Raw genomic sequence first — 45,892 nt, 5'->3', positions numbered from 1 at the left:
CCGGTGTGGCTGATTCTGGCACCCCGTGACTACCTGTCGACCTTCCTGAAAATCGGCACCATCGTCGCCCTGGCCATCGGCATTCTGATCACCATGCCCGAGCTGAAAATGCCGGCCCTGACCCAGTTCATCGACGGCACCGGCCCGGTATGGAAGGGCGGTCTGTTCCCGTTCCTGTTCATCACCATCGCCTGTGGCGCGGTGTCGGGTTTCCACGCGCTGATCGCCTCCGGGACCACGCCGAAACTGCTGGATAACGAAACCAACGCCCGCTACATCGGTTACGGCGGCATGCTGATGGAATCGTTCGTGGCGATCATGGCCATGGTCGCCGCGTCGGTGATCGAACCGGGTGTGTACTTCGCCATGAACAGTCCGGCTGCGGTTGTCGGCGGGGATGTGGTGGCGGTAGCAACAGCGGTCAGCAACTGGGGCTTTGCCATCACGCCGGAAGCCCTGCAAGCGGTGGCCCACGACATCGGTGAAACCACCATCCTGGCCCGTGCCGGTGGTGCGCCAACCCTGGCGGTGGGGATCGCTCAAATCCTGCACAGTGTTCTGCCGGGTGAAAACACCATGGCGTTCTGGTACCACTTCGCGATCCTGTTTGAAGCATTGTTCATCCTGACCGCGGTCGACGCCGGTACCCGTGCCGGGCGTTTCATGCTCCAGGACTTGCTCGGCTCCTTCGTGCCGGCCCTGCGCCGCACCGAATCCTGGACTGCCAACCTGATCGCTACCGCCGGTTGCGTGGCCATGTGGGGCTGGTTGCTGTATCAGGGCGTGATCGATCCGCTGGGCGGCATCAACACCTTGTGGCCACTGTTCGGTATCTCCAACCAGATGCTGGCCGGTATCGCGCTGATGCTCGGCACCGTGGTGCTGATCAAGATGAAACGCCAGCGGTATGTCTGGGTCACTATGTTGCCGGCGGTGTGGCTGTTGATCTGCACCACGACAGCGGGCTTCATCAAGCTGTTCGACGCTAACCCGGCGATCGGCTTCCTGTCGCTGGCCAGGAAATACAGCGATGCCTTGGCCAACGGCCAGATCCTCGCCCCGGCCAAGGACATCACCCAGATGCAACACGTGATCTTCAACGCCTACACCAATGCAACGCTGACCGCGCTGTTCCTGTTCGTAGTGTTCAGCATCCTGTTCTATGCGCTCAAGGTCGGTATTTCCGCCTGGGGTAGCAAAGAACGTACGGATAAAGAAGCGCCATTCCAGGCGCTGCCGGAAGCGTGATCGAGGATTTGCACCATGTTCAATGACCTGAGTCGCCTCGGTAAATACCTCGGTCAGGCCGCGCGCCTGATGGTCGGCATGCCCGACTACGACAACTACGTCGAGCATATGCAGACCAAGCACCCGGACAAACCGGTGATGAGCTATGAGGCGTTCTTTCGCGAGCGTCAGGAAGCCCGTTACGGTGGCAAGGGTGGGCCGAAGTGCTGTTGATCTTGTAGGAGCGAGCTTGCTCCGGGCGGCGATCCGACGATGGACGTAAGGTTGACGCGTGTATTCAGAAAGCACGCGTTATCGTTGACGTCCATCGCGAGCAAGCTCGCTCCTACAGTTTTTTAAACGTAGGGGAGATTTTTGTTTTGCTCACACCCATCCCGGTCACAATCCTCAGCGGCTTCCTCGGTGCCGGCAAGACCACCCTGTTGCGCCATCTGCTCAAGGCCGAGCACGGCCTGAAAATCGCCGTAATCGAGAACGAATTCAGCGATGCCGGCATCGATACCCAGTTGTTGGGTGATGAGCCGGTGCAAGTGATGACGCTGTCCAACGGCTGCGTCTGCTGCACCATCCATACGGACCTGACCAAAGCGCTTTATCTGTTGCTCGAGCGTCTTGACCAGGGCGACATCGCCTTCGACCGCCTGGTGATCGAATGCACCGGCCTGGCTGATCCGGCACCGGTGGCACAAACCTTTTTCATCGACGAAGAGTTGCGCGAGCGCTATATCCTCGACGGCATCATCACACTGGTCGACGCGGCACATGCCGACTTGCACCTGACCCAGACCATCGCCCAGGCACAGATCGGGTTCGCTGACCGCTTGCTGGTGAGCAAGCGCGATCTGGTGGACGAGCCGACCTTCACCGCGTTGAGCGAGCGCCTGACCCGCATCAACCGGCGTGCGCCTATCCGCGTGGTCGACCACGGCAAGATCGACCTCGCCGAGTTGCTCGATGTACGCGGCTTCAACCTCAATGCCGACCTCGGTGGCGGCGTGAGTTTGCGCCCGCTCAGCCAGGCTGCTCCGTCCATAGACCGCATTTCCAGCTTGGTGCTGCGCACTGAAAAGCCGCTGGATATCGACAAGCTCAGCGAGTTCATGAACGAGTTGCTGGAGGAGCATGGCAAGCAGTTGCTGCGCTACAAAGGCGTGTTGAATATCCTCGGCGAATCGCGTCGCATGGTGTTTCAGGGTGTGCTGAAACTCTATGGTTTCGATTGGGATACCGAGTGGGCTGAAGACGAAGTGCGCGAGAGCGTGATCGTGTTCATTGCCGATGATTTGCCGGAAGAAAAGATTCGCGAGGGTTTTGCGCGGGTGGCGGCGGATTAAAGTCAGAAGTTGCAGCGAGCCTTGAGCCGCCATCGCGAGCAGGTCGGATCGCCGCATCGTCGCTCCCACATTTGAAATGCAGTCCCCTGTGGGGGCGAGGCTGCTCCGGGCGGCGTTCCGACGAAAGCGGACTAGCCTGTGGCACAGTTTTGGTCCAGTGCCGATGCAGGGCTCAGCAACAAATCTTCCAGATAATCCAGATGCCGGTTAAGCACGGCTTGCGCCGTCGCGGCGTCTCCTCGCTCCAACGCATCCAGAATCTCCATGTGCTCCACGCAATAATCCTTCTGCGGCAGATCAAACTGCGCAATCGCCAACGAAGTCAGCGCTACCAGGCTCTCAAGAAAATGCGCCAACGGTGCATTCCCCGCCATTTGTGCCAACTGCAGATGAAACTCTCCCGACAAACGAATTCCCCGTCCACGCTCGGTGCATTGACGCTCGCTATCGACCAGCGCCCGCAGTTGCTTCAGGTCTTGCGCGCAGGGTCGCTGACAGGCCAGCCGCACCAGCAAGATCTCGGCCAGACGCCGGGCATGCAGTGTCTGCCGGGTCTGCTCGGCATCAAGCTCGGCGACGCGGGGACGATGGTTGACTCGAAGAATGATGATCTGCTGATGGGACAGTCGCGTCAGCACATCACGCATGTCGCTGCGCCTTGCACCGAACATCTGCGCCAGGCTTTCTTCCGTAAAGCGACTGGCCGAATGGATGCGCTGTTCGAAAATGGCATCGAGGACTCGTGAATACAGATCATCCACCGAAGGGCGGACGGGCAGGGTGGCGAGCGTTTGTGGCGAGGCGAAGCTGTTCATGGCCAATCTCCAGTTCGAAGAGGTTTCAACTGCCGAGGTTGTCTTCCGGGATGTTCAGTTCGATGCCCATGCGCTGGCCTTCGCGCAAAATGTGCCGACGCATCTCGGCGCTGGCCTGGGCGCTGTTCTTGCTGCGGATCGCCCGCACCACCGCTTCGTTTTCTTCAAGGCGCTCAGCCAGATGCTCCGGGGAGTTGCGCAACACTTCGGCGCTTTGCTTGAGGGCATTGCTGGTTTGCTGGACCACGCTCTGGAAGATCGGGTTCGACGTCAGCGTGAACAGCTCTTCGTGGAACGCGATGTAGGCGGTTACGCCGGCTTCACTGTCATTGGCCTCCAGGGCTTCGCGCATGTCCATCAAGGTCAGGCGCAGTTGCCCGACTTCCTTGCTGCTGATGGACTGCGCCACGAGGCCGACGATGAACGGCTCCAGCGTGTAGCGCAGTTGCAGCACGTCTTCCAGGCTCGCCGCGGCCACTGCACTGTCATGCGTCTGGCTGTCGGCGAGATTGGCTTCGAGCACCACCACGCCTTTGCCCGGCATCGAACGCACCAGGCCGAGGGTTTCCAGGACGATGACCGCCTCACGCAGGCTCGGGCGGCTGATGCCCAGTTGTTCGGCCAGTTCGCGTTGCCCCGGCAGCATTTCGCCGGAGCGCCACTGACCACGGGCCAAAGCGGCCCGAAGTTTTTCTACCACTGAGTTGACGACGGTTGATGAGGTAATCACTTGCTTGCTCCATGAGCCGTGCCTGCGGTCGGCAGGCACGGCGGTCATTCAGAATTCTTTGGCTGCCGCTTGAGCAACCGGTTTTCTCGGCTGGAAGGTATAACCCGCCTGGCCGGAAAGTACCTTGTTCGCCCGCTGCACATCGATGTCCTTTTCCCACCGCGCGATGGCGACGGTCGCCACACAGTTGCCGATCAGATTGGTCAGCGCCCGGCCGATGCCCATGAACCAGTCCACGGCCAGCACCAGCACCAGACCCACCACCGGAATGGCCGGAATGGCTGTCAGGGTGGCCGCCAGGATCACCAGCGCCGAGCCTGGAATACCGTGGGCACCCTTGGAGGTGATCAACGACACCAACAGAATCGTCAACAGGTCGGTCATCGCCAGCGGCGTGCCGGTGGCATTGGCGATGAACACAATGGCCAGGGTCAGGTAGATCGAGAAACCGTCGAGGTTGAACGAGTAACCGGTAGGTATCACCAACCCGACCGTCGAACTGCCGATGCCCAGATGCTCAAGCTTGCGCATGATTTGTGGCAGCACGGCATCGGAGGACGCGGTGCCCATGACGATCAGCAGTTCTTCGCGCAGGTACTTGAGCAACGGCCACATCTTCAAGCCAGAGAGGCGCATCACCAGGCCGAGAATCAGGGCCACGAAGGCAGTACAGGTCAGGTAGAACAGGCCGACCAGGCTGCCCAGGTGTTGCAGCGAGTCCAGGCCATATTTGCTGGTGGTGAAGGCGATCGCGCCGAATACACCGATGGGGGCCAGTCGCACGATCATGCCCATGATGCGGAAGATCACATGGCTGAGTTCATTGATCAGACGCGAAATACCCGATGCCGCTTCTCCCACCAGATTCAGTGCACTGCCGAACAACACTGAAAACAGCAGGACCTGCAGGATATTGTTATCGGCAAAGGCACCGATCACCGAAGTCGGAATCAGGTCCATCAGGAACTGTGTGGTGGTGTGCATGTGCTGACCGCGCTGGGCAATGTCGCCCATATCGGCTGCGGAAAGCTGCTCCAGATGGATGTTCGCGCCGCTGCCGATGCCAGTGCTGAAGGCGAACACCAGGCCAATCACCAGGGCGATGGTGGTCAGCACTTCAAAGTAGATCACCGATTTCAGGCCGATTCGGCCGACCTTCTTCAGGTCGCCGGCACCGCTGATGCCGCTGACCACTACGCAAAACACAATCAGGCCGATGAGCATTTTGATCAGCTTGATAAAACCGTCACCGAGCGGTTTGAGCTGAGCGGAGTATTCGGGAAGGGTCAGCCCGCAGACGATGCCGAGCACCAGTCCGAGAACCACTTGGAGGAAGATTGAACGCGAGCACCATCTGAGCATGGGAGGAATCCTGGTCGGTGTCCTGGCTTCCGTGTGCGGGGCACATCAGATTCAGGACTTAATTATTGTGGTCTTACCGGTATGTCCAGTGCAGGCGCAGTCTAGGCGCTATTTTTGGGTGTTCGCAAGTAAAAATTAGAAAATTGGCATGACCGGTCTGACCAGTGGTGCTGGTCTCGTAGGAGCTGCCGAAGGCTGCGATCTTTTGATTTTGCTTTTTTGAGGATCAAAAGATCGCAGCCTTCGGCAGCTCCTACAGGTAAGCGGTGTCAATTTGCGGGCGAAAAAAAACCGGCCAATCACTTGGCCGGTTCTTCATGCTGCGGATTTAACGGGGCAATTAAGCGCCGTACACCGGTAGCTTCTTGCAGATGGCCTTGACCTTCTCACGAACGGCGTCGATCACCGCTTCGTTGTTCAGGTCAGCCAGGATGTCGCAGATCCAGCCGGCCAGTTCCTTGCACTCTGCTTCCTTGAAGCCACGAGTGGTCACGGCCGGGGTGCCGAAGCGCAGGCCGGAAGTGACGAACGGAGAGCGTGGGTCGTTTGGCACGGAGTTCTTGTTCACGGTGATGAACGCTTTGCCCAGAGCGGCGTCGGCGTCTTTACCGGAAATTTCCTGCTTGATCAGCGACAGCAGGAACAGGTGGTTCTGAGTACCGCCGGAAACCACGTCGAAGCCGCGTTCGATGAACACGCCGGCCATGGCCTGGGCGTTCTTCACCACTTGTTGCTGGTAAACCTTGAACTCAGGCTGCAGCGCTTCCTTGAAGCAGATCGCTTTAGCGGCGATCACGTGCTCCAGCGGGCCGCCCTGGGCGCCCGGGAATACGGCGGAGTTCAGTTTCTTCTCGATGTCGGCGTTGGCGCGAGCCAGGATCAGGCCGCCACGTGGACCGCGCAGGGTCTTGTGGGTGGTGGTGGTCACCACGTCAGCGAATGGAATCGGGTTCGGGTAGACGCCAGCGGCTACCAGCCCCGCAACGTGAGCCATATCAACAAAGAGATAGGCACCTACCTTGTCGGCGATCTCGCGAAAGCGCGGGAAGTCGAGGATCTGCGAGTAGGCAGAGAAACCGGCCACGATCATTTTTGGCTTGTGCTCAACGGCCAGGCGCTCGACTTCGTCGTAGTCGATCAGGCCGTTGGCATCGATGCCGTACTGGATGGCGTTGTACAGCTTGCCGGAAGACGAAACGCTGGCACCGTGGGTCAGGTGACCGCCGTGGGCCAGGCTCATGCCCAGGATGGTGTCGCCAGCCGACAGCAGGGCCAGGTAAACGGCGCTGTTGGCTTGCGAACCGGCATGCGGCTGAACGTTTGCGTAGTCGGCACCGAACAGCTCTTTGGCGCGGTCGATGGCCAGTTGCTCAACCACGTCGACGTACTCGCAACCGCCGTAGTAGCGCTTGCCCGGGTAGCCTTCGGCGTACTTGTTGGTCAGTACCGAGCCTTGAGCTTCCATCACCGCTGGGCTGGTGTAGTTTTCCGAAGCGATCAGCTCGATGTGTTCTTCCTGGCGCTGAGCTTCTTGCTCCATGGCGGCAAAAAGGTCGGCGTCGTACTTGGCAATAGTCAAATCACGGCTGAACATGGCGGTCCTCAAGGATCGGGGGCGGAAAAGGGAGGCATTCTAACCCAATGGGTTTTAGATGGCATATGAAACGGCATCATGTCGCAGACAAGTGGTGTTCATGCGTGGATAGATGGTGTTTGTGCCGGCCTCAAAAGATCGCAGCCTTCGGCAGCTCCTACCCTAAGCGGGGTAGCCGCCAGATTCTGTGACCGACATCAATCCCTGTAGGAGCTGCCGCAGGCTGCGATCTTTTCGGCAACACCACAAAACTTCAGTCGAACATGAAGAGGGCGTCGTTACTGAACTGCGCCTCAAACCGGCCCGCCGGCATCGGGCGACCGAACAGGTAACCCTGCACCTCGTCGCAACCGTGCTCCCTCAGGAAATCAAGCTGCTCGTGGGTTTCCACGCCTTCGGCGATCACCGCCAGGTTCAGGCTGTGGGCCATGGCGATGATCGCCCGGGCGATCTGCGCATCCTGCTCACCCGACGGCAGGCCGTCGACGAAGGTGCGGTCGATCTTCAGTACGTCGATCGGGAACTGCTTGAGGTAGTTGAGCGATGAGTAACCGGTGCCAAAGTCATCCACCGCGATGCTCAGCCCAAGGTTTTTCAGCCCGGCGAGGATCTGCATCGCCTCGCTGACTTCGCGCATCAGGATACTTTCGGTCAGCTCCAGTTCCAGGCACGCCGGCGGCAGGCCGGTTTCCTTGAGGATGGTGGCGATTCGCGTGCCAAGCTGGCCATCGGAGAACTGCCGCGCCGAGATGTTCACCGACACCTTCGGCACCCGTACCCTGGCCTGATGCCAGGCCTTCAGTTGGCGGCAGGCTTCGCTGATCACCCAGTCGCCGACATCCACCACCAGCCCGAGCTCTTCGAGCACCGGAATGAAATCCCCCGGCGGCACCAGACCGCGGCGTGGATGGCGCCAGCGCAACAATGCCTCGGCACCGGTCAGGCGCTTGCTGTCGCCGCTGAACTGCGGCTGGTAATACAGCACGAATTCGTTCTGTTCCAGGGCATGGCGCAAGTCGCTTTCCAGCTCCAGTCGCTCCAGGGCGCTGGCATTCATGTCCGCCTGATAGAACTGGAAGTTGTTCTTGCCACGTTCCTTGGCGTGGTACATCGCCGTGTCGGCGTTCTTCATCAGCTGGCTGAGTTCGTTGCCGTCCTGCGGGCTCAGGGCGATACCGATACTGGCCGTGACGAAGAACTCGCGGCCTTCGAGCACGAACGGTTTCACCAGGCTGGCGAGAATCTGCTCGGCCACATGAATCGCCCGGTTCAGGGCGATTTCACGGTTGGCTCGTGGTTGCAGGAGCAAGGTGAATTCGTCACCGCCCATGCGCGCCACGGTGTCGTCATCGTCGACGCAACCGAGCAGGCGCGTGGCCATTTCCTTGAGCATGCGGTCGCCGGCGGCGTGGCCCAGGGAGTCGTTGATCGGCTTGAAACGGTCGAGATCGAGGAACATCAGCACCACCCACGACTTCTGCCGTTCGGCCGATTGCAACGCCGTGTGCAGGCGATCCTGGAACAGCGATCGGTTGGGCAGGTGGGTCAGGGCGTCGTAGTAGGCAAGGCGGTGAATCCGCTGTTCGCTGGCCTTGCGCTCGCTGATGTCGCTGAAGAAACACACATAGCTGGCCAGGTCGCCTTCGTCATCGAGTACGGCGGTGATCCCGACCCAGGCCGGGTAGTGCTCGCCATTGCGACGCTTGAGCCAGACTTCGCCTTCCCAGGTGCTGTGCTGGGCCAATTGCTTGAGGACGTAACGCAGATGGGATTCCTGTTGCTCGTCGACGGTCAGCATGTTCGGCAGCTGGTCGAGGACCTGCTCCACGGCATAGCCGCTGACACGGCTGAAGGCCTCGTTGGCCTGGACGATGTAGCCGGCCGGGTCGGTGATCAGGATCGCCGAGGTCGAGTGTTCGAATACCGTGGCGGCCATGCGCAAGTCTTTTTCCGCCCGGCGTTGCTGGCTGATGTCGCGGCCGACGCCGAGCACGCCTTCGAACGTACCGTGTTCGTCCCAGACCAATACCAGGCGCAGTTCGATCGGGATCTTGCGCCCGTCGGCCCGCAGGCAATCGAACAGGAACAGTTGGGTTTGCACCTGGCTGCGCAGCAGCGCCAGTTGGTCCGGCTGATCCAGCGCTTTGCTGACCCGGTCCATCAGGTGGTAGATGCCGGTCAGTTGTTGCGGGTTGGCGATGGTCGATTGCCAGCCGTTCTGGAAAATCCACTCGGCGTCGTAACCCAGCACCGCTTGCACGGAAGGGCTGACGTAATTGAGGTTCAGGCGGCTGTCGGTGGAGAAGATCACGTCGCTGATGCTTTCGGCGAGCATCCGGTAGCGCTGTTCGCTGTCGCGCAGGGATTCACTGGCTTCAAGCTGATCGGTGATGTCCTTGGCCACGCCGATGATCCGCGTGACCTGATCGTCCTTGTCCCGCGCCAGTGCCTGCTCGCGAATCTCGAAGCGTCGCCACTGGCCGTCCCGATGACGGAAGCGCAACTGGCACTGCATCAATTGGCGATAACCGGCCTGGCGCTGGACCTGGCGGGAGCGATGGTAATAGTCGGCGTCTTCGGGGTGCAGGAGGATTTCCCAGAAGTATTCGCCCATCTGGTGCAGTTCGGTGCGGTTGTAACCCAGTGTCTGGCCCAGATGATGGTTGCTGTAGATCATGCGCTGGCTGAAAACATGCTGCACATACAGGTGATCCGGTACGGTGCGCACCACGTCCGACCAAAACCCTTCGCGCTCCTGCAGTGACAATTCGATGAGCTTGCGGCTGGTGATGTCGGTGATGCTCAGGATCACTGCGTTATAGTCGTCCTGGGTTTGCGGCAGGCGCAGCACCAGCCATAGATGCTGGTCGCGACCGCTGGCATCCTGCAGTTTGATTTCCAGCTCAAGCAGTTGCTGCCGGTTGAGCATCGCGTCGAGCACCTGGTTGCCGATGGCGGTGCCGTCCTGCGGATGGCCGTCGATCAGCAGTTTCCAGGCTTTGTCAGCGCTATCGACATTAAGCAGTTGCAGTGCGACCTGGTTGACCTCGGAGATCCGCAATTCCTTGAGCAATTGCCGGCGTTGTTCCGGGATCGCCAGCCACGCTTGCAGTTGCTCGCTGCCCTGCAGTTGTGCCTTGTCGAAAAAGACCTTGAGCCCGGACATGTCGAGGACGCACAAGGCTACGCCGGTGCCTTCGAAAATGTCCTGATAACGCCGGCGGCCTTCGCTCAATTGGCGCTGACGCCGGCGCATGTTCAGCAAGGCGATGAACGGCAGCATGGAAAACGCCAGGCCCAGCAGACATTTGCCGATGAACGCCGGCAGCAGCTCTTCCAGCACGCGCTGGCGGTCGAACAAGCCGCGCAGTTGCCAATCGCTGCTGCTCAGCGCAACGGTCAGCACGCTGTTGGCGACATCGTCCTCGGTCAGCGTGCCCGGATTGACCGAGGGCAGCGCATCGTCGCGGCTGATGATCTGATGATTGATGCGGTTCTCCACCAGCCACAATGGGCGGCGGCCGGCCTCGCTTTGCTTGATCAAGGACGAAAAGAAGGCGGGGGGCAGACGCAAGACCCAATAGCCTCGGGAACTGCCGCTGGCCTGATGCAACAATAGATGCACCACGGAGCCGTCGGTGGCGTTGCTGAAGTAGTGCGTCTGGGCGTGGCTGCGGCGTATCAGTTCACCCAGGTAGCCGCTGTCATCGCTGTCGGGAGCGCTGTCACTGATGACTCTTCCCGAGGGGCTGAGCAACGCCAGGCTGCGCAGATCAGGCAGCGACTGTTGCAGCTTGCGCAGCAGCGCCTGCAGCTCATCGGCGTCCTGCGGTTGCTCGACGATCGGCAACAGGTTGAGGGCGATCTGCGCGTTGAGCGCCATGTTCAGGCTGACCTGCGCGGCTAGATCGGCGGTGTAATCGATGGTGTATTGACGCTGGTTTTTCTGGGTTTCGCGCAACTGATCGAGCAATTGCCAGAACAACAGGGCCAGCAGCAATAGTGCAAGTGTCGCCAAGGTGCCCTTCAAGGTCCCGCGCAGGGGGGAGCCGGGCGCTGTGGCCGGCTCACTGGAAGTCAGGGGCGGAGGGGCTTTGGACAAGCTGTAATCCTGCGGTTTGGCTGGACTGGCGCGACGTGCACTATAAGCCGGACGCCCGAAGGGCGGCTAGCATGCCTTGAGTTGTGGCGAAGTGCCAGTCCCTGCCCGTCGGCTGGACTGCCATCTGTCATTAAGGTAGCTTTGCCGGTTACGCGGGAGCGTTCCAGCTCCTAGACTCAGACTTTTTCAGCGCGCACGTATTGATAGCCTCAAGCGAGCGACGCGCACGGTCTGGCCGGGCATCGCCTGCGCTCCAATCATTCATCAGTCACTGACCCTAGGTTCTCCATGGCTCAATACGTATTCACCATGCATCGGCTGGGCAAAGTTGTTCCGCCGAAGCGGGAAATCCTGAAAAATATTTCTCTGTCCTTCTTCCCCGGCGCCAAGATCGGCGTGCTCGGCCTCAACGGTTCGGGTAAGTCCACGTTGCTGAAAATCATGGCCGGCGTCGACACCGAGTTCGAGGGCGAAGCCCGCCCAATGCCGGAGCTGAACATCGGTTATCTGCCACAAGAGCCGATCCTGGACCCGACCAAAACCGTGCGTGAAGTGGTCGAGGAAGCGGTCAGCGTGATCAAGAATGCCCAGGCTCGCCTGGATGAGGTCTACGCGGCTTACGCTGAAGAAGACGCCGACTTCGACAAACTGGCGGCCGAACAGGCCAAGCTCGAAGCCATCCTGCAAGCCAGCGACGGTCACAACCTGGAGCGCCAGCTGGAAGTCGCCGCCGACGCGTTGCGTCTGCCGGCCTGGGATGCCAAGGTCGAAGTTCTGTCCGGTGGTGAAAAGCGTCGTGTAGCCCTGTGCCGCCTGCTGCTGTCCGCCCCGGACATGCTGCTGCTCGACGAACCGACCAACCACCTGGACGCCGATTCCGTCGCCTGGCTTGAGCACTTCCTGCACGACTTCCCGGGCACCGTGGTAGCGATCACGCACGACCGTTACTTCCTGGACAACGTTGCCGGCTGGATTCTGGAACTGGACCGCGGCGCGGGCATTCCTTACGAGGGCAACTATTCGGGTTGGCTGGAAGCCAAGTCCGATCGTCTGGCTGCAGAATCCAAGCAGCAGTCGGCCCACGAAAAAGCCATGAAGGAAGAACTGGAGTGGGTGCGCAAAGGCGCCAAGGCCCGCCAGTCGAAATCCAAGGCACGTCTGCAACGCTTCGAAGAAATGCAATCCCAGGAATTCCAGAAGCGCAGCGAAACCAACGAGATCTACATCCCGGCCGGTCCGCGCCTGGGCGACAAGGTCATCGAATTCAAGAACGTCACCAAGGGCTACGGCGATCGCGTGCTGATCGACAACCTGTCGTTCTCCATGCCTAAAGGCGCCATCGTCGGCGTGATCGGCGGTAACGGTGCCGGTAAGTCGACCCTGTTCCGCATGCTGATGGGCAAGGAAACGCCGGATTCGGGCAGCATCGACGTCGGTGAAACCGTGCAGCTTGCTTGTGTGGATCAGAGCCGCGAGGATCTGGACGGCAGCAAGACCGTGTTCCAGCAGATCTCCGACGGTTCCGACCAGATCCGCATCGGCAACTACGAGATCCCGTCGCGTACCTACGTCGGTCGCTTCAACTTCAAGGGCGGCGATCAGCAGAAGTTCGTCAAGGACCTGTCCGGTGGTGAGCGCGGTCGCTTGCACCTGGCCCTGACCCTGAAAGAGGGCGGCAACGTCCTGCTGCTCGACGAACCGTCCAACGACCTCGACGTCGAAACCCTGCGTTCCCTGGAAGAAGCCCTGCTGGACTTCCCGGGCGCCGCCATTGTGATCTCTCACGATCGGTGGTTCCTTGACCGCGTCGCGACTCACATCCTGGCGTACGAAGACGACTCGCAAGCGGTGTTCTTCGAAGGCAACTACAGCGAATACGAAGCCGATCGTAAAAAGCGTCTCGGCGAAGCAGCTGCTCAGCCGCATCGTGTACGCCACAAGAAACTGGCCTGATTTCGGGTTGGTTGCATAAGAGAGCGGAGCCTTCGGGCTCTGTTTTTTTTTTGCGTTTTTTCAGTGGTATCGCGGTGAGTTCATCGCCGGCAAGCCAGCTCCTACAGGAATGTGGATTGCCCGAGATCCGGAAAAACTCACGGACACTGTAGGAGCTGGCTTGCCAGCGATGGCGGTGTAACTGTTGGTGCAGAACTCCGGATCAACCCGAATTCCACCAGGCTGTAGAAGAAGTCCTGCGCACTCGGTGGCCGTTTCTTGAAGCCAATCCGCATTACCTGACCTCGGACATTCTGGAACGCATCTGCGAGCCGGAGTGGGCGCTGGTGTTTCGCGTGTCGTGGGTCGACGATCGGGGCAAAGTCCAGGTCAATCGCGGGTTCCGCATCCAGATGAACAGCGCGATCGGCCCGTACAAGGGCGGTCTGCGTTTCCACCCGTCGGTGAACATGGGCGTGCTGAAATTCCTCGCCTTCGAACAGACCTTCAAAAACTCCCTGACTTCATTGCCCATGGGCGGTGGCAAGGGTGGTTCGGACTTCGACCCCAAAGGCAAAAGCGACGCGGAAGTCATGCGCTTCTGCCAGGCCTTCATGAGCGAGTTGTACCGCCACATTGGTGCGGACGTTGACGTGCCAGCCGGGGACATCGGCGTCGGTGCGCGGGAAATCGGTTTCCTGTTCGGCCAGCACAAGCGCTTGAACAACCAGTTCACCAGTGTGCTGACCGGCAAAGGCCCAAGCTACGGCGGCAGCCTGATTCGCCCGCAAGCTTCCGGTTTCGGTTGCGTGTACTTCGCCGAAGAAATGCTCAAGCGCCGTGGCCTGGCTGGCCGTTTTGGCCTGGAGTTCCGCACCGGTCAGCTGCCATGGAGTCTGAGCTGCGATATCGCGCTGCCGTGCGCAACGCAAAATGAACTGGATGTCGAAGCCGCTCGCACCTTACTGCGCAACGGCTGCATCTGTGTGGCCGAAGGCGCGAACATGCCGACCACCCTCGAGGCGATGGACCTGTTCATCGAGGCCGACATTCTGTTCGCAGCGGGCAAGGCGTCCAACGCCGGCGGCGTGGCGGTGAGCGGGCTGGAAATGTCGCAGAACGCCATGCGCCTGGCGTGGACCGGTGGCGAAGTGGACAGCGAACTGCACGCGATCATGCAGTCGATTCACCACGCTTGCGTGCATTACGGCGAAGAGGACGGTCGGGTCAATTACGTCAAGGGGGCGAACATCGCCGGCTTCGTGAAGGTCGCCGATGCGATGCTGGCCCTAGGCGTCGTCTAAGTCGGTTCGATGCGAATCACTTCAATCATTTGATCCCCGGCGGGGCGCTGCCACAGTACTTCGTCGTTGAGTTGTGCGCCGAGCAGCGCCCGGCCCAGCGGTGAACCCCAATTGATCAGGCCGTGGGCGGCATCGGCCTGATCTTCGCCCACCAGTTGTACCCGGCGCTCGGTGGCGTGTTCATCGGCGTAGGTCACCCAACTGCCGATTTGCACTTTCTGGGTCGAGGTCGCGGCGGGTACCACCTGAGCGCTGCCCAGGCGCTGTTTGAAATAACGCAGATCACGTTCGAGATCGGCCAGGCGCTGTTTGTCCGCCTGCTCACCTTTTGCCGATTGCTCGGCATGCAGGGTTTGCAGTTCGGCGACTTTGCCCTGTAACAGCTTCAGGCCTTGCGGCGTGACGTAATTGGGCTGCGCGCTGACCTGCCGTTCGACAGGCTGATCGGCTTGCGCGCTGGCGTTATCTTCATTGACGAAGGCACGGCTCATGGAATTCTCCCGGTATAGGGTTTGGGTCATGGTCGCAGGCATCTGGTTTCACTGGATGTCTGAAAGCGACTTACGGCGAGCGATAGGCCCGGGCGGCATCCTGATTTTTCTGTTGCTGTCAGGCCTTGCCCCATTCTTCCTGATGACTGTTGCGCTCATCCGCCGCGGTCCACGACCACGCAACGCCGCATCTCGGAACCCCGGCCCCCTGGGGTCTATAAGGAAAGTCTAGAAGCTGGCTCGCGAGGATGGTGTGCGCGGGCGGTGAAAAATCCATTCCCCTGTGGGAGTAGCGTGTCAGGTCAGTAGTGATACCACTTCAGCTCAAGCATCACTTCGTTCTCGGCCGTCGCCAAATGGCTGAACTCACGCTGGGCGCTCAAGCGCAGACCGAGATTGCGGGATATTTCCCACTGCTGATTCAGGCTCAGGCTACGACGCACTTCGCCATTGGTGAAAAAATCACCCTTGGCTTCCAGGCTCAAGTTGCCCAGCGGGTTTTTCCACAGCAGGCCACTGTTGAAACCAACGGCCGGCGCGATGAATGCGGCGAAGTCGTTGTTGTGTTCGATACGCACGGTGCCCAGGGCAAAACCGAGCAGATCGTCGCCCAATTGCCAGGTTCCACCGCCACCGCCGTTGACGTGGCTGACCAGGGTTTGGTCATCATGCTTGCCTGGCACCCGCTCCAGACCACCGGTGACTTGCCATGACAGCGGTTGCAGCAACTCGTTACGCGGGGTCAGGGAACGAATGGTCGCCAGGTCCAGTCGTTGCACTTGCCAGTCATTGCCTTCGTACTGGCGCAGTTTCAATTGCAGGATTTCGATCTGCGCGCCAAGGGGAAAGCTTTCGCTGTTGTCATTGAGGTCGTGATAAGCCATGCGCAAGCCGTACTCGCCAAAGGCTTTATCGCCACGGGTACCGAGGCCGAGTTGCCAGGTACGGGACTCGTGACCGTCTTCAGGCAGGCCGGGTTGCGGGATATCCAGCTCCGGCGCCGGGTTCTGGTTGATTGCCCGCAGCAGTTCGAAGCTGCGCTGGGCGCGCGCCGGGTCGCGCTCCCGGCCATTGGCGCGGTAGCGTTCCAGACGATAGGCCGCATCGATGATCAGCGCCTGGCGGTCGCGGGGTTGTGCCTTGAACGCCGGGTCCTGCAATTGGTTCTGATCGGCGCTGACGTTCAGTACCCATTGCTGCTCTTCAGGGTTCAACGGTTCGGCGCGACTGAGCAACTCGCGTTCCCGGGACGGACGATACTGGATGGATTCCACCAGCCCGGCATTTTTCACGGCTTTGACGGTGTCGGTCGGGATGGCGGTGAGTGGGAACTGCTCGGTCAGGCGCAGGCTCGGGCGGGCCACTTGCAGCAGTTCCAGCAAGCGGTACGAGCAGTTCTCGTCAAAGAAGAAATAGTCGAACTTGATCTGCTTCAGCTCCCAGACGTGCTCGACCATGCGCGCGGTTTCCTGCTGGGTCAGGTTCAGTCGGTATTCCCACAGGTCGCGGTTTTCCAGGCTGCGGTATTCCGAGAGTTTTTCCTGGTAGGGCACCAGCGCGAACAGGCCGGGATAGCCGCCCATCAGGCCTTTCCAGGCATAGAGGATGCTGTTGTCCGAGCCCTCGATGTAGGCGCCGAAGTTGATCGCGTAACTGAGCAGCGAAGTCTTGTCGCTCTTCACTTCGGCCTGATCGATGCGCAGCAGGGTGTGGCCAAACATCGAGGACGGGCTGTTCAGATACGCCGCCGGGAAGATCATCACCGCGCTGTCGGGCGAGACGTCCTTGAACCATTGCTTGAATTCGGCGCAGGCCGGCGTCGGCAGGCCGGTCAGGCCGAGCTGCTCTTCGAGCCAGCGGGTGCGGGCCGGGTAGACGCATTGTGCGTGCTGTTCACCGGTACTGGCCGGGGCGTACAAGGCTTGTACGGTAGCAGCCAATTCATTGTCCGGGTGTTCATTGCCATCGGCGGCGAGGAAGAATTTCGGGTCGCTGACATAGCTGCGCCAGCCACCGAGCTTGGCGGTTTCGTAATGGCCCAGGGATATCCAGAAAGGGTCGTTGGCCAGTTGCTGCAAACGTTGTGGGTCGATGTGAGGCGCGGCGGACAGCGGGGCGCAGACACACAGCGCCAGCCAGGCAAGGCGTTTGAGCATAGATGGCAACTTAAGTCGAAAAAAAACTAAGCCCTGTGGGTGCCATTTACCTGTAGGAGCTGGCTTGCCAGCGATGGCTTCAAAGGCGCTGTGTTTATCCAGTAAACACGCGTGATCGTTAACGACCATCGCTGGCAAGCCAGCTCCTACAGTCAAGCGGCATTACTCAAAAGAGGCAGGTCCAAAAAACAAAACCCGCTTCCCGAAAGAAGCGGGGGCGAGTGGAGCTTATGCCTGGGTCGCGTACTTGGCCAGACGAGGGTCGGCTTTGAGCACGGCCAGGGTATTGGTATGCACGTCTTCGGCAGTCACGTCAGCCTTGCTGAAGATCTGCTGGAAGTGCTCGTGAGTGACGGCGGCGAAGTGCGCACGGTCTTCCGGCGCCACGCCCAGTACCACGGCATAGGTGGTCAGCGCTTCGCCCTGACCTTTGGCCATGTCTTCGGACAGCTCGTTCATCATGCCATTCATGGCAAACCAGGATTTACCGCCATAGGTCAGCGACGCGTTGGTTGCGCAACCGTTGGTACCGGAGGTCATGCCGAAGGTTGCGTTGCCGGAGGTGCCGTTGGTGGTGGATGCCAGGAAGTGGGCCGGAGTACCACGCTGACCTTCGAACAGCATGTTGCCCCAGCCGCAATCCGGGCCGCCCGGCGCCTGAGCCATGGCGTTGATGGATACGGCGGTGAAGAGAGTACCGAGAAGAATCCGTTTCATAGCTTTGTTCTCTTTATGTGCCTACCAATGGACAAGTGGGCCGGTCATTAGTCCAGCCGCGCAGTCTGGAGTTTAGGCACGATCACGGGGCTCCGTGATTTTTTGCAAAAGATTCATGGGCAACCGTGGCGCAAGCCCGGCCCGCCTGGGGTTGGCGGATTGACGATGCTCAGGCCTGCGGCGCTCCTTGCCAGTCGGGTATGGGCGGCGCCAGAATGCTGCCATCTGCCCCGCCTGATTGTTAAGGAAGCCCGATGCCTGATCCTGTTGCTGCCAGCTTGCGTCTAGCGCCCGAAGCGCTGACCCGTCCGTTTTCCGCTGAACAGTTCAGCTTCTCTACCACCAATGATCTGGAGCCCTTTCGCGGTGTGCTTGGCCAGGAACGTGCGGTCGAAGCCTTGCAGTTCGGTGTGGCCATGCCACGCCCCGGTTACAACGTATTCGTCATGGGCGAGCCCGGCACTGGCCGGTTCTCGTTCGTCAAACGCTATCTCAAGGCCGAAGGCAAGCGCCTGCAGACCCCGGCGGACTGGGTCTATGTCAACAATTTCGATGAGCCGCGCGAACCACGTGCCCTGGAATTGCCGTCGGGCACTGCCGGTAACTTCATTGGAGATATCAACGGTCTGATCGACAACCTGCTGGCGACGTTTCCGGCAGTCTTCGAGCATCCGTCCTACCAACAGAAGAAAAGCGCCATCGACCGCGCCTTCAACCAGCGCTACGACAAGGCCCTGGACGTCATCGAGCGTCTGGCCCTGGAAAAGGACGTCGCGCTCTACCGCGACGCCAGCAATATCGCCTTCACCCCAATGGGCGATGGCAAGGCGTTGGACGAAGCTGAATTCGCACAACTGCCGGAAGCCGAGCGCGAGCGCTTTCACGAGGATATTTCGGTACTGGAGGAGCGCCTGAACGAAGAGCTCGCCAGCCTGCCGCAATGGAAGCGCGAGTCGAGCAACCAACTGCGTCATCTGAACGAGGAAACCATCACCCTGGCCTTGCAGCCGTTGCTGTCGCCGTTATCGGAGAAATACGCCGAGAACGCCGCGGTGTGCGGTTATCTGCAAGCCATGCAGGTGTATTTGCTCAAGACGGTGGTCGAGCAACTGGTGGACGATAGCAAGACCGATGCCGTCGCCCGCAAGTTGCTGGAAGAGCAATACGCGCCGAGCCTGGTGGTTGGTCATTCGGCCAGCGGCGGTGCGCCGGTGGTGTTCGAGCCGCACCCGACCTATGAAAACCTCTTCGGTCGCATTGAGTACAGCACCGATCAGGGCGCGCTGTACACCACCTACCGCCAACTGCGGCCGGGTGCTTTGCACCGGGCCAATGGCGGTTTCCTGATCCTTGAAGCGGACAAGATGCTCAGCGAGCCATTCGTGTGGGATGCGCTCAAACGCGCCCTGCAATCGCGCAAGCTGAAAATGGAGTCGCCGCTGGGTGAGCTGGGCCGTCTGGCCACCGTGACCCTGACACCGCAACACATTCCGTTGCAGGTCAAAGTCGTCATCATTGGTGCCCGTCAGCTGTATTACACGCTGCAAGACCTCGATCCGGACTTCCAGGAAATGTTCCGCGTCCTGGTGGATTTCGATGAAGACATCCCGATGGTCGACGAGAGCCTGGAGCAGTTCGCCCAGTTGCTCAAAACCCGTACTTCCGAAGAAGGCATGGCACCGCTGACCGCCGATGCGGTGGCCCGCCTGGCAACCTACAGTGCGCGTCTGGCCGAGCACCAGGGGCGCTTGTCGGCGCGTATCGGTGACTTGTTCCAACTGGTCAGCGAGGCGGACTTCATCCGCCATCTGGCCGGTGATGAAATGACCGACGCCGGGCACATTGAACGGGCACTCAAAGCCAAGGCCACGCGGACCGGGCGGGTTTCGGCGCGGATTCTCGACGACATGCTGGCCGGGATCATCCTGATCGACACCGCGGGCGCGGCAGTCGGCAAGTGCAACGGTCTGACCGTGCTGGAAGTCGGCGATTCGGCCTTTGGTATACCGGCGCGGATTTCCGCCACGGTGTACCCGGGCGGCAGCGGCATTGTCGACATCGAGCGCGAGGTCAACCTCGGCCAGCCGATCCACTCCAAAGGCGTGATGATCCTTACCGGTTATCTGGGCAGTCGTTACGCCCAGGAGTTTCCGCTGGCGATTTCCGCGAGTATCGCCCTGGAGCAATCCTACGGTTATGTCGATGGCGACAGTGCTTCCCTGGGCGAGGCCTGCACCCTGATCTCGGCCTTGTCGAAAACCCCGCTCAAGCAGTGCTTTGCCATCACCGGTTCGATCAACCAGTTCGGCGAAGTGCAGGCGGTCGGCGGAGTCAACGAGAAGATCGAGGGCTTCTTCCGTCTGTGCGAGGCCCGCGGGTTGACCGGCGAGCAGGGGGCAATCATTCCTCACGCCAACGTCGCCACGCTGATGCTCGACGAGAAGGTGCTGGCGGCGGTACGTGCGGGGCAATTCCATGTCTACGCGGTCCGTCAGGCCGACGAAGCCTTGAGTTTGCTGGTTGGCGAGCCAGCCGGCGAGCCGGACGAGAATGGCGAATTCCCTGAAGGCAGCGTGAACGCACGGGTCGTGGAGCGCCTACGGGTTATCGCGGAAATGATCAGCGAAGATGATCTGAAGGAAGCCGAGAAGGAGTTGGCGCAAGAGGCGTTGGCGGAAACAAAGCCAGCTTGATACCTGTTTGAGTCTGGCTCACCTCGGTACTGTGGGAGCGAGCCTGCTCGCGATGAGGGACTGACATTCAACCCATATGTTGACTGAAGGTCCGCCATCGCGAGCAGGCTCGCTCCCACGGTTTTTTGTGGTGAATGTCGAAAAGCGTCATCGAAATGACGTCAACATTCACGCGGTGACCATTCGGCGCCTTTCGGTATCGCACTGCCTGCAAGCCAGACTTTTCTTCTATTCTCAGCTCAGGGATGTCGACAGTAATCACAGGATCGAAACAGCCTTCACATGGGGGCTGAATACCGGATCTACCGAGGGTCGCCGCCATGTCGCGCAACCTCTGCCTTACCCGTCAATGCCTGGGCCTTGAGACCCGTATCGAGTGTGCCATCCGTCCGTTGGCGGGAGATACGGGCATGTGGACTCTGCTGTTCGCCGCCGGAATGGCCGGTGAACAACCTTCGGCTATCAAGGCCCAAGGCCCGTTTCACGGTCCGTTCGTCGCTGAATCAATCCTCGACACCATCGTTGAAAGCCTGACCTTGCACGGCTACGAGTTGGCCAACGATCCGCAAATCTGGTGCCTGCACCTGCAAGCCCAACTGCGGGAAATCAACGGTGGTCGCTGCCGAAACATGGGCGGCTTCGAGTTTCACCCCGAGTACTGATTCGCACTATTGATCAAGGCGCGTCATGTCGGCCTTGTCGAGTTTGACCTCGAAACCATACTGCACGGTGGCGAGGTCAGTGCGCTGATAGGTTTCCAGGCGCGTAGGCTGTCCGTAGAAGTAATGCACGGCAAACTGCGCCGGCCCTTGTGCGCTCGCGCCATGGCTGACCGATAGAATCTCCTTCAAGTAATTGCCGGTGTCGTCCTTGGCGAAAAAGCGCCAGTCCTGGGCGGGAAACTGCTTCAAATCAACCACCAGAGCATTGGCTTTGAGCTCGAGGCCTTTGGGCAGTTGGCGGGCGTCGACGGTTTTTTGCTCGACGGTGGCCAGGAACAGCGGCATCGAGCCCACCGCATAGGCCGGCGTTTGCGGAAACAGATTCAGATCGTAGGTAATGGTGCCGCGCAGGGGATCGATCTGGTACGCCTCGGGCGGCAACTCGATCGGCTCGTCGCGTTTGCCACTCGCGTCTTCGGTAAAGAAACTCACCGGACTTTCACCGGGGTTGAACGATGTGCCGAGCAGTTCATCGTTGAAGCTGCGCAGATGAGTGAGTTCGATTCGCGCAGCACTGGGGTCATCGACCGACTGACTGATGCTGACGTTCTTTTTCAGTTGATCCTCGCTCAGCGTTGCCCCTTTGAGCCAACCGGGCGCCTGGTCGTCATAGACCACCACGGGCAGGTTCAAGGGCTGGATGGTCTTGTCCGTGGTCTCGGCATCGAAGTGCCGGACCGGCAGGTCGAGGCTCTTGCGGGTGACCGTGACGGCGGAAAAATCCAGCATGCTGACTTCGAGGGTTTCGATCGTCCCGTTGAAGTACACCTTCGAATAATGTCGAGCCTGCTGTTTCTCAAAGTTGCGCTGTTCTTCGTCGAGCTGTTTTTCCAGGGCCTCGCTCCAGCTTTTTTGCTGCTGCATCTTGGCCAGCTGCTGCTGATAGAACGCAATTTGTACCGCGGTTTCGTTGATTGAGCCGGCGCGCGAGATGAATTGCCCGGTGCTGTCCGTGGCCTGGACGATCAGTGGGTTCAGCGGTGTTTCTCTGACTTCGGGGGCTAGCGGCGCGCTGTTGTTGTATTCGATTTCCGCGTAGTTGTTCGTCAGTGTGAGCAGGGTGACGCTCAGGTTGTCATTGGTGCGGGTCTGGCCTATGTCCTTTTTCGTCAGGTCGAAGTTGTAGAGGCGGCGTGGCGCGATGACCTCGACTTTGCCCTGCAGGCTCACCGGTTGCGGTTGCTGCTTTCTGTCGATGTCGAGGCCTTCGATGAAGGGGTAGGCCACAGTCAGGTCATCGGGGGTGGTCAGGTTGGAACTCGATGGGCTGAGTTGAATGCCGGGGTCGGTTTCTGACCATTCCGGCTGGAATGGGATCACTCGTTTATTGCTTAGTGTGACCGACTGCCATTCCAGGCCATGGGGAAACAAAAACGCGGCAGGAACGCTGAAAGTGAAGGGAAACACCGGTTGCAGATCGGTCAGGTAGTCGGAACTGGAGTCTTTTTGCAGCACGAACAACCCGTTGATGTAGGCGTCGACCAGGGCCTGCGGGGTCGGGTAGTGCTTGAGCATGGCGAGGGCGTCTTCGCCGTATTCGGTTTCCACCGGTTTACTCTCGAGCTTGAGTTGCGCGCGCTCGAGCAGCAGCAGTGAGCCGCCCAGCTCCGACACGGCATCCTTGAGCTTCGGATCCTGGATGGCGTCCAGCGACTTTTCGAATTGCGCGGTTTTTTCTTCGAGGCTGACCTGGCGTTTTTCATCGCTGGGTGAGCAGCCGCTTAGAAGCAGCGCCATGCAAATTCCGGCACTCGTCAAAGGCAATCGCACATCCATTTCCAGTCTTCCTGTCCGATATCGCTGAGCGGTCAATGATTTGGACACTAGCAGAAAAATTTTGATACACAGGCGCAGGTGGCGGATTTTTCGACGGTTTCTGGCTGCTTCTGGGTATAGACGGGCGGCTGGTATACTCGCGGCCATTTTCAGCCCACATGTGAGATTCAATGGAACGCTTTATCGAAAATACAATGTACGCCTCGCGCTGGCTGCTGGCGCCGATCTATTTCGGCCTGTCCCTCGGGTTGCTGGCGCTGGCGCTGAAATTCTTCCAGGAAGTCTTCCACGTCATCCCGAACGTGTTTTCGATGGCCGAATCGGACTTGATCCTGGTGCTGCTGTCGCTGATCGACATGGCGCTGGTGGGCGGTTTGCTGGTGATGGTGATGATTTCCGGCTACGAGAACTTCGTCTCGCAGCTGGACATCGACGACTCCAAGGAAAAGCTCAACTGGCTGGGTACCATGGACTCTTCGTCGCTAAAAATGAAGGTGGCCGCGTCGATCGTGGCGATCTCGTCCATTCACCTGCTGCGCATCTTCATGGATGCCAAGAACGTCGATCCTGAGCATCTGCAGTGGTATGTGATCATCCACATGACTTTCGTGGTATCGGCATTCGCAATGGGTTACCTGGATAAACTCACCAAGCACTGATCCACACCGGCTCCCTTTGTGGCGAGCAAGCTCCCTCGCCACAACCTCCTGCGATAACAGACAAACGGTCTGGCCAGTGGCTTGTGCTTTGATGCGCCGAGGCCTATCCCTGTAAGTATGTTGGCTCGCCACTGCGTGAGGTGCGTTCATGACCCTGAATGAGTTGAATGCGTATGCCATCGCCGGAAAGGTCGATGAGCTGAACCTGATCTCCATGGAGGGGGGCATTTACCTGCTGGAGGCACGGATGCATGGCGCGGCGTACCCCCTGAGCGATACGCACGGCCAGATGATGAGCCTGCGTTCGGTGGAGCATGCCCGTGATGTGCTGCGCTCCTTTCCCAAGTTGCACTTCAACCTTGTGCACACGGTCGTGCATGACGAAATGTGCGGGCTGGTTGCCGACGTGGAAGAAAACCTGAAGGTGCCGATCGCCTGAGGTCCCTCATCAATGGCATGACATCTGTGCTAGTCTGCTGGCCCTTTTGGTTCCGGGCGCTCCGGGACGCGCTGTGCACGCATGGCAAGTTCCCGAGCCGTCCGCACAGCGGAGCAGTGTCATGTCCGAAGTAAATCTGTCCACCGACGAAACCCGCGTCAGCTACGGTATTGGCCGTCAGTTGGGCGACCAACTGCGCGACAACCCGCCACCGGGCGTCAGCCTGGACGCGATCCTGGCTGGCCTGACCGACGCATTCGCCGGCAAGCCAAGCCGTGTGGGTCAGGAAGAAATGTCCGCCAGCTTCAAAGTCATCCGCGAAATCATGCAGGCCGAAGCTGCAGCCAAGGCTGAAGCGGCTGCTGGCGAAGGCCTGGCTTTCCTGGCTGAAAACGCCAAGCGTGACGGCATCACCACTCTGGCTTCCGGTCTGCAGTTCGAAGTGCTGACCGCTGGCGAAGGCGTCAAGCCATCCCGTGAAGACTCTGTGCGTACTCACTACCACGGCACCCTGATTGATGGCACTGTGTTCGACAGCTCCTACGAGCGCGGCGAGCCTGCAGAATTTCCGGTTGGCGGCGTGATCGCCGGCTGGACCGAAGCCCTGCAACTGATGAACGCCGGCAGCAAATGGCGCCTGTACGTGCCGAGCGAACTGGCATACGGCGCTCAAGGCGTTGGCAGCATCCCGCCGCACAGCGTACTGGTGTTCGACGTCGAACTGCTCGACGTTCTGTAATACCCGCTGATTACCTGTAGGAGCGAGCCTGCTCGCGATGGGCGTCAACGATAACGTGGCCATTCTGAATGAACGCGGTGTCTTTGAGTTTTTCGCGAGCAGGCTCGCTCCTACAGTGTTTTGCAGTGTCTCTCATGGATGAAACTTGCCATTGAGATCCGTCGTCGGGCGCAACGCCCGGGCATAGCAGAACAGAAACAGATTACGCACCAGTTCCTTGAGCACCACCGGCTCGCTGGAGCTCAGACCATTGAGGTCAAGATCACCCTGGTCTTGCAGTTCGTTCAAGGCTTCTTCTTCAAGCACCGCACAGACTTCCCCGGTTTCCCGATGCAGGATTCTGAGGTAAGGGTGTGGGCGGTCCAGCCAGGCATCGATCAGATAAGTCATGGTTCTCATCTCCACTGAAGGTTTTATGAGAATAATTCTTATTCACTAAATAGCAAGAGCCTATTGGCGGTTTGCGCTTTTTTCCAGGTAAGGATTGCGTCAGGTCAAAAACGACTGGCGTCTGGCTATTGCGAGGATTGACTGGGCGAAGCGGGGGGGGGGAGGGTGAGGCGCCATCCCGCGGCCGGGCGCGGGATGGAAGACAGCAGGTTCAGACTTTCCTGACGAACTCGGACTTGAGTTTCATCGGGCCGATGCCGTCGATCTTGCAATCGATGTCGTGATCGCCATCGCACAGGCGGATGTTCTTGACCTTGGTGCCGACCTTGACCACCAAAGACGTACCCTTGACCTTGAGGTCCTTGATCACGGTGATGGTGTCGCCGTCCTGCAGGACGTTGCCGACCGAATCCTTTTTCACCGCGTCATCGGACACCGCTTCGGTTTCACCGCTGGCGGACCATTCGTGGGCGCACTCGGGGCAGATCAGCTGCGCGCCGTCTTCATAGGTGTATTCGGAATTGCATTTTGGGCAGGGTGGCAACGTGCTCACTAAGGCTCCTTGGATTCAGGATCGCTAAAAAGCGCACATTGTATAGGGTTTTAGGCGGGAAAGGGCGATGCAACAGCTGTAGGAGCGAGCTTGCTCGCGAAGAACTCAATGACACCGCATTCATTCAGGATGCACGCGTTATCGTTGACGACCTTCGCGAGCAAGCTCGCTCCTACAGATATCCCTTAGTGCGTACGCGCGACCGCGAACTCACTCAATTCAACCAGTGCATCGCGGTATTCGCTGGCAGGCAGCGTTTCGAGGCACCTGATCGCACGGGCCACATAATCGCGGGCCAGTTGCGCGGTGTACTCCAGCGAACCCGAGGCTTCCACGGCTTCACGGATGCTTTCCAGATCTTCGATTCCGCCTTTCTGGATCGCCTTGCGCACCAGGGCTGCCTGCTCCGGTGTGCCTTCACGCATGGTGTAGATCAGCGGCAGGGTCGGCTTGCCTTCGGCCAGATCGTCACCGACGTTCTTGCCCAGGGTTTCTGCGTCGCCTTTGTAGTCCAGCAGGTCGTCGACCAGTTGGAAGGCCACCCCCAGGTGATCCCCGAATGTACGCAGGGCTTCGGCCTGTTCCGGCGTGGCTTCGCACAGGGCGGCAGCACTGTGGGTCGAGGCTTCGAAGAGCATCGCGGTCTTGCCGCGGATGACTTCCATGTAGGTTTCTTCGGTGGTGCTGGCGTCACGAACCTTCGATAGCTGCAACACTTCGCCTTCAGCGATGATGCGCGTGGCCTGCGAAAGGATCTTCATCACCGGCATCGAGCCCAGTTCGACCATCATTTCGAACGAGCGCGAATACAGGAAGTCACCGACCAGCACGCTTGGCGCGTTGCCCCACATGGCGTTGGCGGTCGAGCGGCCACGGCGCATGCCGGACATGTCGACCACGTCGTCATGCAGCAGGGTAGCGGTGTGCAGGAATTCGATGGTGGCGGCCAGCAGGCGCAGCTCGTCACCTTCACGGCCCAGGGCCTTGCCGCACAGCAACACCAATAAAGGACGCAGGCGTTTACCGCCGGCCGAGGTAATGTAATCGCCGATTTTCGAGACCAGCGGCACGCGCGAAGTCAGCTGCTTCTTGATGATGCCGTCGACGGCGCTAAAATCGTCCGCCACCGCGCGGTAGAAAGCTTGGGGTTGCATCAGCGACAGTCGCTCCAGAAGGGTTGCGCGGCATGCTAGGACCCGCGTCCGGGCCTGTCAAGGCGCGATGGACGGCCCCTTGCAAGGCGCTCGTGGCTTGCGTACAATCGCGCACCCTGAACTTCCTGGGCAGCACCTGCCTTACGCAATTGCAAGCGGGCCTCCAGCCCCATGCAGCCATGCCAGCCAATACCTCTTCTTATAAAGAGCTGGGTGAGCAGGATTATCGGAGAAATACCATGTCTTATGCAGTAATCGTTACTGGCGGCAAGCAGTACAAAGTCGCCCCAGGTGAATACCTGAAGATCGAAAAACTGGAAATCGCTACCGGCGAATCCGTTACCTTTGATCGCGTTCTGTTGGTTGCCAACGGTGACGACGTGAATATCGGCGCTCCAGTTGTTGCTGGCGCTACCGTTGTGGCTGAAGTGATCTCCCAAGGTCGTCACGATAAAGTCCGCATCATCAAGTTCCGTCGTCGTAAGCACCACATGAAGCGTATGGGCCACCGCCAGTGGTACACCGAGATCAAAATCACCGGTATTCAGGCTTAATTTCAGCCTAATTCCTCACTAGGAGAATTGAACTCATGGCACACAAAAAAGCTGGTGGTAGTACCCGTAACGGTCGCGACTCAGAAGCCAAACGCCTTGGCGTGAAGATGTATGGCGGCCAGGCTATCAAAGCAGGCAACATCATCGTGCGTCAGCGCGGCACCCAATTCCACGCTGGCTACGGCGTTGGCATGGGTAAGGATCACACCCTCTTCGCTAAAGTCGAAGGCGTGATCAAGTTCGAAGTAAAAGGCGCCTTCGGTCGTCGTTACGTGAGCGTAGTCGCGGCTTAATTGCGCGATCGCTGGAAAAGCCCTGTCTCGCGACGGGGCTTTTTCGTTTGTGGGGTGAGTCTCTTGCAAAGCTGTTTGTATGGGCTGTTGGCGTACGATGTAGGTGTCGTGGTTTGGGGTCGCTGCGCTCATTTTTGCAAGAGTCTTATGTCTTGATTGTTTTTCGGCTCGTCCGTATGGCGAGAGGCGTTTGTTATGAAGTTTGTTGATGAAGTATCGATTCGCGTAAAGGCTGGTGACGGCGGCAATGGCGCCATGAGTTTCCGTCGGGAAAAATTTATCGAGAACGGTGGTCCGAACGGCGGTGATGGCGGTGACGGCGGTTCCATCTACATGATGGCCGACGAAAACCTCAACACCCTGGTGGACTACCGTTACACCCGGCACTTCGATGCCGAGCGTGGCTCCAACGGCGGCAGCACCGACTGCACCGGCAAGAAGGGTGAAGACCTGATCCTGCGCGTTCCGGTCGGCACCACGGTGATCGACTCCGCGACTCAGGAGGTCATCGGTGACCTGACCAAGGCTGGTCAGAAATTGATGGTAGTGCAGGGCGGCTGGCACGGTCTGGGCAACACCCGTTTCAAATCCAGTACCAACCGTGCGCCGCGCCAGACTACTCCGGGCAAGCCGGGTGAGCAGCGCGACCTGAAGCTGGAAATGAAGGTGCTGGCTGACGTAGGTCTGCTGGGCTTGCCGAACGCCGGTAAAAGTACTTTTATCCGTTCGGTTTCGGCTGCCAAGCCGAAAGTTGCCGACTACCCGTTCACCACGTTGGTGCCGAACCTGGGTGTGGTCAGCGTCGATCGCTGGAAGAGCTTCGTCATTGCCGATATTCCGGGTTTGATCGAAGGCGCTTCCGAAGGTGCTGGTCTGGGTATTCGCTTCCTCAAGCACTTGGCGCGTACGCGCCTGCTGCTGCACCTCGTGGACATGGCGCCGCTGGATGACGCCAGCGCACCGGATGCCGCTGAAGTGATCGTCAACGAGCTGATCAAGTTCAGCCCGTCCCTGGCGGAGCGTGATCGCTGGCTGGTCCTGAACAAGTGCGACCAGATCCTTGATGAGGAGCACGATGCTCGCGTCAAGGAAATCGTTGATCGCCTGGAATGGACTGGTCCGGTCTACGTGATCTCGGCCATCTCCAAGCTCGGTACCGAGCGTCTGTGCCACGACATCATGCGCTACATGGAAGATCGTGCTGATCGCCTGGCCAATGACCCGGCTTACAAGGAAGAGCTGGCCGATCTCGATCAGCGCATCGAAGACGAAGCTCGCGCGCAACTGCAGGCGCTGGATGACAAGCGTGCCCTGCGTCGCAGCGGCGTGAAGTCGGTCCATGACATCGGCGACGATGATTGGGACGAAGAAGATGTGGATGACGAAGACGGTCCGGAAATCATTTACGTGCGTGACTGATTCGTTGCGATAAACTTAAGCGCCGCTCATTCGAGCGGCGTTTTGGTATCTGGAAATCGATTGTTGGTCACGAATAACCACGAATAACGTCACGGGCAGTGCCAGGTCGCGCTGTCCTCAAGCTAGGGTTGAAGATGATGCGGAGCAAGGTGACAGGTGCGCAGCGTTGGGTCGTGAAGATCGGCAGCGCTTTGCTGACGGCGGACGGCAAAGGCCTGGATCGCGCGGCAATGGGTGTCTGGGTTGAGCAGATGGTGGCCTTGCATGAGGCGGGTGTCGAGCTGGTGCTGGTGTCCTCCGGGGCGGTGGCGGCCGGTATGAGCCGTCTGGGCTGGACCTCGCGACCCAGTGCGATGCACGAGCTCCAGGCCGCTGCTGCAATCGGTCAGATGGGGTTGGTGCAGGCCTGGGAATCGAGCTTTGCCGAGCATGGCCGGCATACCGCGCAGATTCTCCTGACCCATGACGACCTGTCCGACCGCAAGCGCTACCTGAATGCCCGCAGTACCTTGCGTGCACTGGTCGAGCTGAAAGTCATTCCGGTGATCAACGAGAACGACACTGTGGTCACCGACGAAATTCGTTTTGGCGACAACGACACCCTGGCAGCGCTGGTGGCGAACCTGGTCGAGGCGGATTTGCTGGTGATTCTGACGGATCGCGACGGCATGTTCGACGCTGATCCGCGCAACAATCCGGATGCCCAGCTGATTTACGAGGCGCGTGCCGATGATCCGGCGCTCGACGCGGTGGCGGGCGGCACCGGTGGTGCGCTGGGGCGTGGTGGCATGCAGACCAAATTGCGTGCTGCGCGTCTGGCGGCCCGTTCCGGTGCTCACACCATCATCGTTGGTGGGCGCATCGAGCGCGTGCTGGATCGCCTCAAGGCGGGCGAGCGCATCGGCACTTTGCTCTCGCCGGAGCGCGGCATGCTGGCGGCACGCAAGCAGTGGCTGGCCGGTCACCTGCAAACCCGTGGCACCCTGGTGCTGGATGCGGGTGCGGTGATTGCGTTGTCCCAGGGCAACAAGAGCTTGCTGCCGGTTGGGGTCAAATTGGTGCAGGGCAGCTTCCGTCGCGGTGAGATGGTGGTCTGCGTGGCGCCGGACGGTCGCGAGATCGCTCGTGGCCTGGCCAACTACAGTGCGCTGGAAGCACAAAAAATCATTGGTCAGTCGTCTGAGGCGATTGTCGGTCTGTTGGGTTACATGGCGGAGCCGGAACTGGTTCACCGCGATAACCTGATTCTGGTCTGAAGGAATACCTGAATGCGCGTGGCAAAAGGGTTGTTGGGGTTGCTGTTGGCGATGCCCCTGCTGGCTTCGGCCGAAGAGATCGGTCAGGTGTCGACGGTGTTCAAGTTTGTCGGGCCGAATGACCGGATCGTGGTCGAGGCCTTTGATGATCCCAAGGTCGATGGTGTGACCTGCTACCTGTCGCGGGCCAAGACTGGCGGCGTGAAGGGTGGTCTGGGGTTGGCCGAGGATCGTGCCGAGGCATCTATCGCCTGTCGTCAGGTTGGGCCAATCAGCTTCAAGGGCGAACTCAAGGATGGCGACGAGGTGTTCAAGGAGCGCACGTCCCTGGTGTTCAAGACCATGCAGGTGGTGCGCTTTCTCGACAAGAAGCGCAATACGCTGGTGTATCTGGTCTACAGCGATCGCTTGATCGAGGGCAGTCCGCAGAATGCGGTGACGGCGATTCCGATTTTGCCGTGGGCCCACGCCCAATAATCTGACGCAAATCGCCAATGTAGGAGCGAGCTTGCTCGCGAAGATCTCCGTGACGCCGCGTTTCTTCAGGAAGCGCGCTTTATCGTTGACAACCTTCGTCGGAGCGCCGCCCGGAGCAAGCTCGCTCCTACAAATCGCAGGCAATAAAAAACCGACCCTGAGGTCGGTTTTTTAATGAACGAGTCGCTTAGGCGGCAGCGGCAACGTTCAGGGCCTTGACGTGGCCATTCAGGCGGCTCTTATGACGAGCGGCCTTGTTCTTGTGGATGATGCCTTTATCGGCCATGCGGTCGATAACTGGCACAGCCAGAACGTAAGCGGCTTGAGCTTTGGCAGCGTCTTTTGCGTCGATGGCCTTAACTACATTCTTGATGTAGGTACGAACCATGGAACGCAGGCTGGCGTTGTGGCTGCGACGCTTCTCAGCCTGTTTTGCACGTTTTTTGGCGGAAGGTGAGTTGGCCACCGTCGAGCTCCTCGAAAGACTTTTTAGGAAATAGCAAACAAAATAGGCCGCGAATCATGCCGATGAGTTGAGTTCTTGTCAAGGGCGGTTGAGACGTTCCGCTAAGTGGTAGGTGAAGCAAGCTTGGAGATTTCTTTCCAGCGTGCGACCTGTAAACTCGCGAGCTTTGGCTCTGTGCTGTTGCGGCGCGGAGTATCGCATAAGTAGGCGCGTAGTTCGCCTGCTGTTTATCGACAGGCACAAACTCTTTCCATGAATCTGCTCAAATCGTTGGCCGCCGTCAGCTCTATCACGATGCTTTCCCGGGTTCTGGGATTTGTTCGGGACACCCTCATCGCGCGCGCATTTGGCGCGGGAATGGCGACCGACGCCTTCTTTATCGCCTTCAAACTGCCCAATCTGCTGCGGCGGATCTTTGCCGAAGGGGCGTTTTCCCAGGCGTTCGTGCCGATTCTTGCCGAATACAAAAGCCAGAAGGGCGAGGAAGCGACCCGAACCTTCATTGCCTACGTCTCGGGCCTGCTGACGCTGGTGCTGGCGCTGGTTACCGTGTTGGGCATGATTGCCGCGCCGTGGGTCATCTGGGTGACCGCGCCGGGTTTCACCAACACGCCGGAAAAATTCGAGCTGACCTCCAGTCTGCTGCGGGTGACCTTTCCCTACATCCTGCTGATTTCCCTGTCGTCGTTGGCTGGCGCGATCCTCAATACCTGGAATCGCTTTTCGGTGCCGGCCTTCGTGCCGACCCTGCTGAACGTCAGCATGATCATCTTTTCGGTGTTTTTGACGCCGTATTTCGATCCGCCCGTAATGGCGCTCGGCTGGGCGGTTCTGACGGGTGGCCTGGCGCAGTTGCTCTATCAACTGCCGCACCTGAAAAAGATCGGCATGCTGGTGCTGCCACGCCTGAACCTGCGCGACACCGGCGTCTGGCGCGTAATGAAGCAAATGCTGCCAGCAATCCTCGGTGTCTCGGTTAGCCAGATTTCGCTGATCATCAACACCATCTTCGCTTCGTTCCTGGTTGCCGGTTCCGTGTCGTGGATGTACTACGCCGACCGTTTGATGGAGCTACCGTCCGGCGTGTTGGGCGTCGCGCTGGGGACGATTCTGCTGCCGACCCTGGCCAAGACCTACGCCAACAGGGATCGTCACGAGTATTCGCGCATCCTCGACTGGGGTCTGCGCCTGTGCTTCGTATTGGTGCTGCCTTGCTCGCTGGCATTGGGGATTCTGGCGGAGCCGTTGACGGTTTCCTTGTTCCAGTACGGCCAGTTCAATGCGTTTGATGCATCGATGACCCAGCGTGCCCTGATCGCTTATTCGGTCGGTTTGCTCGGGATTATCGTGATCAAAGTGCTGGCCCCCGGCTTTTATGCGCAACAAAACATCCGCACACCGGTAAAAATTGCGATTTTCACCCTGGTGGTCACCCAGTTGTTCAACTTGATGCTGATCGGGCCGCTGGCTCACGCGGGCCTGGCCTTGGCGATCAGTGCTGGCGCCTGCCTCAATGCCGGTTTGCTGTTCTATCAACTGCGCAAACAGCAGATGTACCAGCCGCAGCCGGGCTGGGCGAAGTTCGCGTTCAAACTGCTGGTCGCGGTGGCGGTGATGTCCGCGGTATTGTTGGGTGTGATGCACTTTATGCCAGCCTGGGATCAGGGACATATGCTCGAGCGCTTCTTGCGTCTGGGGGCGTTGGTGGCGGCGGGTGTAGTGGCTTATTTCGGCATGTTAATGTTGATGGGTTTCCGTTTGCGCGACTTCAATCGCAAGACGCTGGAATAGAGGTTCTGGCTTCGATAAACACGGGCGAGCCGACAGTTTTGTCGGCTCGATCACTTTGGGTTACGGTGTTGCCTGTCGTCGGCCGCCGGGTGTGGTTATAATCGACCACTTTATGAGCAAGAAGCGCGTTATGCAGCTGGTTCGAGGCCTCCACAATCTGCGCCCCCAGCATCGGGGCTGTGTCGCCACTATTGGCAACTTTGACGGTGTTCACCGTGGTCACCAGGCTATCCTGGCGCGGCTGCGTGAACGTGCGCTCGAGTTGGGCGTGCCCAGCTGCGTGGTGATTTTCGAGCCGCAGCCGCGAGAATTTTTCGCCCCGGACACGGCCCCGGCCCGTCTGGCCCGGCTGCGGGACAAACTGCAGCTGCTGGCCGACGAAGGTGTCGACCGCGTCCTGTGCCTGGCCTTCAACCAGCGGCTGAGCAAGCTCAGCGCCAGCGAATTCGTTGATACCATCCTGGTGGACGGCCTTGGCGTACAGCACCTTGAAGTCGGTGACGACTTCCGGTTCGGCTGCGACCGCGTAGGGGATTTCGATTTCCTGCAACAAGCCGGCATCGTTCAGGGCTTTACCGTCGAGGCGGCGCAAACCGTTGAGCTGGACGGTATTCGCGTCAGCAGCACTCAGGTCCGCAATGCCCTGGCTGCAGCTGATTTTGCCTTGGCCGAGCGACTGCTCGGTCGGCCGTTCCAGATTACCGGGCGGGTGCTGCACGGCCAGAAACTGGCTCGCCAGTTGGGTACGCCCACGGCCAACATACAACTCAAGCGCCGTCGCGTTCCGCTTTCCGGGGTTTACCTGGTCAACGTCGACATCGACGGCAAGACCTGGCCCGGCGTCGCCAATATCGGCGTGCGGCCCACGGTTCAAGGTGATGGCAAGGCCCACCTCGAAATACATCTTTTAGATTTTGCCGGCGATCTGTATGACCGGCGTTTAACGGTGGTTTTCCACCACAAGCTGCGTGAAGAGCAGCGTTTCGCCTCTCTGGAGGCGTTGAAAACGGCGATCAACGCGGATGTCGCCGCCGCCCGTGCACTAGCCGCACCTAGCGCCCATCGCTAATGAAGAGCCTTAAATGACCGACTATAAAGCCACGCTAAACCTTCCGGACACCGCCTTCCCAATGAAGGCCGGCCTGCCTCAGCGCGAACCGCAGATTCTGCAGCGCTGGGACAGCATTGGCCTGTACGGAAAGTTGCGCGAGATTGGCAAGGATCGTCCGAAGTTCGTATTGCACGACGGCCCTCCGTACGCCAACGGCTCGATTCACATCGGTCATGCGCTGAACAAGATTCTCAAGGACATGATTATCCGCTCGAAGACCCTGTCGGGCTTCGACGCGCCTTATGTCCCGGGTTGGGATTGCCACGGCCTGCCGATCGAGCACAAAGTCGAAGTGACCCACGGCAAGAACCTGGGCGCGGACAAGACCCGAGAACTGTGCCGGGCCTACGCCACCGAGCAGATCGAAGGGCAGAAGTCCGAGTTTATCCGTCTCGGCGTGCTGGGCGACTTCGCCAATCCGTACAAGACCATGGACTTCAAGAACGAGGCCGGTGAAATCCGTGCCCTGGCCGAAATCGTCAAGGGCGGTTTCGTGTTCAAGGGCTTGAAGCCTGTTAACTGGTGCTTCGACTGCGGTTCGGCCCTGGCCGAGGCGGAAGTCGAGTACGAGAACAAGAAGTCCTCGACCATCGACGTGGCCTTCCCGATTGCCGATGAAGCCAAACTGGCTGCCGCCTTCGGTCTGCCATCGCTGGCCAAGCCTGCCTCGATCGTGATCTGGACCACCACCCCGTGGACCATCCCGGCCAACCAGGCGCTGAACGTTCACCCGGAATTCAACTACGCCCTGGTCGACGTCGGCGACAAGCTGCTGGTGTTGGCTGAAGAGCTGGTCGAGTCGTGCCTGGCACGCTACTCGCTGGAAGGTTCGGTAATCGCTACTGCCTCCGGTTCGGCGCTGGAACTGATCAACTTCCGTCACCCGTTCTACGACCGTCTGTCGCCGGTTTACCTGGCCGACTACGTTGAACTGGGCGCCGGCACCGGTGTGGTTCACTCCGCTCCGGCCTACGGCGTAGACGACTTCGTGACCTGCAAGAAGTACGGCATGGTCAACGACGACATCCTCAACCCGGTACAAAGCAACGGCGTTTACGTACCGTCGCTGGAGTTCTTCGGTGGCCAGTTCATCTGGAAGGCCAACCCGGCCATCGTCGACAAGCTGACCGAAGTCGGTGCGCTGCTGCACACCACTATCATTGAACACAGCTACATGCACTGCTGGCGCCACAAGACCCCGCTGATCTACCGCGCCACCGCGCAGTGGTTCATCGGCATGGACAAGCAGCCGACCACCGGCGACACCCTGCGCCAGCGCTCGCTCAAGGCCATCGAAGAGACCCAGTTCGTTCCGGCCTGGGGCCAGGCACGCCTGCACTCGATGATCGCCAACCGTCCTGACTGGTGCATTTCCCGTCAGCGCAACTGGGGCGTGCCGATCCCGTTCTTCCTGAACAAGGAAAGCGGTGAGCTGCACCCACGTACCGTCGAGCTGATGGAAATCGTTGCCAAGCGCGTTGAAGTCGAAGGCATCGAGGCCTGGTTCAAGCTGGACGCCGCCGAGCTGCTGGGCGATGAAGCGCCGCAATACGACAAGATCAGCGACACCCTGGACGTCTGGTTCGACTCGGGTACCACGCACTGGCACGTCCTGCGCGGTTCGCACCCGATGGGCCACGAAGCCGGCCCGCGCGCCGACCTGTACCTGGAAGGCTCGGACCAACACCGTGGCTGGTTCCACTCGTCGCTGCTGACCGGTTGCGCCATCGACAACCACGCACCGTATCGCGAACTGCTGACTCACGGCTTCACTGTCGACGAGTCCGGCCGCAAGATGTCCAAGTCTTTGGGCAACGTGATCGCGCCACAGAAAGTCAACGACACCCTGGGCGCCGATATCATGCGTCTGTGGGTTGCTTCGACCGACTATTCGGGTGAAATGGCGGTTTCCGAGCAGATCCTGCAACGCAGTGCGGACGCCTACCGGCGTATCCGTAACACCGCGCGTTTCCTGCTTTCGAACCTGACCGGCTTCAACCCGGCCACCGACCTGCTGCCAGCCGAAGAAATGCTGGCTCTGGACCGTTGGGCCGTAGACCGTACCCTGCTGCTGCAACGCGAGCTGCAAGAGCACTACGGCGAATACCGCTTCTGGAACGTGTACTCGAAGATCCACAACTTCTGCGTGCAGGAACTGGGCGGCTTCTACCTCGACATCATCAAGGACCGTCAGTACACCACTGGCGCCGACAGCAAGGCCCGTCGTTCGTGCCAGACCGCGCTGTTCCACATCTGCGAGGCGTTGGTGCGCTGGATCGCGCCGATCCTGGCGTTCACCGCCGACGAACTGTGGCAGTACCTGCCGGGCGAGCGTAACGAGTCCGTCATGCTCAACACCTGGTACGAAGGCCTGACCGAATTGCCGCAAGGCTTCGAGCTGGATCGCGCTTACTGGGACCGGATCATGGCGGTCAAGGTCGCGGTCAACAAGGAAATGGAAATCCAGCGCGCGGCCAAGGCTGTCGGTGGCAACCTGCAAGCCGAAGTGACGCTGTTCGCCGAAGATGCGCTGACTGCCGACCTGGCCAAGCTGAGCAACGAACTGCGCTTCGTGCTGATCACTTCGACCGCCAGTGTCGCGCCATTGGTGCAGGCACCGGCCGATGCCGTGGTCACAGAAGTCAGCGGCCTGAAGCTGAAGATCGTCAAGTCGGCCTTCGCCAAGTGCGCCCGTTGCTGGCACTGCCGTGAAGACGTCGGTGTGAACCCGGAGCATCCGGAAATCTGCGGCCGTTGCGTGGATAACATCAGCGGCGCTGGCGAGGTCCGTCACTATGCCTAATGCCGTTGGCCGTTTCGGACGGCTGAGCTGGCTCTGGTTGAGTTTGCTGGTCCTGGTCATCGACCAGGCCAGCAAGTTCTACTTCGAAGGCAAGCTTGCGATGTACCAGCAAATCGTGGTGATCCCCGATTACTTCAGCTGGACCCTGGCTTATAACACCGGTGCGGCGTTCAGCTTTCTGGCTGACAGCTCCGGCTGGCAGCGCTGGCTGTTCGCGTTGATCGCTGTCGTGGTCAGTGCGGTGCTGGTGGTGTGGCTCAAGCGTCTGGGGCGCAACGAGACCTGGCTGGCGGTTGCGCTGGCACTGGTACTCGGCGGCGCACTGGGCAATCTGTATGACCGCATTGCCCTGGGCCATGTGATCGATTTCATTCTGGTGCATTGGCAGAACCGCTGGTATTTCCCGGCGTTCAACTTTGCCGACAGTGCAATCACGGTTGGTGCTGTCATGCTGGCACTGGATATGTTCAAAAGTAAAAAGACCGGAGAAACCGTTCATGACTGAACAGGTATTGGCTGAGCAACGCATCGGCCAGAACACGGAAGTCACCTTGCATTTCGCATTGCGCCTGGAGAACGGCGACACCGTGGACAGCACCTTCGACAAGGCCCCGGCGACCTTCAAGGTCGGTGACGGCAACCTGTTGCCAGGTTTCGAAGCGGCCCTGTTCGGTTTCAAGGCCGGTGACAAGCGTACGCTGAGCATCGAGCCGGAAAACGCTTTCGGCCAGCCGAACCCGCAAAACGTGCAGATCATCCCGCGCTCGCAGTTCCAGGACATGGAACTGTCGCCTGGCTTGCTGGTGATCTTCAACGATGCGGCCAATACTGAATTGCCAGGCGTGGTGAAAGAGTTCGATGATGCGCAAGTGACCATCGACTTCAACCACCCGCTGGCTGGCAAGACGCTGACCTTTGACGTGGAAATCATTTCCGTCAAAGCGCTGTAACTGCTTTTCAGTGGGAGCGAGCTTGCTCGCGATGATCGTTAACGAATACGCGTTCTTCTGAATTAACGCGGTGTCCTTTAGGATTTCGCGAGCAAGCTCGCTCCTACAGGGCAAGACACGAGGCACAGCATGCAAATCAAACTCGCCAATCCCCGTGGCTTCTGCGCCGGTGTGGACCGGGCGATCGAAATCGTCAACCGCGCCCTGGAAGTCTTCGGGCCACCGATCTACGTGCGCCATGAAGTGGTTCACAACAAGTTTGTCGTCGAAGACCTGCGCTCCCGTGGTGCGATCTTCGTCGAAGAGCTGGACCAGGTGCCGGACGACGTCATTGTGATCTTCAGTGCCCACGGCGTTTCCCAGGCTGTGCGCAGCGAAGCGGCTGGCCGTGGGCTGAAAGTGTTCGACGCCACGTGCCCGCTGGTGACCAAAGTCCACATTGAGGTGGCGCGCTACAGCCGTGACGGCCGAGAGTGCATTCTCATCGGCCACGCCGGTCACCCGGAAGTCGAAGGCACCATGGGCCAGTACGATGCCAGCAGTGGTGGCGCGATCTACCTGGTCGAAGACGAGAAAGATGTCGCGGCGTTGCAGGTGAACAACCCTGAAACGCTCGCCTTCGTGACCCAGACCACCTTGTCGATGGACGATACCAGCCGCGTTATAGACGCTCTGCGTTCGCGCTTCCCGGCCATCGGTGGGCCGCGCAAGGACGACATTTGCTATGCCACGCAAAACCGTCAGGACGCGGTCAAGCAACTGGCCGACGAGTGCGACGTGGTGCTGGTGGTCGGCAGCCCGAACAGCTCCAACTCCAATCGCTTGCGCGAATTGGCGGAACGCATGTCCACTCCGGCCTACCTGATCGACGGTGCCGAAGACCTGCAAAAGAGCTGGTTCGACGGTGTCGAGCATATCGGCATCACCGCTGGCGCCTCTGCCCCGGAAGTCCTGGTGCGCGGCGTGATCCAGCAGTTGCAGGCCTGGGGGGCTACCGGTGCCGATGAACTGGCCGGTCGCGAGGAGAACATCACGTTCTCGATGCCTAAAGAACTGCGCGTTCGCTCGTTGCTCTGAATTTATTCCTTTCTTTGCATAACGCCTGCTCAGCCTTGTCGTTGCGCAGGCTGACGCGACCGGTCCGTGCCAACACCACTTGATGTTGGCTCACCGGGTCGCGAACGGCGCAAATGTGCAATGTCCCTCCAAACAGTGACTCGCCCTGACCTCTGAAGCGTATTGAGCTTTCGACCGTACCGTTCCCCACAATCGACACGCGTGCGCCGCTCTGGCGTTCGGCCAGCAGTGGATTGTCGCTGTCCATCTCCCCCTTGCCGCTGATATCCAGAATCATCCGCCAGCCTTGGCTCCAGTCGCCATTGATGCCGTGAATCACCACGGCCTGGTTGCGGACGATGGCTTCAGTCCGGGCGGTGCGAATACCGCTGAAAAGAGCCTGTGCCGCTTGCTCTCTTTGGTTCGACTCGATGAGTGCTCCGTATGTCGGGCTGACCAAATGCAGAACAATTCCCGTAATTGCCAGTCCCATGAGCAGTTCGATCAGGCTGAAGCCTTGTTGCCGCATGACATATCCCTCCGTGGCGTGCTGTGGCTCGCGCAATCCCTGCGCGAGAAATGCCAACGCAAACGCACCGCATCGCTCGAATGTTGTGCCGCGTAAGGGCAGGTATAGCTGAAGGAAACAGAAGGCCCCGATGGATCATCCTACAAAAGGTTTCACGCTGATCGAGTTGCTGGTCGCGCTCGCGATCCTTCTGATTTTGCTGACTCTGGCTGTTCCGGCGTTTACCCGCTCGACGCAAACAACCAGGGCTGATACTGAAATCGCTGACCTGCGACGAGCCCTGAATTTTGCCCGGCTCGAAGCCATCGATCGGGGCAACACCACACGGGTGCGCCCGACGGCCGGTGGGGATGCCTGGAGCGGGGAGCTGGCGGTTTACGACGGTACGGGCGCTTTGGCCAATGTATTGCGGGTTGTTCCGGCGATGAGCAGCAGCGCAACTCTGGCGCTAACCTCAGGCCTGACTTTCATCGATTTCAACAGTATGGGCGGATTGTCATCACCGTCCTCAGAGGTGGTGATCAGCTATGGGCGGGGAGCACAAGGCAGGACGCTGACGGTGTGTTTGAACGGACGAATTCTATTGGGTGGAAATTGCGGATGAAAGCAGGGAGCAAGCGCACGCAAGAGGGCATGACGCTGATCGAAGTCCTGGTGGCGTTAGTCATTCTGGGAGTGGGGTTGCTGGGGGCAGCGGCGTTTCAGCTCAATGCGTTGAAATACACGGACAGCGCGCGCATGACCAGTCAGGCCAGCTTTATCGCCTACGACATGATGGACCGCATTCGCGCCAATGCCGCTGCGGACTACACCATTGCGCCGCCGGCTTCGGGCAATCCGGACGTTACCCGGGATCAGGACCTGTTTGACTTCAACACCAACATTGTCAGTTCACTCGGCGCCACCGCGACGGGCAGTGTCAGCGTCAATCAGCAGGTGTACACCATCACGATTACCTGGGACGACTCACGGGCTGCGAAGGCTGCCGATTCGCGGCGCAACTTCGTCCTGAGCAGTCGCACTGCCATTGAACCGGTGGTGATCCCGTGAGTCGCCGCAGCAGGGGGTTCAGTCTGGTCGAGTTGCTGATCGCCCTGGCATTGAGCCTGATCGTGGTGCTGGGCGTGGTGCAGGTTTTCATCGCGGCCAAGAACACTTATCTCAGCCAGAACGCGGCCGCGAACATGCAGGAGGACGCACGTTTCGTGTTAAGCAAAATGATTCAGGAAATCCGCATGGTCGGGATGTTCGGTTGCCTGGAAACGATCACCGATTCAAGTAAGAAAAGGGATTTCCATGCCAGTCAGGTAGCACCGATCCGTTGGGACAACGGCGGCCGCAAGTTGACGCTGGTTGCGGCGGATGTCGGCGGCAATGGCAGCAAACCGGACTGGACCGTGCTTTCCGATTGTCGAATCAATTCGACGGCCTACAGCGACGGTCCGACGCCAGTGGCAGGGCAACTGGCCTTTCCGATCCGGCGGCTGATTTACAGCTTCAGCAACAACCAGCTGTTGATGAAAGGCGGGGCCGCAGCACCTCAGGTATTGGTGGACAACGTAAGCGCTTTCGACGTGAGCTTCGGCCTGGCCAGCACGGCCACTGATCTGGCTGCTTCGCGCTACAGCAGCAATCCCTCGGACCCCGCACTGATTCGAAGTGTTCGCCTGAGCCTGACCCTCTTCGATCCGAACCACCGGGTGAGCGGTCAAACCTTCAACGTGGTTGCCGCTCTGCGCAACCGTTTGCCATGAGAGGGTGCCAATGAATCGGTCTCCCATGATGTGTTACACCCAGCGCGGCATGGCACTGTTGGTCAGCCTGGTGTTCTTGCTGTTGCTGACGCTGATTGGTCTTTCATCGATGCAGAGTGCCACCTTGCAGGAAAAAATGGCCGGTAGCGTCGCCTTGCGCAACCAGTCGTTTCAGAGTGCCGAAGCCGCATTGCGGGTGGGCGAGAGTGCAGTGCAATGGGACAGTTATGCACTACCTGTTTGCAGCGGCATCGTGCAATGCGCGCCACCGTCCGAGTCTTCGACTATTACCGCTTCCGGTTTCAACGCGTCTTCAGGTGTGACCTGGATTGCATCGGGCAAGGGCTTTTATGGCGTGCAAAACATCGGTGTCAGCCAAAATGCGGTGAATGTGCCAATCAATACCCCGGCAACGTTGTATCGGGTAACGGCAGTGGGCATCGCGGGTCATTCGCGCAGTGTGGTGGAGAGCATCTATGCGAAGTACTGAGCGACCTGTCAGGTTATGGTCACAACTATTTGGTTTCGTCGTCGCGCTTAACCTGTCGGTGTCGGTGCACGCTGCTACTTCAGCGGATTCGCCAGCGCTGAACCGGCCAACCTGTCTGGCCAATGGCAACTGGTACGGTTTTTACCACAGCAATCAGGGGTTGAAGGCCGTCTGCCTGAAGCTGCCCGAGGCGATCAGCGTTAAGATGCTCGACAGCAATGCCGATGGAGTGGTCGACAACAGCGACACGCTATCCGATGGCGTGATCTTTATCGGCGAGCATTCGACCCAGGACGCCAGCGACAATGGCGGGGGCGTGAACGATTCCACTGGCGACGGTACTGCGGGGATGGAAAAATCCGGCGGCGGCCGTCGCATCATGTGGCGACAAGTACAGTGAGTGAGAATTGAGGCATGCGTAGTTCCAACCGCGGTTTTACCCTGATCGAAATCATGATCGTGATTGCGATCATCGGGATTGTCATGACAATTGCTGCCCCGAGTTTCACCGAATACCTGAACAAGGGCCGTCGCGCAGAGGTAGCCGGTCTGCTCTCGGAGCAGACGCAGCTCCTGGAGCGCTTCTACTCGCAGAAAAATGCCTACACCGATGCGACGGGCCTCAGTGCCGGCAATGATTACTATGCCATCACAACGACCCTGACCGACCAGACCTTCCTGTTGACGGCGGTGCGCAAGGCTGACTCGAGCATGGCCACTGACAAGTGTGGTGATCTGACCATCACCAATACCGGGGTCCTCGGCATGGTCAACGCAAAATCCGGTCTGACCAGCAAAGACTGCTGGGGGCGCTGAGTTTTTTTCGGGTGCCTTTGCACTCTCTGTCTATTTAACGATTGGATCAGAACATGACCAGGCAACAGCAAGTGGTGATTGTCGGCGGTGGGGTGATTGGTTTGCTGACGGCGTTCAATCTCGCCTCCGAAGTGCAAAGCGTTGTGCTGCTGGATCGCTCGAGCGTCGGCCAGGAATCGTCCTGGGCGGGTGGCGGCATCGTTTCGCCGCTTTACCCGTGGCGCTACAGCCCAGCGGTCACCGCGTTGGCTCACTGGTCCCAGGACTTCTACCCGCAACTGGGCGAGCGCTTGTTTGCCGCCACCGGTGTTGATCCTGAAGTGCACACCACTGGTCTGTACTGGCTGGATCTGGATGACGAGGCTGAAGCGCTGGCATGGGCCGCCCGGGAAAATCGTCCGTTGAGTGCGGTGGATATTTCGGCGGCCCATGACGCCGTGCCGGTGCTGGGCAGTGGTTTTTCCCGGGCGATCTACATGGCCGACGTCGCCAACGTGCGCAATCCGCGTCTGGTGAAATCTCTCAAGGCCGCTTTGCTGGCGCTGCCGAACGTGACGATTCATGAGCAGTGCGAAGTCAGCGGGTTTGTTCGTGACGGCAACAAAGTGGTCGGCGTACAGACCTCCACAGGCACTGTCCTGGGCGATCAAGTCGTCTTGACGGCGGGTGCCTGGAGCGGTGACTTGCTCAAGAGTCTTGATCTGACGCTACCGGTCGAGCCGGTGAAAGGGCAGATGATTCTCTACAAGTGTGCGGCGGATTTCCTGCCGAGCATGGTCCTGGCCAAGGGCCGTTATGCGATTCCCCGGCGCGACGGGCACATACTGATCGGCAGTACGCTGGAGCATGAAGGCTTTGACAAGACGCCGACCGGGTCGGCACTGGAAAGCCTGAAGGCGTCCGCGGTGGAATTGATCCCGGCGCTGGTCGATGCTGAAGTGGTGGGGCATTGGGCCGGATTGCGCCCGGGATCACCCGAGGGCATTCCTTATATCGGCCCGGTGCCGGGGTTTGACGGGCTCTGGCTCAACTGCGGGCATTACCGTAACGGGCTGGTGTTGGCGCCAGCATCATGCCAGTTGTTTGCCGATGTGATGCTGGGCCGGGCGCCGATTATTGATCCGACGCCTTATGCGCCTGCCGGAAGACTTTGAAGCAAGCACAAAAGATCGCAGCCTGCGGCAACTCCTGCAGAATGTACGCTCCCAGGTAGGAGCTGCCGCAGGCTGCGATCTTTTTAAAGCATCAATCCAATCCCAACTTCTTGAGCCTGTAACGCATCGACCTGAATGACAGATTCAACCGCTGAGCCGCCGCCGTGCGGTTCCAGCGGGTTTCCTCCAGGGCCTGGAGCAGCAGTTGGCGTTCGACGTTTTCCAGGTAGGTTTCCAGATTGTCGATCCGGGTCAGGTCCGGCACGCCACCTTCAGCCCCGCAGTTGCCTTCAGCCAGGCGCAGGTCGCCGGCTTCGATCTGTTTGTTCTCACACAGTGTGTGCGCCCGTTCCAGCATGTTTTCCAGTTCCCGCACATTGCCCGGGAAGCGATAGCTTTTCAGCGCATCGAGGGCCTGGGGGTGGAGTCTCGCTGCAGGTTGACCGGTATCGGCGGCCAGGCGCTTGAGTATGTGGCTGGCCAGCATTTCGATGTCATCGCGACGCTCGCGCAAGGGCGGCACCGGGAGTTCGATCACGTTCAAGCGGTAGTAAAGATCATGACGAAATCGTCCGGCGGCAACTTCGGCGCCAAGGTCCTTGTGCGTGGCGCAGAGAATGCGCACATCCACCGCCACTTCCTGCTGCCCGCCGACGCTGCGTACGGCTTTCTCCTGAATCGCGCGCAGCAGTTTGACTTGCATTGTCAGCGGCAGGTCAGCCACTTCGTCGAGGAGCAGCGTGCCGCCGTGAGCTGTCTGGAACAGGCCGGGTTTGTCTTCGATGGCGCCGCTGAAACTACCTTTGCGATGGCCGAAAAACTCACTCTCCAACAGTTCCGAAGGAATCGCCGCGCAGTTGATCGCAATGAATGGCTGATTGGCGCGGGGGCTTTGATCGTGGATCAGGCGTGCGACCAACTCCTTGCCGCTGCCGGATTCTCCGCTGATGTATACCGTCGCATGGCTGCTGGCCAGTTTGGTGATGTGTTTACGCAGGTTGCGCATGGGTAATGAGTCGCCCAACAAACATCGATTGATGCCAGCCCCGCGGGCAGGAACCAGCAGGGCGCTGGTGACCAGTTCACGCAGGCGCGTAAGGTCCACCGGTTTGGTCAGGAAGTCGAATGCCCCGGCCTTGAGCACATTGATCGCGGTTTCGAGACTGGCATAGGCAGTGATCATTGCCACCTGGACCTGAGGGTGGCTTTGCTGGATGTGCTGCACCAGCTCCAGGCCGGTACCGTCCGGCAACTGCATGTCGGTCAGGCATAGATCGAAGGTTTCGCGTTTGAGCAGGGATTGCGCTTCGCCGACGTTGCGGGCGTTGAACGTCTCCAGTTTCATCCTTCCCAGGGTGATTTCCAGGAGTTCGCGAATGTCTGGTTCGTCATCGACGATCAAGACTTTTTGTCGTGGTCTCGTGTTCAACGTGGGGTTCGTCCGTGAGCATAGGTCATGCAAAAGCAGCCGTCTTCCTGGCGTGCTTTGAAGTCTAGGCGGGACAGAATGCTTTCGCCCGGCTGGCCGGACAGATAAAGCCCCAGGCCTTTGATATGGCGGGCTGGGCCTTCATTATCGAGTATTTCCAGTGATTTCAGGTCGAGCCGTAGCGGCGACATTTGCTCGCGGCGCTGCAGGTGCAGGACGTTTTCGATTACCCGGTTCATTCGCAGAGAGTGATCTTGAATAATCTGCGTCAGACGTCGATCGATGCCTTTCAGTTCCTTGGGGGCGCGCGATAGTTCTCAATCGGTCGCCATTTCGGGTGAGGTGTCAGCGGCCTCTGGAGCCCTTGTCTTGCTCGAGATGAGCCTGGCTGCAATACCATTGCTGGTCGAGGCTCAGCGCACGGTCACGGGGCAGGTGAACGCCGCAATGGGCGCAACGGACCATTGGCGCCGCTTCCCGTTCGGCAGGGGGCTTGGGGGTGGAGGCCTGCCCCTTGAATTTGCGCCAGAACCATACTGCAGCGGCAATCAGGGCAATCCAGAACAATAAACGAAGCATGGTGAGCTGCTTTTCGACTGATGATCCGGCAGTTTAGCCAAGGACCTGTCAGGCG

At 59.5% G+C, this 45,892-nt stretch carries 44 protein-coding genes and 1 pseudogene; 28 read left to right on the top strand and 17 right to left on the bottom strand.

From position 1 onward, the window contains the following. The 3 genes from AC1DKH_RS23405 to yjiA all read left to right on the top strand — a co-directional run. Positions 1-1,248: carbon starvation CstA family protein (locus AC1DKH_RS23405; protein WP_477799432.1), on the top strand; the 1,248-nt coding region annotated here is incomplete at its 5' end. Positions 1,249-1,263: 15 nt separating this feature from the next. Next, positions 1,264-1,461 carry a YbdD/YjiX family protein gene (locus AC1DKH_RS23400; RefSeq protein WP_007937254.1) on the top strand — a complete coding sequence of 66 codons (198 nt, stop codon included), beginning with the start codon at positions 1,264-1,266 and terminating at the stop codon, positions 1,459-1,461. Between the two features lie 146 nt (positions 1,462-1,607). Next, a complete protein-coding gene (gene yjiA, locus AC1DKH_RS23395) occupies positions 1,608-2,582 on the top strand; it encodes a GTPase (RefSeq protein ID WP_477799431.1) in 975 nt (324 codons plus the stop codon). 131 nt (positions 2,583-2,713) lie between these two features. On the opposite strand, the gene AC1DKH_RS23390 is transcribed toward yjiA, so the two are convergent. From AC1DKH_RS23390 to AC1DKH_RS23370, 5 genes are all read right to left on the bottom strand, one after another. Next, on the bottom strand, positions 2,714-3,397 hold the full coding sequence (locus tag AC1DKH_RS23390; protein ID WP_477755048.1) for a GntR family transcriptional regulator: 684 nt from the start codon (positions 3,395-3,397) through the stop codon (positions 2,714-2,716). Positions 3,398-3,422: 25 nt separating this feature from the next. Beyond that, complete coding sequence (locus tag AC1DKH_RS23385; RefSeq protein WP_477755053.1) at positions 3,423-4,127, bottom strand: FadR/GntR family transcriptional regulator; 705 nt, start codon at positions 4,125-4,127, stop codon at positions 3,423-3,425. 48 nt (positions 4,128-4,175) lie between these two features. Then, positions 4,176-5,489: a C4-dicarboxylate transporter DctA gene (locus AC1DKH_RS23380; RefSeq protein WP_477764654.1), complete on the bottom strand. Its 1,314-nt coding sequence runs from the start codon at positions 5,487-5,489 to the stop codon at positions 4,176-4,178. A gap of 340 nt (positions 5,490-5,829) precedes the next feature. Next, positions 5,830-7,083 (bottom strand): serine hydroxymethyltransferase, encoded by a 1,254-nt coding sequence (glyA, locus tag AC1DKH_RS23375; RefSeq protein ID WP_477799430.1) that lies wholly within the window; start codon positions 7,081-7,083, stop codon positions 5,830-5,832. Positions 7,084-7,336: 253 nt separating this feature from the next. Beyond that, a complete protein-coding gene (locus tag AC1DKH_RS23370; RefSeq protein WP_477799429.1) occupies positions 7,337-11,185 on the bottom strand; it encodes a sensor domain-containing protein in 3,849 nt (1,282 codons plus the stop codon). Between the two features lie 288 nt (positions 11,186-11,473). Between AC1DKH_RS23370 and ettA the strand changes: the two genes are divergently transcribed. Continuing rightward, positions 11,474-13,138 (top strand): energy-dependent translational throttle protein EttA, encoded by a 1,665-nt coding sequence (ettA, locus tag AC1DKH_RS23365; RefSeq protein ID WP_477755052.1) that lies wholly within the window; start codon positions 11,474-11,476, stop codon positions 13,136-13,138. 155 nt (positions 13,139-13,293) lie between these two features. Continuing rightward, positions 13,294-14,421 (top strand): glutamate dehydrogenase, encoded by a 1,128-nt coding sequence (locus AC1DKH_RS23360; RefSeq protein WP_477799433.1) that lies wholly within the window; start codon positions 13,294-13,296, stop codon positions 14,419-14,421. On the opposite strand, the gene AC1DKH_RS23355 is transcribed toward AC1DKH_RS23360, so the two are convergent. The 3 genes from AC1DKH_RS23355 to AC1DKH_RS23345 form a co-directional block, all read right to left on the bottom strand. Next, positions 14,418-14,912, bottom strand: coding sequence for a GreA/GreB family elongation factor (locus AC1DKH_RS23355; RefSeq protein WP_477756669.1), 495 nt, complete (start codon positions 14,910-14,912; stop codon positions 14,418-14,420). The genes AC1DKH_RS23360 and AC1DKH_RS23355 overlap by 4 nt on opposite strands. A gap of 302 nt (positions 14,913-15,214) precedes the next feature. Continuing rightward, positions 15,215-17,068, bottom strand: coding sequence for an Lnb N-terminal periplasmic domain-containing protein (locus AC1DKH_RS23350; protein ID WP_477799428.1), 1,854 nt, complete (start codon positions 17,066-17,068; stop codon positions 15,215-15,217). Positions 17,069-17,296: 228 nt separating this feature from the next. After that, the gene (locus tag AC1DKH_RS23345; protein WP_007970900.1) at positions 17,297-17,785 is read right to left on the bottom strand and encodes a DUF3015 domain-containing protein; all 489 of its coding nucleotides are present in this window, start codon (positions 17,783-17,785) and stop codon (positions 17,297-17,299) included. Between the two features lie 254 nt (positions 17,786-18,039). Between AC1DKH_RS23345 and AC1DKH_RS23340 the strand changes: the two genes are divergently transcribed. Together AC1DKH_RS23340 and AC1DKH_RS23335 are read left to right on the top strand one after the other, a co-directional pair. Continuing rightward, positions 18,040-20,478, top strand: coding sequence for a Lon protease family protein (locus tag AC1DKH_RS23340; protein WP_477755806.1), 2,439 nt, complete (start codon positions 18,040-18,042; stop codon positions 20,476-20,478). Positions 20,479-20,798: 320 nt separating this feature from the next. Beyond that, positions 20,799-21,140, top strand: a complete 342-nt coding sequence (locus AC1DKH_RS23335) for a PA4575 family protein (protein ID WP_477755805.1) — start codon at positions 20,799-20,801, stop codon at positions 21,138-21,140. A 6-nt stretch (positions 21,141-21,146) separates the two neighbouring features. On the opposite strand, the gene AC1DKH_RS23330 is transcribed toward AC1DKH_RS23335, so the two are convergent. Further along, positions 21,147-22,976, bottom strand: a complete 1,830-nt coding sequence (locus AC1DKH_RS23330; RefSeq protein ID WP_477799427.1) for a hypothetical protein — start codon at positions 22,974-22,976, stop codon at positions 21,147-21,149. A gap of 170 nt (positions 22,977-23,146) precedes the next feature. On the opposite strand from AC1DKH_RS23330, the gene AC1DKH_RS23325 reads away from it, so the two are divergent. The 3 genes from AC1DKH_RS23325 (at position 23,147) to AC1DKH_RS23315 (ending at position 24,813) form a co-directional block, all read left to right on the top strand. After that, a complete protein-coding gene (locus tag AC1DKH_RS23325) occupies positions 23,147-23,635 on the top strand; it encodes a TIGR00645 family protein (protein WP_128605940.1) in 489 nt (162 codons plus the stop codon). A gap of 148 nt (positions 23,636-23,783) precedes the next feature. Further along, the gene (locus tag AC1DKH_RS23320) at positions 23,784-24,074 is read left to right on the top strand and encodes a DUF6482 family protein (RefSeq protein WP_477755803.1); all 291 of its coding nucleotides are present in this window, start codon (positions 23,784-23,786) and stop codon (positions 24,072-24,074) included. A 121-nt stretch (positions 24,075-24,195) separates the two neighbouring features. Continuing rightward, positions 24,196-24,813, top strand: a complete 618-nt coding sequence (locus AC1DKH_RS23315; protein ID WP_477764649.1) for an FKBP-type peptidyl-prolyl cis-trans isomerase — start codon at positions 24,196-24,198, stop codon at positions 24,811-24,813. Between the two features lie 132 nt (positions 24,814-24,945). On the opposite strand, the gene AC1DKH_RS23310 is transcribed toward AC1DKH_RS23315, so the two are convergent. From AC1DKH_RS23310 to AC1DKH_RS23300, 3 genes are all read right to left on the bottom strand, one after another. After that, complete coding sequence (locus tag AC1DKH_RS23310) at positions 24,946-25,203, bottom strand: PA4570 family protein (RefSeq protein WP_223528321.1); 258 nt, start codon at positions 25,201-25,203, stop codon at positions 24,946-24,948. A gap of 211 nt (positions 25,204-25,414) precedes the next feature. After that, entirely contained in the window at positions 25,415-25,756 is a 342-nt protein-coding gene (locus AC1DKH_RS23305) for a zinc ribbon domain-containing protein YjdM (protein WP_095946014.1), read from the bottom strand. 185 nt (positions 25,757-25,941) lie between these two features. Beyond that, positions 25,942-26,910, bottom strand: a complete 969-nt coding sequence (locus AC1DKH_RS23300) for a polyprenyl synthetase family protein (RefSeq protein WP_477799426.1) — start codon at positions 26,908-26,910, stop codon at positions 25,942-25,944. Between the two features lie 239 nt (positions 26,911-27,149). Between AC1DKH_RS23300 and rplU the strand changes: the two genes are divergently transcribed. The 5 genes from rplU (at position 27,150) to AC1DKH_RS23275 (ending at position 30,909) form a co-directional block, all read left to right on the top strand. Next, a complete protein-coding gene (rplU, locus tag AC1DKH_RS23295) occupies positions 27,150-27,464 on the top strand; it encodes a 50S ribosomal protein L21 (RefSeq protein ID WP_003176051.1) in 315 nt (104 codons plus the stop codon). Between the two features lie 35 nt (positions 27,465-27,499). Beyond that, positions 27,500-27,757 (top strand): 50S ribosomal protein L27, encoded by a 258-nt coding sequence (rpmA, locus tag AC1DKH_RS23290; protein WP_003281574.1) that lies wholly within the window; start codon positions 27,500-27,502, stop codon positions 27,755-27,757. Positions 27,758-27,952: 195 nt separating this feature from the next. Continuing rightward, on the top strand, positions 27,953-29,176 hold the full coding sequence (cgtA, locus tag AC1DKH_RS23285; RefSeq protein WP_008052064.1) for an Obg family GTPase CgtA: 1,224 nt from the start codon (positions 27,953-27,955) through the stop codon (positions 29,174-29,176). Between the two features lie 137 nt (positions 29,177-29,313). Then, a complete protein-coding gene (proB, locus tag AC1DKH_RS23280; RefSeq protein ID WP_150727089.1) occupies positions 29,314-30,432 on the top strand; it encodes a glutamate 5-kinase in 1,119 nt (372 codons plus the stop codon). 12 nt (positions 30,433-30,444) lie between these two features. Continuing rightward, positions 30,445-30,909 (top strand): CreA family protein, encoded by a 465-nt coding sequence (locus AC1DKH_RS23275; RefSeq protein ID WP_008022496.1) that lies wholly within the window; start codon positions 30,445-30,447, stop codon positions 30,907-30,909. Positions 30,910-31,096: 187 nt separating this feature from the next. On the opposite strand, the gene rpsT is transcribed toward AC1DKH_RS23275, so the two are convergent. Next, positions 31,097-31,375 (bottom strand): 30S ribosomal protein S20, encoded by a 279-nt coding sequence (gene rpsT / locus AC1DKH_RS23270; protein WP_007970922.1) that lies wholly within the window; start codon positions 31,373-31,375, stop codon positions 31,097-31,099. 252 nt (positions 31,376-31,627) lie between these two features. Between rpsT and murJ the strand changes: the two genes are divergently transcribed. The 6 genes from murJ to ispH all read left to right on the top strand — a co-directional run bounded on the left by murJ (position 31,628) and on the right by ispH (position 39,107). After that, on the top strand, positions 31,628-33,166 hold the full coding sequence (murJ, locus tag AC1DKH_RS23265; RefSeq protein WP_477799425.1) for a murein biosynthesis integral membrane protein MurJ: 1,539 nt from the start codon (positions 31,628-31,630) through the stop codon (positions 33,164-33,166). 130 nt (positions 33,167-33,296) lie between these two features. Further along, positions 33,297-34,235, top strand: a complete 939-nt coding sequence (ribF, locus tag AC1DKH_RS23260) for a bifunctional riboflavin kinase/FAD synthetase (RefSeq protein WP_477753715.1) — start codon at positions 33,297-33,299, stop codon at positions 34,233-34,235. A gap of 13 nt (positions 34,236-34,248) precedes the next feature. Further along, on the top strand, positions 34,249-37,080 hold the full coding sequence (gene ileS, locus AC1DKH_RS23255; protein WP_477799424.1) for an isoleucine--tRNA ligase: 2,832 nt from the start codon (positions 34,249-34,251) through the stop codon (positions 37,078-37,080). Next, positions 37,073-37,585, top strand: a complete 513-nt coding sequence (lspA, locus tag AC1DKH_RS23250) for a signal peptidase II (protein WP_175390418.1) — start codon at positions 37,073-37,075, stop codon at positions 37,583-37,585. The genes ileS and lspA overlap by 8 nt, the downstream gene beginning before the upstream one ends. Positions 37,586-37,592: 7 nt before the next feature. Next, positions 37,593-38,030 carry an FKBP-type peptidyl-prolyl cis-trans isomerase gene (gene fkpB / locus AC1DKH_RS23245; protein WP_172435403.1) on the top strand — a complete coding sequence of 146 codons (438 nt, stop codon included), beginning with the start codon at positions 37,593-37,595 and terminating at the stop codon, positions 38,028-38,030. Positions 38,031-38,159: 129 nt separating this feature from the next. Further along, positions 38,160-39,107, top strand: coding sequence for a 4-hydroxy-3-methylbut-2-enyl diphosphate reductase (gene ispH / locus AC1DKH_RS23240; RefSeq protein WP_477753712.1), 948 nt, complete (start codon positions 38,160-38,162; stop codon positions 39,105-39,107). Here ispH and AC1DKH_RS23235 read toward each other — a convergent pair. Then, complete coding sequence (locus AC1DKH_RS23235; protein ID WP_477799423.1) at positions 39,076-39,615, bottom strand: GspH/FimT family pseudopilin; 540 nt, start codon at positions 39,613-39,615, stop codon at positions 39,076-39,078. The genes ispH and AC1DKH_RS23235 overlap by 32 nt on opposite strands. A gap of 130 nt (positions 39,616-39,745) precedes the next feature. On the opposite strand from AC1DKH_RS23235, the gene AC1DKH_RS23230 reads away from it, so the two are divergent. Genes AC1DKH_RS23230 through thiO form a run of 7 tightly spaced genes read left to right on the top strand, consistent with a single transcriptional unit; the run spans position 39,746 to position 43,829 of the window. Continuing rightward, positions 39,746-40,219, top strand: coding sequence for a GspH/FimT family pseudopilin (locus tag AC1DKH_RS23230; protein ID WP_477764645.1), 474 nt, complete (start codon positions 39,746-39,748; stop codon positions 40,217-40,219). Continuing rightward, positions 40,216-40,665, top strand: coding sequence for a type IV pilus modification protein PilV (pilV, locus tag AC1DKH_RS23225; RefSeq protein WP_477799422.1), 450 nt, complete (start codon positions 40,216-40,218; stop codon positions 40,663-40,665). The genes AC1DKH_RS23230 and pilV overlap by 4 nt, the downstream gene beginning before the upstream one ends. Next, complete coding sequence (locus AC1DKH_RS23220; RefSeq protein WP_477799421.1) at positions 40,662-41,369, top strand: PilW family protein; 708 nt, start codon at positions 40,662-40,664, stop codon at positions 41,367-41,369. Before pilV ends, AC1DKH_RS23220 begins: the two co-directional genes overlap by 4 nt. Before the next feature lie 10 nt (positions 41,370-41,379). Beyond that, complete coding sequence (locus AC1DKH_RS23215; RefSeq protein WP_477799420.1) at positions 41,380-41,859, top strand: pilus assembly PilX family protein; 480 nt, start codon at positions 41,380-41,382, stop codon at positions 41,857-41,859. Then, positions 41,846-42,259: a hypothetical protein gene (locus AC1DKH_RS23210; protein ID WP_477799419.1), complete on the top strand. Its 414-nt coding sequence runs from the start codon at positions 41,846-41,848 to the stop codon at positions 42,257-42,259. The genes AC1DKH_RS23215 and AC1DKH_RS23210 overlap by 14 nt, the downstream gene beginning before the upstream one ends. A gap of 14 nt (positions 42,260-42,273) precedes the next feature. Beyond that, entirely contained in the window at positions 42,274-42,675 is a 402-nt protein-coding gene (locus AC1DKH_RS23205) for a type IV pilin protein (protein WP_477799418.1), read from the top strand. 53 nt (positions 42,676-42,728) lie between these two features. Beyond that, positions 42,729-43,829, top strand: coding sequence for a glycine oxidase ThiO (gene thiO / locus AC1DKH_RS23200; RefSeq protein WP_477799417.1), 1,101 nt, complete (start codon positions 42,729-42,731; stop codon positions 43,827-43,829). Between the two features lie 91 nt (positions 43,830-43,920). On the opposite strand, the gene AC1DKH_RS23195 is transcribed toward thiO, so the two are convergent. The 3 genes and pseudogenes from AC1DKH_RS23195 to AC1DKH_RS23185 all read right to left on the bottom strand — a co-directional run bounded on the left by AC1DKH_RS23195 (position 43,921) and on the right by AC1DKH_RS23185 (position 45,837). Beyond that, positions 43,921-45,258 (bottom strand): sigma-54-dependent transcriptional regulator, encoded by a 1,338-nt coding sequence (locus AC1DKH_RS23195; RefSeq protein ID WP_477764640.1) that lies wholly within the window; start codon positions 45,256-45,258, stop codon positions 43,921-43,923. Beyond that, positions 45,255-45,575, bottom strand: a pseudogene (locus AC1DKH_RS23190) (hypothetical protein); the annotation flags it as partial. The pseudogene AC1DKH_RS23190 and the gene AC1DKH_RS23195, both read right to left, overlap by 4 nt. Before the next feature lie 28 nt (positions 45,576-45,603). Beyond that, the gene (locus tag AC1DKH_RS23185) at positions 45,604-45,837 is read right to left on the bottom strand and encodes a PP0621 family protein (RefSeq protein WP_223454819.1); all 234 of its coding nucleotides are present in this window, start codon (positions 45,835-45,837) and stop codon (positions 45,604-45,606) included. Between the last annotated feature and the right edge of the window lie 55 nt (positions 45,838-45,892).

Source organism: Pseudomonas sp. 05L36, from assembly GCF_056398125.1.
The sequence above is the reverse complement of the archived record's forward strand: the minus strand, read 5'-3'. Positions and strand labels throughout refer to the sequence as shown.

What these genes read in the sequence shown, in the direction of transcription:
- AC1DKH_RS23400 (WP_007937254.1), top strand. Translation starts at nt 1,264, where the DNA reads ATGTTCAATGACCTGAGTCGCCTCGGTAAATACCTCGGTCAGGCCGCG.
- AC1DKH_RS23390 (WP_477755048.1), bottom strand. Translation starts at nt 3,397, where the DNA reads ATGAACAGCTTCGCCTCGCCACAAACGCTCGCCACCCTGCCCGTCCGC.
- AC1DKH_RS23380 (WP_477764654.1), bottom strand. Translation starts at nt 5,489, where the DNA reads ATGCTCAGATGGTGCTCGCGTTCAATCTTCCTCCAAGTGGTTCTCGGA.
- glyA (WP_477799430.1), bottom strand. Translation starts at nt 7,083, where the DNA reads ATGTTCAGCCGTGATTTGACTATTGCCAAGTACGACGCCGACCTTTTT.
- ettA (WP_477755052.1), top strand. Translation starts at nt 11,474, where the DNA reads ATGGCTCAATACGTATTCACCATGCATCGGCTGGGCAAAGTTGTTCCG.
- AC1DKH_RS23355 (WP_477756669.1), bottom strand. Translation starts at nt 14,912, where the DNA reads ATGAGCCGTGCCTTCGTCAATGAAGATAACGCCAGCGCGCAAGCCGAT.
- AC1DKH_RS23350 (WP_477799428.1), bottom strand. Translation starts at nt 17,068, where the DNA reads ATGCTCAAACGCCTTGCCTGGCTGGCGCTGTGTGTCTGCGCCCCGCTG.
- AC1DKH_RS23345 (WP_007970900.1), bottom strand. Translation starts at nt 17,785, where the DNA reads ATGAAACGGATTCTTCTCGGTACTCTCTTCACCGCCGTATCCATCAAC.
- AC1DKH_RS23340 (WP_477755806.1), top strand. Translation starts at nt 18,040, where the DNA reads ATGCCTGATCCTGTTGCTGCCAGCTTGCGTCTAGCGCCCGAAGCGCTG.
- AC1DKH_RS23335 (WP_477755805.1), top strand. Translation starts at nt 20,799, where the DNA reads ATGTCGCGCAACCTCTGCCTTACCCGTCAATGCCTGGGCCTTGAGACC.
- AC1DKH_RS23330 (WP_477799427.1), bottom strand. Translation starts at nt 22,976, where the DNA reads ATGGATGTGCGATTGCCTTTGACGAGTGCCGGAATTTGCATGGCGCTG.
- AC1DKH_RS23325 (WP_128605940.1), top strand. Translation starts at nt 23,147, where the DNA reads ATGGAACGCTTTATCGAAAATACAATGTACGCCTCGCGCTGGCTGCTG.
- AC1DKH_RS23320 (WP_477755803.1), top strand. Translation starts at nt 23,784, where the DNA reads ATGACCCTGAATGAGTTGAATGCGTATGCCATCGCCGGAAAGGTCGAT.
- AC1DKH_RS23315 (WP_477764649.1), top strand. Translation starts at nt 24,196, where the DNA reads ATGTCCGAAGTAAATCTGTCCACCGACGAAACCCGCGTCAGCTACGGT.
- AC1DKH_RS23310 (WP_223528321.1), bottom strand. Translation starts at nt 25,203, where the DNA reads ATGACTTATCTGATCGATGCCTGGCTGGACCGCCCACACCCTTACCTC.
- AC1DKH_RS23300 (WP_477799426.1), bottom strand. Translation starts at nt 26,910, where the DNA reads ATGCAACCCCAAGCTTTCTACCGCGCGGTGGCGGACGATTTTAGCGCC.
- rplU (WP_003176051.1), top strand. Translation starts at nt 27,150, where the DNA reads ATGTCTTATGCAGTAATCGTTACTGGCGGCAAGCAGTACAAAGTCGCC.
- rpmA (WP_003281574.1), top strand. Translation starts at nt 27,500, where the DNA reads ATGGCACACAAAAAAGCTGGTGGTAGTACCCGTAACGGTCGCGACTCA.
- cgtA (WP_008052064.1), top strand. Translation starts at nt 27,953, where the DNA reads ATGAAGTTTGTTGATGAAGTATCGATTCGCGTAAAGGCTGGTGACGGC.
- proB (WP_150727089.1), top strand. Translation starts at nt 29,314, where the DNA reads ATGCGGAGCAAGGTGACAGGTGCGCAGCGTTGGGTCGTGAAGATCGGC.
- AC1DKH_RS23275 (WP_008022496.1), top strand. Translation starts at nt 30,445, where the DNA reads ATGCGCGTGGCAAAAGGGTTGTTGGGGTTGCTGTTGGCGATGCCCCTG.
- murJ (WP_477799425.1), top strand. Translation starts at nt 31,628, where the DNA reads ATGAATCTGCTCAAATCGTTGGCCGCCGTCAGCTCTATCACGATGCTT.
- ribF (WP_477753715.1), top strand. Translation starts at nt 33,297, where the DNA reads ATGCAGCTGGTTCGAGGCCTCCACAATCTGCGCCCCCAGCATCGGGGC.
- ileS (WP_477799424.1), top strand. Translation starts at nt 34,249, where the DNA reads ATGACCGACTATAAAGCCACGCTAAACCTTCCGGACACCGCCTTCCCA.
- lspA (WP_175390418.1), top strand. Translation starts at nt 37,073, where the DNA reads ATGCCTAATGCCGTTGGCCGTTTCGGACGGCTGAGCTGGCTCTGGTTG.
- ispH (WP_477753712.1), top strand. Translation starts at nt 38,160, where the DNA reads ATGCAAATCAAACTCGCCAATCCCCGTGGCTTCTGCGCCGGTGTGGAC.
- AC1DKH_RS23235 (WP_477799423.1), bottom strand. Translation starts at nt 39,615, where the DNA reads ATGCGGCAACAAGGCTTCAGCCTGATCGAACTGCTCATGGGACTGGCA.
- AC1DKH_RS23230 (WP_477764645.1), top strand. Translation starts at nt 39,746, where the DNA reads ATGGATCATCCTACAAAAGGTTTCACGCTGATCGAGTTGCTGGTCGCG.
- pilV (WP_477799422.1), top strand. Translation starts at nt 40,216, where the DNA reads ATGAAAGCAGGGAGCAAGCGCACGCAAGAGGGCATGACGCTGATCGAA.
- AC1DKH_RS23215 (WP_477799420.1), top strand. Translation starts at nt 41,380, where the DNA reads ATGAATCGGTCTCCCATGATGTGTTACACCCAGCGCGGCATGGCACTG.
- AC1DKH_RS23210 (WP_477799419.1), top strand. Translation starts at nt 41,846, where the DNA reads ATGCGAAGTACTGAGCGACCTGTCAGGTTATGGTCACAACTATTTGGT.
- AC1DKH_RS23205 (WP_477799418.1), top strand. Translation starts at nt 42,274, where the DNA reads ATGCGTAGTTCCAACCGCGGTTTTACCCTGATCGAAATCATGATCGTG.
- thiO (WP_477799417.1), top strand. Translation starts at nt 42,729, where the DNA reads ATGACCAGGCAACAGCAAGTGGTGATTGTCGGCGGTGGGGTGATTGGT.
- AC1DKH_RS23185 (WP_223454819.1), bottom strand. Translation starts at nt 45,837, where the DNA reads ATGCTTCGTTTATTGTTCTGGATTGCCCTGATTGCCGCTGCAGTATGG.